This window comes from Pseudomonas grandcourensis (assembly GCF_039909015.1).
GTDB lineage: Bacteria > Pseudomonadota > Gammaproteobacteria > Pseudomonadales > Pseudomonadaceae > Aquipseudomonas > Aquipseudomonas grandcourensis.
Map to the genome: position 1 here is coordinate 5,263,497 of NZ_CP150919.1, position 56,946 is coordinate 5,320,442.

Genomic DNA, 56,946 nt, shown 5'->3' on the forward strand with positions numbered 1-56,946 from the left:
GCCGATGCCCCCCATCTGGAACATCAGCCACTGCAATACCAGTGAACGTCCCTTCGGATCGGATGGCATTAGTTTGCCGGTCTGTTCAGCGAGGTAAATCAGGATGGCGCCGGATTCGAACACGGCGAAATCGCCGTTGGCGCGGTCGACAATCGCCGGAATCCGGCCATTGGGGTTGATCTTGAGGAAGTCCGCGGACTTCTGCTCCTTTTTGTCGAAACTCAAGGCATGCACCGTGTAGGGCAGGCCGAGTTCCTCGAGCACGATAGAGACCTTGTGGCCATTCGGGGTCGCAGCGGTGTAGAGATCTATCATGGTTGTCTCCCTTTTCAACCCGCCAAGCCTCGACAGTTGCCCGGCGCAAGTCAAGGAATGGCGAAGAACCGATTGAAACAGTCTGCGACAAGATCGGCACCGGACTCGTCATTGAGGTGCAAATGGTGGCCGCCTGGCAGCTGTTCCCGGCTAAAGGGTAGACGCTCCAGCAACTCAGGGTGTTTGGCGAGCATGCCGTCGGCAGCGACCACCAGGGTTGCAGGACACTTGATCCGCTGCACGAAGGCCATGGCCTGCTCGGTGGTAAGACGCAGCGGCGATGGCAGCGTGAGGCGGTTGTCGGTGCGCCAGGTGTAACCGCCCGCCACCGGCATCAGGCCACGCTGCGCCAGCAGTTCAGCGGCCTCCCGGCTGACCGCCACCAGGCCCTTCATGCGCGCTTCGATGGCTCGGTCGAGGGTGTCGTAGACCGGCTTGCGCTTTTCCCGCAGATCCAGTTGCGCCTGCAGGGCCATGCCCATGCGCTCGGCAGCGTTTTCACCTTTGTCTGTAGGAGGAATGATCCCGTCGATCAACGCCAGATGGGTGACACGCTCGGGCATCGACCCGGCGATGATCAACGAAGCAATGGCGCCCATCGAATGCCCCATCAGCGCAAATTGGCGCAGGCCAAGCTGTTCGGCGACTTGCAGCACATCGTGGGCATAGTCCCACATGGCGTAACCGGCGCCCGGCGGGCGATGCCCGGAATGACCGTGGCCGGCCATGTCCAGCGCGATAATGCGCAGGCCTTTGAGTTTGGGTGCCAGGCGGGCAAAGCTGTTGGCGTTGTCCAGCCAGCCATGCAAGGCAATCACCGGCAAACCGTCTTCAGGACCGAACAGGTGCGCCGCCAGTTCGATGTGCGGCAGGCTCAGGCGGACCTCTTCGACGACGTGGTTCATGCGCAATCCTGCTGTCGACGGCCGCCCCAGCGATGGAACAGGCCTTTGAGCATGTCAGCGGTATCCAGGGGACGTTCGAGCGGAAACATGTGGCCGCCAGGCATGGTCAACGACTCGCCCAGCGGCAGGCGGTCGACCGAACTGGCGTGATGGCGCATCACCACGCGGCTGTTGTGCCCGCGAACCACCGCCAGCGGCACTTGCAACTGCCGGGTGCTGCCCGGGCTGGTGTGCGGCACGCCGCGGTAGATGCTGATTTCCGTGGCCGGGTCGAAGCGCAGGCGCAGCTTGTCGCCGACCTGGTGCAAGCCGTGTTGCAGGTAGGCGTCAAAGCATTCCGGGTCGAAGCTGCGAAACAGGGTTTTACCGGCGAAATACTTGCGGGCGCTTTCCAGGTCGGCGAATTCTTCACGGCGGCCCAGGGTACGCCCGGCCGGGGTCAAGCGGTCGATGAAACCGAAGCGTTTGGCCGCCCGTATGACCCATTGGTCGGTGCGGGTCAGTACTGGCGAGTCGAGCATCACCACCCCGCGATACAACTCAGGGCAGCGCAAAGCCGCATGCAGGTGCAACACGCCACCGAAGGAGTGACCGACACCCCACACGGGCTCGGCCTGTTGTTGCAGGTGATGGATCAGCTCATCCACCAGGTTGTACCAGTTGTCGTCCGCCGGGTAACGCGGGTCGTGGGCGTGCTGCTCCAGATGCGTCACCTGAAACTCGGGTGCCAGCGCCGCAAACAACTTGCCGTAGGTCCCCGAAGGAAAACCATTGGCGTGGGCGAAAAAGATCTGTTGCGACATACCTGCAAATCCATGAGCGAGAACAGGCGTTGATTGTCCGCAAGACCGCGTCCTACAGCAATGACCGTAACTGACAGGAATGATGACAGTCCGGTCAAAGCTATGGCTTTGGTTCAACGCGTCGGCGGATTCTCACCCAACGGCACCACCGCCATGGTCAGTCGCGACACGCAACTGGCCTTGCCCTCATCGCTGGTCAGGCGAATGTCCCAGACATGGGTCGTGCGGCCGATGTGGATCGGCTTGGCCACCGCCGTCACCCGCCCGCTGCGCAGGCCGCGCAAATGGTTGGCGTTGATTTCCAGGCCCACGCAATAGAATTTGCTGGCATCGATGCACAGGTAGCTGGCCATCGAACCGACCGATTCGGCCAGCACCACCGAGGCACCGCCATGCAGCAAGCCGTACGGCTGATGGGTGCGGTGATCGATGACCATGCTGGCGGTCAGGGACTCGTCGTCAAAGGCTTCGAAACGGATGTCCAGTAATTCGCCAATGGTGTTTTTCTGGATTGCGTTCAACCGCTCGATGTTCGGGGTGGTGCGCCACAGGCTCATCACAGAGTTTCCTCGTTGGTTTTGTTCGTGGGGCAATCCTGCCACAGCACCGCTTCGCTGCGCTCGCTCCATTCCTCAAAGCGCTCACCGTAGGCCGCTTCGATCACGTTGCGCTTGATCTTCAGGGTCGGGGTGAGAAAGCCGTTTTCCACGGCCCAACTGTCCTTGACCACCACCAGACGCCGCAGTTTTTCATGCTTGTCGAGGGCGCCGTTGACCTCTTCCAGCAGTTTTTCCAGGCTCGAATGCAGGCCGGCGCGCGCGGCCCCGCCGGCATCCTGCTGGCCGACCGCCGACAACACGCACAACCCCAGCGGTGCACTCAAGCCATCGCCCACCACGCAGACCTGTTCGATGCGCGAATGCACGGCCAGGCGATTTTCAATCGGTGCCGGGGCCACGTACTTGCCTTTGCTGGTCTTGAAGATCTCCTTCAGGCGTCCGGTCAGGCGCAGATTGCCTTCGGCGTCCTCTTCACCCTTGTCGCCGGTACGCAGGAAGCCGTCCTCGGTAATGGTGTCGGCGGTTTTTTCCGGTTCCTTGTAATACCCGAGCATGGTCGCGCCACTGCGCACCATGACCTCCCCCGTCTCGGCGATCCGCACTTCTACCTCCGGGCACGGCTTGCCGATCCAGCCCGGTTTGTTCTGGCCCGGCATGCCGATGTGGGAGTAGCCGCAACTCTCGGTCATGCCGTAGACCTCCAGCACGTCCAGCCCCAGTTTGCGGTACCACTGCAGCAAGGTCTGCGGCACCGGAGCTGCGCCGGACAAGGCGATGCGCAACGCATCCAGCCCCAACCCGGCGAGGACTTTATGCCCGACCCGTTTGCCGATGATCGGCAGGCCGAGCAGGAAGTCGAGGCGTTTTGCCGGGATCTTGCTGTACACGCCCATCTGGAATTTGGTCCAGATGCGCGGCACGCCAAACAGTGCGGTCGGGCGCGCACGCTTCAGGTCGGCGAGGAAGGTGTCGAGGCTCTCGGCGAAAAACACCGTTTGGCCGGTATAGATCGACGCCAGTTCGACGAACATCCGCTCGGCAACGTGGCACAGCGGCAGGTAGGACAATAGCCGGTCGGATTCGTTGAGGCCGAACAACGCAGTGCCGCGGGTGGTGGCGAACCCCAGATTGCCGAAGCTGTGCATCACGCCCTTGGGCATGCCCGTAGTGCCGGATGTGTAGATGATGGTCGCCAGTTGATCGGCGCCAGGTTTGGGATTGTCCTGGATGGGCGAGTTGCGTTGCAGGTCGTCCCAGCTGAAATCAAAATCGCCGGGAGGATGCAGGGGCAGGCTGATGGTCGGTAGGTCAGCGCTGACGCCACGGGACATGCCTGGCCAGTCGTCAAGCTTGCCGATGAATGCCAGCGCCGCCTCCGAATGTTCGAGTACCTGGGCAACGGTCTCTGCGGTGAGGTTTGGATACAACGGCACCGAGACATGTCCGGCCATCCAGATCGCCAGGTCGGCAATGATCCAGTGCGCACAGTTCTTCGAGATCAGGGCGATATGGCTGCCCTGCGGCAGTTCCCGTGCCCGCAACCAGTGGGCTGCGCAGCGGGCTTGATGACCGACGTCGGCCCAGGTCAAGGTCTCGACACGCCCGCCGCCGGCAGGCTGGACCAGAAAGCGCTGGCGGGGATGACGGGCCTCACGCTCGTAGAAGACGTCCAGTGGCAAACGAAAAGCAGCAGACATGCGACTCGCTCCTGTGATTTTGGTCTGGAGCAAGCGTAGCCAACCAAGCAAGTGCTTGGTTGACTATTTCATTCAAAAATTTCCGGGTGATGACATCCCACAGAAAAGCGGTGTTAAGGATGCTTGATGCTGTCGAGCTTCATCGACCCGATCAGCAACTCATCGCCCTTGAGCTCGGCCAACCCGGCGGTGCTGACTTTTTCCGGCGGATGCCCGGCACCATGTTGCAGGTAACTCAACAAATGCCCTACCAGCGGGTTGTGGCTGACCAAAAGGACGTTGCTCACCGATACGAGTTGCTCGGCCACTTTGTCCGGGTCGGTGTCCGGGGTCAGCCATTCGACGGTGCGGATCTCGGGCTCGAAGCCCAATGCCTCGCGCACCAGTTGCGCCGTCTGCTGTGCACGCAGGTAGGGGCTGGCATAGATCGCCGTCAGCGGCTCACCCATCAACCGTGCAGCACTGCTCAACACTTCCTTGCGGCCGTGGTCGGTCAATGCTCGCTCGGAATCAGGTCGCGTTCCATAAGGCTCGGCTTCACCATGACGCAATACCCAGAGTTTCATAGCTTGGGTTCCTCATCTCGGGCCGGATGCGGTGCCGGTGCCACGACATGCGGCGCCTCACCTTCCGGTGTACGCGGCGTCGGCCAGTCGGCGAACGGCCAGGGCTTCTGGTCGCTGTGAAAGCTGCCGAAACGACCGATCTGCGCCAGAAACTGGCTCAGGCTGTCGCCGAAATTCATCAGGCTGGCGCTTGGAGCGCCATAGAACAAACGATAGATCAACTGCACCAGCACGACGGCGCCGAGGATGAACTGCGCCACTTGCCACACCAGCACGAAGAGGATCATCCACAGCACCCGCAGCAGGATGGATTCGTACTTGGCTTCTACTTTTGGATCGTTCATGCGCAACTCCCTGCTTTTCTGGCAAGCGTGATTAGTTGAAACCACTGGTGGAAATAAAGTCGACGTCGGTTTTCGGCTCGCCACGCATTAACAGACCGATGACCTGCTCCAGCGTGCGGCCCTCGAACAGGATCGCGTGCAGCCCGGCGACCAGCGGCATGTACACGCCAACCTCCTGGGCCTTGGCCTTGAGCACTTTAAGGGTGTTGACCCCTTCGGCAACTTCGCCCAGGCGCGTGACCGCCTCGTCCAGGCTCAAGCCCTGGCCGAGGGCGAAACCGACCTGATAGTTACGGCTCTTGGGCGACGAACAGGTCACGATCAGATCGCCCACGCCCGCCAGCCCCAGGAAGGTCATTGGGTTGGCGCCCTGATTCACCGCAAAGCGGGTCATTTCCGCCAATGCCCGGGTGATCAGCATGCTCTTGGTATTTTCGCCCATGCCCAGCGCCACCGCCATGCCAGCGATGATCGCGTAGACGTTTTTCAACGCCCCGCCCAACTCCACGCCGAAACGGTCGGCGCTGGCGTATACACGAAAGGTGCGCCCGTGTAGCGCGGCCTGAACCTGCTGGCAGAGTTCTTCGTCTTCACTGGCGACCACAGTGGCGGTCAGCGCGTGCTCCGCGATTTCACGGGCCAGGTTGGGTCCGGAAAGGACGCCGATGCGCGCCTGCGGGGCGATCTCTTCGAGGATCTCGCTCATCAACTTGAACGTGTGGGCTTCGATGCCTTTGGTCAGGCTCACCAGCATTTTGCCGGTCAAGCGTTCGGCGTGCGGCACCAGCACCGAACGCAGCGCACTGGAGGGCAATGCGACGAAACACAGGTCGCAGGCATCCAGCGTGGCTTGCAGGTCGGTGACCGCCGTGACGCTGGGCAGAATCTTGATGCCTTTGAGGTAACGCGGGTTTTCGCGATTGACCCGAATGGCCTCGGCCTGTTCGGGGTCACGCATCCACTGAAGGACCTGATGCCCGTTCTCGGCCAGCAGATTAGCCACGGCGGTTCCAAAACTTCCGCCTCCCAGGACCGCAATCGGGCGCTGTTCAGTCATATGCAATCCGTTAATCCATACCAGTGGCGATGTCGGCATTATACGGGGCAGCCCATCGGCGGCCAGCCCCGACATCAAATACCGCCGGCCTTGGGAGAAAGACCAATAAAACCGAGGAAAATGCGGGCATCCTGAATGGAAAAGTCACTCGGCTCGGTTAACATGCGCGCCATCAATCGTTGACAGGGATGTGTTGTGTCTCCGGGTTCTCCTTCACCACGTTCGCCTCGGGTACCGGCGCTGATGCTCAGCTCGCCAGTGCCGGCCGACGACCCGTTTGCGGACAACGATGCTATCGGCGCGGAGCTGGAGCATTAAGATGCCGTATCGTCTGGCCGGGAGAACGCCGACCTTGGGCCGGTGGCTGGCGGTACTTTGCCTCTTGTTCAGCGGCGTATCAGGCAGCTTTGCGGTGAAGGCGGCCGACATTTTGCTCACGGGTGCCGAAGACAATCCCGGCGTGCGGGCTTTCGCTCAGACCCTGAGCGAGTTACGGCCCAGGGACCACGTACGATTCCAGACAGTGGCGAACATGCCACTACCGGACAAGCTGCCGGAAAACATCCGCTTGATACTGCTCGACCTGCCCAGCCTCGACTGGCGCCTGCAAAACGCCCAGGGCCCGGCGACTCTCGTATTGCGCATCAGCCGCCTGCAAGCCCGGCAACGCTTGAACAACACGTTGCCGGCGCGCCTTTGCCTGCTATGGAGCGATCCACCACTGGACCGCCAGTTGCGCTTGACCCGCACCCTGTTGCCCCAGGCCAGACGCATCGGCGTGCTCTATGACACCCACAGTGAATTCCTCTTGAATGAGCTGCGTCAGGCCGCCCTCCCCCTGGATCTTGAGGTGGTCACCCAGCGCTGGGACAACATTCACGACAGTCGTCCATTGCAGGCATTGCTAAATAAAAGCGACGTGTTGCTGGGCCTGGACGATGCCGACCTGTACAACCCGCAAACCGCAAAGAACCTGCTGCTGAGCAGCTACTCGCGGCAAGTGGCGCTGATCGGACCCAACGCCGGATTCGTCAAGGCCGGGAGCCTGGCCAGCACCTATAGCGATCAAAGCGACTGGTTGGCGGTCCTCGACGAATTGCTCGACCGGCCACCGGCCACCTGGCCGCGCACGCACTATCCCCATCGATTCAAGGTCGCGAGCAATCCGCAAGTGGCGCGTTCATTGGGTATCGAACAGATAAACGATGCGTCTGTCGCCACACTGCTGGCTGAAGGAGAACGCCGTCCATGAGCTTGCGCCGTCGCTGGGACATCAACACCCGCACCCAACTGATCAGCCTCGGCCCCGCACTGCTGCTGACCTTGTTGCTGATCAGCTTCTTCACGTTCGTGCGCATCCAGGATCTGCGTCAGGAAATCACCCACACCGGCCAGTTGATCGCCAATCAACTGGCCCCGGCCACCGAGTACGGAGTGATTTCGGGCAACATCGAAGTGCTCGAAACCTTGCTCAAGGCGACGCTGGCCACGCCCAACGTGAGCTTTCTGGAAATCCAGGACAGCGCCAACCGGGTTCTGGTGTACGTCGAACAACCGAACGAACACCACAATCGCGCGCAACAGCTCGAAGTGTTCCAGGCACCGATACGGCTCCAGCGCATAGCGTTGCACAATGATTTTTTCCAGAGCAGCAAAACCGCCACCGCGGCCCCTGTCGAGGACTATCTGGGCCGGGTGATCGTCGGGCTGTCCAACGACGCCTTCAGCCGGCGCCAACAGGAAATCGTGCTCAAGGCCGCCATCCTGGCGCTGTTTGCACTGCTGTTTACCTTCCTCGTGGCCCGACGTCTGGCCGGCAGCCTGTCGCAACCGATCCGTGATATCGGCAATGCGGTCAAGGCGATCCAGGACGGCGACTACAAGACACCGCTGCCCATTGTCGACGACACCGAGCTGGGGGCGCTGTCGCAACACATCAACAACCTCGCCAGCGGTCTCGAGCAGGCCAGCCGCGAACAGCATCAAGCCATGGCGCAGTTGATCCAGACCCGCGAAGAAGCGGAAAAGGCCAACAATGCCAAATCCGATTTCCTCGCCATGATGAGCCATGAACTGCGCACGCCAATGAATGGTGTACTGGGCATGCTGCAGTTGCTGGAAACCACCGACATGACCGAGGAACAGGTGGAGTACGCGGCGCTGGCCTCCGAATCCACCGAGCACTTGCTCAAGGTCATCAACGACATCCTGGATTTCTCGCGGATCGAACGTTCGGAGCTGGAACTGGAGCACATCCCGTTCAACCTCGCCGACCTGATCGGCAGTTGCGCCCAGTCGTTCCAGCACAGCGCCGCGCAACGCGGCCTGGACCTGCAACTGATGATCCCCGACGACATGCGCGGCTTGCAGGCCAAGGGCGACCCGACACGTATCAGACAGATTCTGGTCAACCTGGTCGGCAACGCGCTGAAGTTCACCGAAAAGGGCCGCGTCACCATCGAGGCACAGTGGCAGTCGCTGGACCATGAGTTGCTGTGGTTCACCTGCACCGTGCGCGACAGCGGCATCGGCATCCCGGCGCAAAGCCTGGAATTGATGTTCAACGCTTTCCAGCAGGCCGACAGTTCCATCTCGAGACGCTACGGCGGCACGGGGTTGGGCCTGCCGATTGCCCGTACCCTGGCCGAACGCATGGGCGGTACTTTGCGCGCGCAGAGTGAGGAAGGCCGCGGCTCGGTGTTCACCCTGGAAATTCCCCTGGCTCTGCACCAGCAGACACAACCGCTGTTGCCCCCTCGCACGCAGTCGCGCAACAGCAACGGCGAAGGGCGCAATGTGCTGTTGGTCGAAGACAACCCGGTCAACCAGACAGTCATCGAGGCCATGTTGCGCAGCCTGGGCTTCAAGGTCAGTGTCGTCGCCGACGGCGCGCAGGCGGTACGCAGTGCCGAGAGCCTGATTTTCGAAGCGATCCTGATGGATTGCCGGTTGCCGATCATCGATGGCTATGAAGCCACCCGACAAATCCGCAAGCTACCCGGCTGCACCGACCTGCCGATCATCGCCCTGACCGCCAACGCCTTGCAGGGCGACCGCGAAGCCTGCCTGTCGGCGGGGATGAACGATTACCTGGCCAAGCCGTTCAAACGGACTGATCTGCAGCAAATTCTGCAGCGTTGGGTGCAGTAGTACAGGCCTTTCGACCATCTGCGACTGGCGTGAAAGGCGAAAGTGCGGCAGTCTTAGTCACCCGAACAGGCCCGAAAAGGGGCTTGAATAATAATTTCAGTGCACAAGTGTACATTCATGTCCTTTGTGCTGTGACTTTCACCACAACGCAATAGTCTATGAGTAGGCTGCCGGTTCGAGGCATGAACGCTTCGATCGGCCGGGAAGATTTGCCCCACCTGCCGCATGGGACTATTGAGGAGCTCGCATGACCAAACAAAACGCCTTTACCCGGGAAGACCTGCTGCGCTGCAGTCGCGGTGAGCTGTTCGGCCCAGGTAACGCGCAACTGCCCGCCCCGAACATGCTGATGGTCGATCGCATCACCCTGATCAGCGAAGAAGGTGGCAAGTACGGCAAAGGTGAATTGGTCGCCGAGCTGGATATCAATCCGGACCTGTGGTTCTTCGCCTGCCACTTCGAAGGCGATCCGGTGATGCCGGGCTGCCTGGGCCTCGACGCCATGTGGCAACTGGTCGGCTTCTTCCTTGGCTGGCAAGGCCTGCCGGGCCGTGGCCGTGCGCTGGGTTCGGGCGAAGTGAAATTCTTCGGCCAAGTGCTGCCGACCGCCAAGAAAGTCACCTATAACATTCATATCAAGCGCGTCCTCAAGGGCAAGCTGAACCTGGCCATCGCCGACGGTTCGGTCACTGTCGACGGTCGCGAAATCTACACCGCCGAAGGCCTCCGGGTCGGCGTGTTCACCTCCACTGACAACTTCTAAGGGTTATCCGCATGCGCCGCGTCGTTATCACTGGTCTGGGTATCGTTTCTTGCCTGGGCAATGACAAAGAGACCGTCTCCGCTAACCTGCGTGCAAGCCGCCCTGGCATCCGGTTCAACCCGGAATATGCCGAAATGGGTCTGCGTAGCCAGGTTTCCGGCTCCATTGACCTCAACCTTGAAGAACTGATCGATCGCAAGATCTATCGCTTCGTCGGCCACGCGGCAGCTTATGCCTACCTGGCCATGAAAGACGCCATCACCGACTCCGGCCTGACCGAAGAGCAGGTGTCCAACCCGCGTACCGGCCTGATCGCCGGTTCCGGTGGCGCATCGACCCTGAACCAGATGGAAGCGCTGGACATCCTGCGCGAGAAAGGCGTCAAGCGCGTCGGCCCATACCGCGTAACGCGGACCATGAGCAGTACCGTTTCCGCGTGCCTGGCCACTCCGTTCAAGATCAAGGGCCTGAACTACTCCATCGCTTCTGCCTGCGCCACCAGTGCTCACTGCATCGGTACCGCCATGGAACAGATCCAGATGGGCAAGCAGGACATCGTCTTCGCCGGCGGCGGTGAAGAAGAGCACTGGAGCCAGTCGTTCCTGTTCGACGCCATGGGCGCCCTGTCCAGCAAGCGTAACGACACTCCGGAAAAAGCTTCCCGTGCCTACGATGCTGACCGTGACGGTTTCGTCATCGCCGGCGGTGGCGGCATGGTCGTGGTTGAAGAGCTGGAACACGCTCTGGCCCGCGGTGCCAAGATCTACGCGGAAATCGTCGGCTACGGCGCAACGTCCGACGGCTACGACATGGTTGCCCCAAGTGGCGAAGGCGCGATCCGCTGCATGCAGCAGGCGCTGTCCACCGTCGACACCCCGATCGACTACCTGAACACCCACGGCACTTCGACCCCGGTCGGCGATGTCGCGGAAATGAAAGGTGTGCGTGAAGTGTTCGGCGACAAGGCTCCGGCCATCAGCTCCACCAAGAGCCTGTCGGGTCACTCCCTGGGCGCCGCCGGCGTTCACGAAGCGATCTACTGCATGCTGATGATGGAAGGCAACTTCATTGCCGGCTCCGCCAACATCGACGAGCTGGACCCTGAAGTGGCCGACCTGCCGGTGCTGACCAAGACCCGCGAAAACGCAACCATCAACACCGTGATGAGCAACAGCTTCGGTTTCGGTGGCACCAACGCCACCCTGGTACTGAAGCGCTGGCAGGGTAAGTAATACCCCGCCATAACGCCGCACAAGAAAACGCCCCGACTGGTTCGGGGCGTTTTTTTTGCCTTGAGAAAAACCTCAAGACATACACAAATCCTCTGTAGGAGTGAGCCTGCTCGCGATAGAGGTATTCCAGTCGACATCACTGGTAACTGGCCCACCGCTATCGCGAGCAGGCTCACTCCTACAAGGGTCTGCGGTGCGTTCTGAAGATGAAGCTTTTGTCATGAAACTTAATGCCCTGCAACCGAAAGCCGCGTGTTTAGCGGGCTGCAGGACTGTTTCCATTTTTGCAAAAATACCTTACCAAACTCAGTCGTTTACTAAGCAAGCTACCAAACTTATAACAGAGTCCTGCACACGCCTTGCTGCAGATAACAGAGATTGGAGCTAGCAGATGACTGTAAAAGTAACTGAACGCGACGATTCACATAAATCCCACGAGGGTATAGCCGCCGGTATCCGGATCTGGGACGTGCATCAACAAAACCTGCTGGTCGGGATGTTCCACTCCGAGACCGAAGCACAACACTACAGAGCCGAACTGGAAATGCTCGAGCGCGACCGCGAGCTCGCAAGCCGTTGAAGAAAGACTCCACCACCGTGCAGCCTGCCCCTGGCAGGCTGCGTCCAAAGCACGCGGTTCAGACAATCTGAATGGCAGCCAAATGAACGGAGTCGTCTACCACCACCGAAGGAACAACACCGACGATCCAGCCCGCCTCAAGCTTCACCACCTCGCACTCACCATCACCCATGCCGTCATTGCGGACGGCAAACTGAAGTGAAGATAGATGACGCTTGCTGCTATCGAAGTCCATGCCGCAGGCAATGAGAAAATCTATTTTTGCCCCCGCCTGTTCAACTTCCTTGTCTCGCTCACCGTCTTCCAACACCGCATAATCCAGGCACAAATTGATACCAAATGGACAACCCGCTACAAGACTATTAATGAATATCCCTTCGTAACCACCAAAGTAACTGTGCTCGGCCCGTACATCACTGACTCTCTTCACCCTTACCACGACCTCATCGAACAACTTGAAAAACCAGTACCCGTCTTCCGCGCCTACATGTCTTCCAAAATCGATTCCTGACACATAACGTTTCGGCCACATCGACATCAGCGGAATGTCAGCCTCATACTCCTTATTGGAAATGGTCAGCACATAATTAATGACATCGTAATAGCTCGACTCCCCCTCTCCCACCTTGATCAGCGTCGCACAACTTCCCGCCAGTAAAACGATCTTGCCGTAGCGCTCCACCGGCAAATCGCTTATCAACAGCGTCACACACTCGGTCACCTTCGTCAGATAGGCAGAGCTCAGTTCGTGAAGTTCCTGTTCATTACGGACTTCGTGCCAGGGAATGTTCCAGAAAAACTCAGGCAGGGTTACGAAAACGCAGGCGGGACTGCCGTGATCGTCGCGAGCAGCTTTCGCAGCGACCTTGATCTTTCGCCGTACAAGCTCCGCTCGCGCGACAAGCTCGTCGTCCAGATAATCGTGAATGGTTTGATCGAGTTGTCGCGGCTGTGAAAGCTGCGACTTAAAAGTGGGTTGGCGTAACGAAGCGATACTTATCAGCATTGAGAATATCCTTATTCATTGAACTTCATTCCATTAGTTCTCTCCCCTGAGAATACTTCGGGCAAAAGAAAACCCGAGAGATCGTATCGACGCGATCTTTCGGGTTCAATTGATTAATCCAGCAATGTACGAACAAACATGTAGGCCGGAAGAGCGATTACCACATCAGATCATCAGGGATCTTGTAGGCCGCGTACGGATCGTCCTCGACGCTGACTTCTTCGGTCTGCACATTCAACTGCACGATGCGTTGCGGGTCGCGCTCCTGAATCTTCAGCGCCGCCTCACGCGGAATCACTTCGTAGCCGCCAGCGTGATGCACAATGGCCAGCGAACCGCTGCTGAGCTTGTTGCGCATCAGGGTGTTGACGCAGATGCGCTTGACCTTCTTGTCGTCGACGAAGTTGTAGTAATCCTCGGTCGTCAATTTCGGCAGGCGCGAGACTTCGATCAATTGCTTGACCTGCGCGGCACGGGCCTTGGCCTCAGCCTTCTCCTGCTGCTGGCGGTTGAGCTCCTGGTCGCGCTTGACCTTCTCGGCCATGGCTTCCTGCGCCGCGCGCTGCTGGGAGTCATCCAGCTCGATCTGGCCTTTGTGGACCAGGCGTTGTTGTTTCTGCTTGTCTTTGCTGACCTGCTTGGCCTGCTTCTGGTTGACCAGCCCTGCTTTGAGCAACTGGTCGCGAAGGGAAATGCTCATGGTGCTTATTACTCACTTAGGCCACTGCTCAACCGCAGCTGGGCAAATTCTTTTCCTGACGTTTGGCTTCGCCCCACAAGGCGTCCAACTCTTCGAGGGTGCAATCTTCCATGGGACGGCGGGTCTCGCGCAATGCCTGTTCGATAAAACGAAAGCGTCTTTCAAACTTGCCGTTGGCGCCACGCAGTGCGGTTTCCGGATCGACCTTGAGATGCCGCGCCAGATTGACCACGGAAAACAGCAGATCGCCGATCTCGTCGGCCACGGCCTCGGGATCGTTTTCCGACATGGCTTCGAGGACTTCATCGAGCTCTTCACGCACTTTATCGAGCACCGGCAGAGCGTCCGGCCAGTCGAAACCGACCTGCCCCGCACGCTTTTGCAATTTCGCCGAACGTGACAACGCCGGAAGCGCGGCGGGAACATCGTCGAGCAAAGACAGCTGTTCGGGCGCCGAGGACTTCTCTGCGCGCTCCTCGGCCTTGATCTCTTCCCAGCGCTGCTTGACCTGCGCTTCGCTCAGGCGCGGGACATCCACTGGCGCATACAGATCCCCGGTGGGGAACACGTGAGGATGACGGCGGATCAGCTTGCGGGTGATGCTGTCGACCACGCCCGCGAACTCGAAGCGTCCTTCTTCCCGGGCCAACTGGCTGTAATACACCACCTGGAATAACAAATCGCCGAGTTCACCCTGTAAGTGATCGAAGTCACCGCGTTCAATGGCGTCGGCGACTTCATAGGCTTCTTCCAGAGTGTGGGGGACGATGGTGGCGTAAGTTTGCTTGATGTCCCACGGGCAACCGTACTGCGGGTCGCGCAGGCGGTTCATCAAGTGCAATAAATCTTCAAGTGAATACATTTATCAAACTCTACTGGACCCTGTGGGAGCGGCGCTAAACATGCCATCACGGCGTACGGTTACGCCGGGTTTCGATGATGTTCGGCAACTGAGAAATCCGCCCCAGCAACCGCCCCAATGCATCCAGCCCCGGAATCTCGATGGTCAGGGACATCAGCGCGGTGTTGTCCTCCTTGTTCGAGCGGGTGTTGACCGCCAGCACGTTGATCCGCTCGTTGAGCAGCACCTGCGACACGTCACGCAGCAAACCGGAACGGTCGTAGGCGCGGATGACGATGTCCACCGGGTAGGTGAGCACCGGCACCGGGCCCCAACTGACCTGGATGATCCGCTCGGGCTCCCGCCCGCCCAGTTGCAGCACCGAGGCACAGTCCTGGCGGTGAATGCTCACGCCACGGCCCTGGGTGATGTAACCGACGATGGCATCCCCAGGCAGCGGCTGGCAGCAGCCGGCCATCTGGGTCATCAGGTTGCCGACGCCCTGGATCTGGATGTCGCCGCGCTTGCCCGGTTTGTAACCGGTGGCCTTGCGTGGAATCAGCTCAAGTTGCTCGTTGCCACGCTCCGGCTCGACCAGTTGCTGCGCCAGGTTGACCAGTTGCGCCAGGCGCAAATCGCCGGCACCGAGGGCGGCGAACAAGTCCTCGGCGGTTTTCATGTTGGCCTTGTCGGCCAGCTTGTCGAAATCCACCGCCGGCAGGCCGAGGCGATTGAGTTCGCGCTCGAGCAGGGTTTTACCGGCCGCAACGTTCTGGTCACGGGCCTGCAGCTTGAACCAGTGAACGATCTTCGCCCGTGCCCGCGACGTGGTGACGTAACCCAGGTTCGGGTTCAGCCAGTCACGGCTTGGGGTGCCGTGCTTGCTGGTGATGATCTCGACCTGTTCACCGGTTTGCAGGCTGTAGTTGAGCGGTACGATGCGTCCGTTGATCTTGGCGCCACGGCAGTTGTGGCCGATTTCGGTGTGCACGCGGTAGGCGAAGTCCAGTGGCGTCGCGCCCTTCGGCAAGTCGATGGCGTGACCGTCCGGGGTGAAGATGTAGACCCGGTCCGGCTCGATATCGACCCGCAGCTGTTCCGCCAGGCCACCGATGTCGCCCAGTTCTTCATGCCACTCGAGCACCTGACGCAGCCAGGAGATTTTCTCTTCGTAGTGATTGGAACCGGATTTGACGTCGGTGCCTTTGTACTTCCAGTGTGCGCAAACCCCAAGCTCGGCCTCTTCGTGCATGGCGTGGGTGCGGATCTGCACTTCCAGCACCTTGCCCTCAGGCCCGATTACCGCGGTGTGCAGCGAGCGGTAGCCGTTTTCTTTCGGGTTGGCGATGTAGTCGTCGAACTCTTTCGGGATGTGCCGCCACAGGGTGTGGACGATGCCGAGCGCGGTGTAGCAATCGCGCATTTCCGGCACCAGCACGCGAACGGCACGCACGTCGTAGATCTGGCTGAACTCCAGACCCTTGCGCTGCATTTTGCGCCAGATCGAATAAATGTGTTTGGCCCGGCCGCTGATGTCGGCATCGACACCGGTGGCCTGCAATTCGTTTTTCAGCTGGCTCATCACGTCGCTGATGAAACGTTCGCGATCCAGTCGCCGCTCATGCAGCAACTTGGCGATCTGCTTGTACTGGTCGGGCTCCAGGTAACGGAAGGACAAGTCTTCCAGTTCCCACTTGATATGACCGATACCCAGGCGATGGGCCAGCGGCGCGTAGATGTCGAAGACTTCCCGGGCCACACGGTTGCGCTTTTCGTCGTCGGCGGTCTTCACCGCACGGATCGCGCAGGTGCGTTCGGCCAGTTTGATCAGGGCGACGCGCACATCGTCGACCATGGCCACCAGCATCTTGCGCAGGTTTTCCACCTGGCCCTGAGTGCCCATCACCATGGATTTGCGCGGGCTCAGGCTGTCACTGATCGCCGCCATGCGCTGCACGCCGTCGATGAGCTTGGCGACCACGGGACCAAAGCGCTGGCTGACGGCCGGCAACTTGATCTGGCCTTCGCGCACGCCTCGATACAGGATCGCGGCGACCAGTGAATCCTGGTCGAGTTTGAGGTCGGCGAGGATCTCGGCGATCTCAAGCCCGGTACGGAAAGTCGAGTTACCTTCCGACCACAGATTCTGTGCCGCATTGGCTTGTTGTTCGGCCTCGCGAGCGTACTCGCAGGCTTCTTTCAAGGCTTCGCGATCCAGTGCCAGATCGACACTGACCGCATGATCGAGCCAAGCCTCGAGATTGATACTGCCGTCGGTGTTGATCGGCTGGTGTGCTCTCACCTGTACCATCTTGCTTACCTTCCCTACGACGCAGATTCAATGCGTCAAATCGCTGACCTTCGTTGCCCGTGCGCCCACATCGGGCTGGGTGCGCGGCTGCACGGGCGGGCCAGTCGGACTAGACGAGCATCCTAGCTCGCTTCAAATAACGCCATGGCCTCGACATGTGCCGTTTGAGGAAACATATCGAGAATCCCGGCACGTTTTAACCGGTAGCCCTGCTTGATCAATTCGACCGTGTCGCGCGCCAGAGTTGCAGGGTTGCACGACACATACACCAATCGTTCGGCGCCCAGGCTCCTGAGCTTGCGCACGACCTCGAAAGCACCGTCACGCGGTGGGTCCAAGAGTACCGCACAAAAGCCTTCGGTGGCCCATTCGGCGCCTGTCAAAGGCTGGGATAAATCGGCCTGAAAAAACTTCGCGTTATGCAGATTGTTGCTAGCTGCATTCGCCGCGGCCCGATCGACCATCACCTGCACGCCTTCGACCGCCACCACTTCACGAGCGGCCTTGGCCAGCGGCAAGGCAAAGTTGCCCAGGCCGCAGAACAGGTCGAGTACGCGCTCATCCGCTGTCGGCTTCAGCCAGTCCAGTGCCTGGGCGACCATCGCTTCGTTGACGGCGGCGTTGACCTGGATGAAATCCCCGGGACGATACGCCAGCTCCAGATCCCACTGTTCAAGACGATAGCCCAACGACTGATCGGCCTCGACCGGTTGCGGTTCGCCGTCGCCATGCAGCCATAACTGGGCTCCGTGGAACGCACAGAATTCCTTGAGGATGGTCAGGTCGGCATCGGACAACGGCGCCATGTGCCGCAGCAACACGGCCAGCGTCGAGCCGCTGAACAACTCCACATGCCCAAGTGCCTGGGGTTTGCTCAAGCGCCGCAGCATTTCCGGCAAGCGGGCCATGATCGGTTGCAAGGGCTGTACCAGCACCGGGCAATCATCGATGCCGACGATGTCCTGGCTGCCGGCGGCACGGAAACCGATTTCGAGTTTTTTCGCCTTCATGTCCCAGCGCACCGCCACGCGGGCGCGACGCCGGTAAGCGAACTCCGCACCGCTCAATGGCGCCGCCCACTCTTCGGGTTCGACGCCCGCGACCCTCGACAACTGCTCGGCAAGCATCCGCTGTTTCAGGGCAAGCTGTTCGTTGTGGGGCAGATGCTGCACGCTGCAACCGCCGCAGCGGCCGGCATGGGCGCACGGTGCCGGGCGGCGCAATTCGCTGGCCTTGAACACACGTTCGGTGCGCGCCTCGACCACTTTGCCGTGGGCACCGAGCACGCGCGCCTCGATCTCTTCACCGGCCAATGCGCCGATGACGAACCAGGTCCGGCCTTCGAAAAACGCGATACCGCGACCGTCATTGGCCAGGCGCTCGATGGTCAGGCGCTGCTTTTTGCCAGTCGGGACTTGCGGGGCCTTACTGCCGCCGGTGGGCTGGAAGCGCAGGCCTCTTTCATGTTTGGCCATCAGTTGGGCGCGTCGAAAATGCCGGTCGACAGGTAACGGTCGCCACGGTCGCAGATGATCGCGACGATCACCGCGTTTTCAACTTCTTTGGACAGACGCAGCATTGCCGCCACGGCACCGCCCGAGGACACGCCACAGAAAATGCCCTCTTCGCGGGCCAGACGACGGGTCACGTCTTCGGCTTCGCTTTGGGCCATGTCGACGATCCGGTCCACGCGGTCGGCCTGGTAGATCTTCGGCAGGTATTCCTGAGGCCAGCGGCGGATCCCCGGGATCGCCGAGCCTTCCATCGGTTGCAGGCCGATGATCTGCACGTTGTCGTTCTGCTCCTTGAGGTAGCGCGACACGCCCATGATGGTGCCGGTGGTGCCCATGGAGCTGACGAAATGGGTGATGGTGCCCTGGGTCTGGCGCCAGATTTCCGGGCCGGTGGTGGTGTAGTGCGCCTCGGGGTTGTCACCGTTGGCGAACTGATCCAGTACCTTGCCGCAACCTTCGGCTTCCATCTTCTGCGCGAGGTCACGGGCGCCTTCCATGCCCTGTTCCTGGCTGACCAGAATCAGTTCGGCGCCATAGGCCGTCATGGCCGCCTTGCGCTCGGCGCTGGAGTTGTCCGGCATGATCAGGATCATCTTGTAACCCTTGATCGCAGCGGCCATGGCCAGGGCGATCCCGGTGTTGCCCGACGTCGCCTCGATCAGCGTATCGCCGGCGTGGATCTGCCCGCGCAGTTCGGCGCGGGTGATCATCGACAGCGCCGGACGGTCCTTGACCGAACCCGCCGGGTTGTTCCCTTCGAGCTTGAGCAATAGGGTATTGCTGGTGGCGCCGGGCAGGCGCTGCAAACGGACCAGCGGAGTGTTGCCGACGCAATCGGCGATGGTTGGGTACTGCAAGGTCATGGCGTATTCGCAATCCAGACTGCGGGGGTGACTATCATACCGGCAAACGTTCCCAGGCCATATCACGCAAAGTGTGGTGCTTATGGCTAATGGGAATAAGCAGATATTTTGCGGTGAAGATCATGGCCTCTTCGCGAGCAGGCTCGCCCCCACAGGGGGCTGAGGTGATCACACGTTTCGCGGTTCAAACACGGTCAGTGTGGGAGCGGGCTTGCCCGCGAAGGCGTCGGCACTGGTGCTATTAACATCCGCCAATAACCGCATGTTCAGGCGCAACCCGGTCCCGGTGTTCTGCGCCCATAGCTGTCCGCCCTGACGCTGCACAGCGTTCCGGGCAATACTCAAGCCCAGCCCGAATCCACCATCCCCCGGTCGCGAACCGTCGAGTCGGGTGAACGGCAGGAAGATCCGCTCCAGATCAGCTTCCGCTACGCCACCGCCGTGATCTTCCAGCCACAGGTGCCAGAAATCGCCATCACGCCGTCCGCCCAATTGGACAATGCCTCCGGCCGGCGAATGACGAATGGCATTACGCAGAATGTTTTCCAATGCCTGGGCCAGGGTGTTGAGATGACCGCGAACCCAGCAGGATGAATCTACGGTGCATTGCAACTGCGTATCGGGCCAACCACTTTCATAGCAGGCGTTCTCCGTGAGCATTTCCCACAGGGCCTGGATCTGGATCGCTTCGTCGGGCAATCGGGTGCGCTCGGTATCGAGCCAAGCCAGTTGCAGCGTGTCTTCCACCAGACGCTGCATGCCATCGACCTCACGGCCGATACGTTCGCGCAATGGCTCCAGCCCCTGCTCGCTTTCACTGGCCACCCGCAAGCGACTCAGCGGAGTACGCAATTCGTGGGACAGATCACGCAGCAGTTGCTGCTGCAAGGCCACAGTGCTTTGCAGGCGCTCGGACATGTGATCGAACGCCCGACCCAACTCACCCAGTTCATCCGATCGATTGGTGGTCCGGGTCGACAGCCGTACGTTCAGTTGATCGGCACGCCAGGCATTGGCCTGCGCGCGCAAGTGATTGAGCGGCACCACCAACAGGCGATACAGCCCGACGCACAGCAGCAAGGTGAACAATCCCGGAATCACGCCATTGGTGATCACCCGCCAGAACACCCGGTAACGCCCGGGTACGAAGCGCTTGGGCAACTCGATCACCAGGCTGCCGGCGGACGGATCACCGGGAAACGGTATGCGCATCCACGGTTGGCCTTTCTTGTGGATTGGCCAATCGAGGCCGCGCAAAAAAGTCAGGCGTTCGACTTCCTTGTCCGTCAGCGATTGGTTGCTCAAGGACTGCAAATCACCGCCGATGACACCGACCCAGCCTTTTTCCCGCTGATGCATGCCTTGCAGCCAGTCATCGATACCGGCGCTCTGGCGCTGCCGCCACGCCTGCTCGGCTTCGGCGGCATAACCGGACAGGGTGCCGCGAGCCTCATCGGAGAGGAACTGGTTACGTTCCTCCATGTAACGGCCCCAGGACCAACTCAACCAGATCATCAGCAGGCAGAAAGCGACCAATAGACAAGCCAGCTTCCAGAACAGCGAATGTCTGCCCGGCAAGTTACATTTCATCGGTGGCGCTCAGGATGTAACCCTTGCCCCATACCGTACGCACTTCGCGCTCGGTGTAGCCAATGGCCTTGAGCTTGCGGCGAATCTGGCTGATGTGCATGTCCAGGCTGCGGTCATGGGCCGCGTAACCGCGCTGCAGCACCTGTTGATAAAGGAAGGCTTTGCTCAGTACTTCGTCGGCGCTGCGGTGCAGCGTCTCCAGTAACCGATACTCACTACGGGTCAGGCCAGCGGCCTGATGGCCATAAAAGACCTCGAAGCTTTCATCGTCGAAACGCAGGCTGTCCATCGACGGGGCCGGCACCGCGGGCGCGGGTCGGCGGTCGAGTGCCACGCGCCGCAGAATGGCTTCGATGCGCACCCCCAACTCCACCATGCTGAAGGGCTTTGGCAGGTAATCATCGGCCCCCAGGCGAAAGCCGCTGATGCGATCGGCCTCGGCACCGAGGGCCGACATCAGCAACACCGGAGTGGAATGGCTCTGACGCAATTGAGTCAGTACCGCCAGCCCATCCATGCCCGGCAGCAGAATATCCATCAGCACCACGTCGAAAGCTTCCCTGCGGGCAATGTCCAGGCCTTCCTGGCCGTTCTGGCACCAGGTCACCTGGAAGCCGCTGCGGTCCAGATGCTCATGCACGTAGGCGCCGAGCACAAGGTCGTCTTCGATGGACAGGATTCGGGGGAGGCCAGCAGTGATGGGAGTCATGACTATCTGCAAATAATTCTCAGTTAGGTGATTATTCAAGATTGCCTCGCCAGGGGCAACCCACGGTTTGTCCGTATCGCCAAAGAGTCGCCCGTGCCGACGAATGACGGCACCATTTTTACCAGGATTGCCCGCGAGCAAATCGCTACACTGCGCAAGTGGTGCATGGCGGATGCATGTACAGGTCTATAAATAGCGGGATGCAGGAGAGATGCGTGCTTAAGAAACTCGGAATCAAAGGCCGCGTGCTGTTGCTGACCCTGTTGCCGACCAGCCTGATGGCGTTGGTGCTAGGGGGTTATTTTACCTGGATGCAACAGGCTGACCTGCACATCCAGCTCATGCAGCGCGGCGAAATGATCGCCGAGCAGTTGGCGCCACTGGCGGCGCCCGCCATGGGCCATCAGGACAACGAACTGCTCGAACGCATCGCCACCCAGGCCCTGGAGCAAACCGACGTACGGGCCGTGACCTTCCTGGCCCCTGACCGCACGCTGCTGGCCCACGCCGGCCCGACCATGCTCAACCAGACACCCTCCGGCAGTGGTACACAGATGCTGCGCCGCAGTGGCAACGATGCGACCCGCTACCTGCTGCCGGTGTTCGGCAAACACCGCAACCTGGCCGGGGACGTGATTCCCGAAGAAGCCGACCGCCTGCTGGGCTGGGTCGAACTGGAACTGTCCCATAACAGCATGCTGTTGCGTGGTTACCGCAGCCTGTTCGCCAGCCTGATGCTGATCGCTGGGGGACTGACGGGTGCGGCACTGCTGGCCCTGCGCATGGGTCGCACGATCAATCGGCCGTTGAGCCAGATCAAGCAGGCCGTGGCCCAACTCAAGGACGGTCATCTGGAAACCCGCCTGCCGCCCCTCGGCAGTCAGGAGCTGGACGAGCTGGCTTCCGGCATCAACCGCATGGCCGGCACCCTGCAAAATGCGCAGGAAGAATTGCAGCACAGCATCGACCAGGCCACCGAAGACGTGCGCCAGAACCTGGAAACCATCGAGATCCAGAACATCGAACTGGACCTGGCGCGCAAGGAAGCCCTGGAAGCGAGCCGGATCAAGTCCGAGTTCCTGGCCAACATGAGCCATGAAATCCGCACGCCGCTCAACGGCATTCTCGGCTTCACCCACCTGTTGCAAAAAAGCGAGCTCACCCCACGCCAGCTCGACTACCTGGGTACCATCGAAAAGTCCGCCGACAGCCTGCTGGGGATCATCAACGAGATTCTCGACTTTTCGAAAATCGAGGCCGGCAAGCTGGTGCTCGACCATATTCCATTCAACCTGCGCGACCTGCTTCAGGACACCCTGACCATCCTCGCCCCGGCCGCCCACGCCAAGCAGCTGGAGCTGGTGAGCCTGGTGTATCGGGACACGCCGCTGTCACTGGTGGGCGACCCGCTGCGGCTCAAGCAGATCCTGACGAACCTGGTGAGCAACGCGATCAAGTTCACCCGCGAAGGCACCATCGTCGCCCGCGCCATGCTTGAAGAAGAACACGAAGACACCGTGCAGTTGCGCATCAGCATTCAGGACACCGGCATCGGTCTGTCGAACCAGGACGTGCGCGCCCTGTTCCAGGCCTTCAGCCAGGCCGACAACTCGCTGTCGCGGCAACCCGGCGGCACCGGCCTGGGCCTGGTGATTTCCAAGCGCCTGATCGAACAGATGGGCGGTGAGATCGGCGTCGACAGCACGCCGGGGGAAGGCTCGGAGTTCTGGATCAGCCTGAGCCTGCCGAAAGCCCGCGACGATGCCGAAGACCTGCCCTGCGCACCCTTGCTCGGGCGACGGGTGGCGGTACTGGAAAACCACGAGCTGGCGCGGCAGGCCTTGCAGCATCAACTGGAAGACTGCGGCCTCAGCACCACACCGTTCAATACCCTGGAAAGCCTGACCAATGGCGTCACCGCCGCCCATCAGACCGACCAGGCGATCGAGCTTGCCGTACTCGGCATCACCAGTAACGACATGCCGCCGGAACGCCTCAATCAGCACATCTGGGACCTCGAGCATCTTGGCTGCAAAGTGTTGGTGCTGTGCCCGACCACTGAACAGACGTTGTTCCATCTTTCCGTGCCCAACCCCCACAGCCAGCTCCAGGCGAAACCGGCCTGCACCCGCAAGCTGCGACGCTCCCTGTCTGACCTGGTCAATCCGCGCCCGATGCGCAGCGAACCGAGTGAACCGGTGTCCAGCCGCGCACCGAAGGTGCTGTGCGTCGACGACAATCCGGCCAACCTGATGCTGGTGCAGACCCTGCTCGAAGACATGGGCGCCAGGGTGCTCGCGGTGGAAAGCGGCTATGCCGCCGTCAAGGCGGTACAGAACGAGACATTCGATCTGGTGTTGATGGACGTGCAGATGCCCGGCATGGACGGTCGCCAGAGCACCGAGGCGATCCGCCAGTGGGAAAGCGAACGCCATTGCACACCGCTGCCGATCGTGGCCCTCACCGCCCACGCCATGGCCAACGAAAAACGTGCATTGCTGCAAAGCGGCATGGACGACTACCTGACCAAGCCGATCAGCGAACGGCAACTGGCGCAGGTGGTGCTCAAGTGGAGCGGCCTGGCGCTGCGCAATCACAGTCCTGAGCGTTCCGGCGATGGGCATGCTGGTGCCCATGACCTGTTGGTGCTCGACCACGAGGAGGGCTTGCGCCTGGCCGCCGGCAAGGCTGATCTGGCTGCAGACATGCTGGCAATGCTGCTGGCGTCACTGGAGGCTGACCGCGAAGCCATCCGACTGGCTCAGCAAAGCAATGACCACAACGCCCTGATCGAACGGGTCCATCGCCTGCATGGCGCGACGCGTTACTGCGGCGTACCGCAATTGCGCGCGGCCTGCCAACGCAGCGAAACCCTGCTCAAGCAACAGGACCCGAAAGCCAGCGTGGCACTGGATGAGCTCGACCGGGCAATCAATCGCCTGGCGGCCCAGGCGCGCATGAATGCTTGATGCAGCGCAATCGCGAAGGGCTGCCGGCGAGCTAACCTGACGACTGTCGAATGCCGGCTTGCTCAACGGCGCAGGCCACCTTCAAGGAGCACCGCATGCGTACGATTCTTTTCAGCAGCCAGAACTACGACCGCGACAGCTTTCTCGCGGCCAAGCAACCGGCCGGCATCGAGTTGCAATTCCAGCCAGCGCGCCTGAGCCTCGACACGGTGGCGCTCGCCCAAGGGTATGAAGCGGTTTGCGCGTTCATCAATGATGACCTCGGCGCGGCGGTACTCGAGCGCCTGGCCGCTGGAGGCACACGCCTGATCGCCCTGCGCTCGGCCGGTTACAACCATGTCGACTTGCCGGTGGCAAAGCGTCTGGGGCTGGCCATCGTGCGCGTCCCGGCCTATTCGCCCCACGCCGTGGCCGAACATGCGGTAGCGCTGATCCTCGCACTCAACCGCCGCTTGCCCCGCGCCTACAACCGCACTCGCGAAGGGGATTTCAGACTGCAGGGGCTGACCGGTTTCGACCTGGTGGGCAAGACCGTCGGCGTGGTCGGCACCGGTCAGATTGGCGCCACCTTCGCCAAAATCATGAGCGGGTTTGGCTGCAAGCTACTGGCCTATGACCCCTTCCCCAACCCTCAGGTCGAAGCCCTCGGCGCGCGCTACCTGAGCCTGCCGCAACTGCTGGCCGAATCGCAGATCATCAGCCTGCACTGCCCGCTCAACGAGCAGAGCAAGCACTTGATCAACCGCGAGTCCCTGGCGCACATGCAACCGGGCGCAATGCTGATCAATACCGGACGTGGCGGCCTGGTGGACACCCCGGCACTGATCGATGCCTTGAAAGACGGTCGCCTGGGTTACCTGGGGCTGGATGTGTATGAGGAAGAAGCGCAGTTGTTCTTCGAGGACCGCTCCGACCTGCCGCTGCAAGACGATGTGCTGGCACGGCTGCTGACCTTTCCTAACGTGATCGTCACCGCGCACCAGGCTTTCCTGACCCGCGAAGCGCTGGACGCGATTGCCACCATCACATTGAGCAACATTACAGCCTGGGCGGCGGGCACCCCGGAAAACCTGGTGACGGGAGACTGAAACAGATCGAAGGTCATCTGCCTGCGCGATGCGGCGTGCAAGCCCGTGCTAGCATATCGCGCATATTTGGAGGACCCATGGTCGAACACGATTTCCGCTACAGCCTGATGAACCCGCAACACACCCTCACTGAATGCCGCGCCCTGGTGCCGGGGCGTTATCAAGTCACCGGCAACGGTGGTTCGATTCGCAACAATGACGTGTTGGTCGTGACCCTCAAGGGTGCCAAGGACTTGTCCATGCGCCTGACCGTCGAAACGGTTCGCCACCTGATCAACCCGCCCGGCCAATGGGTCGCGGTGGCCAGTGGCCCGGTATTCGGCGAACTGGCCATTCACACCTGGCAAGTGAACTGTGACAGCTGCGCCAAAGAGCTGAGCTTTGAGTTCGCCGTCGATGCCAAGCTGGGCAACAAGGCCGAAAAACCTGCCGCCACCGCGCGAATTGCCGAGCTGGGCTGGACCACCGTTGGCGAGAAACACCTGTGCCCGAAATGCCAGGAGCCTGCGTGATGAAACGCCTCGCTCTGACCGCTATGGTCGGCGCCAGCCTGCTGGGCTGCGCCGCCGAGCCGGTGCAGCTTGAACACAATCGCAGCTACATTCTGGAGTGGATCGGCGAGCGGCCGTTGATGGACTACAGCCACCTGACCGTCACCCTCGGCGAAGACGGCCGGGCCTACGGCAATGGCGGCTGCAACCACTGGTTCGCGCCGTACACCCTCGATGGCGACAAACTGACTTTCGGCAAAATCGGCAGCACCCGCAAATTGTGCGCGCCGGCGCTGATGGAACAGGAAAAACGCTTCCTTCAAGCCCTGGAAAACGTCCAGCGCTGGGACGTCTCCCCGATCGAGCAGCTACGCTTCTGGCCAGCCGAAGGCAAGCCGCTGCGTTGGTGGCTTGAGGAGGGTTGATCCTCTTCCGGTGATCGCTCCCACGTTCTGCGTGGGAACGATCAGTGACTTCACTCAGTTTTTAGCCTGCAACGCCTCAAGCTTCGCCATCACTCCCGCCGCCGTCTGCTCACCCATCAATTGCTCACGCACCTTGCCCTTGTTATCGATGATGTAGGTCACCGGCAACGCCTCGCTGCGCGGCAGCTCGAACAGTTCGGAAGGGTCCTGGGCCAGCACGGTGAACCTGATCCCCAGTTTCTCGCTCGCGCCCTTCAGCTCTTGCCCCTGAACATTGTCGAAGTTAACCCCGAACACACCGATTTTCTTGTCCTTGAGTTGCTCGGCCAAGGCGTTCAACTCCGGTATCTCGGTACGGCAAGGCCCGCACCATTCTGCCCAGTAGTTGAGGACCAGCCATTTGCCGTCCAGTCGGTTGGCGGCGATCTTGTGGCCGTCCTGGTCGATACCATAGTCATTACCGCAGCCCCCCAGCATCAACGCTCCGATGATCGCCAATGCCGCTGCCAGTCGCCTTGTCATGTCGTGTTCCTTGTCAAAAATTGAATGCACCTGCGACCCATCGCCTCTCACGGTTCTGGATTGCGCGCTGCACAGTTAGAATAGCCGCCACCTTACGCAAGATGCGACCCGCTCATGACCGATCTGACGCTTTATCACAATCCGCGCTGCTCGAAATCCCGCGGTGCGCTCGAACTGCTTGAAGCCCGTGGCCTGACCCCGACCGTGGTCCGCTACCTGGAAACCCCGCTGGACGCCGCGCAGATCCAGAGCCTGCTGGGCAAACTCGGGATCAGCGCCCGGCAATTGCTGCGCACCGGCGAGGACGAGTACAAGACCCTCGGCCTGGCCGACAGCAGCCTGAGCGAAGTGCAATTGATCGCCGCCATCGCCGCCCACCCGAAACTGATGGAGCGACCGATTCTCGAAGTCGGCGACAAGGCCATCATCGGCCGCCCACCGGAGCAGATCCTGGAACTGTTGCCATGAGCGCACCGTACATTCTGGTCCTGTACTACAGCCGCAGCGGCTCGACCAACGAAATGGCCCGGCAGATCGCCCGTGGCGTCGAACAGGCCGGGCTTGAGGCCCGACTGCGCACGGTGCCGGCGATTTCCACAGAGTGCGAAGCCGTCTCGCCGGAGATTCCCGACGAAGGCGCGCTCTATGCCAGCCTCGACGACCTGAAGAACTGCGCCGGCCTGGCGCTCGGCAGCCCGACCCGCTTCGGCAACATGGCCGCGCCGCTCAAGTACTTTCTCGACGGTACCAGCAACCTGTGGCTGACCGGCGCCCTGGTGGGCAAACCGGCGGGTGTGTTCACCTCCACCGCGAGCCTGCACGGCGGCCAGGAAACCACGCTGCTGTCGATGATGCTGCCGTTGCTGCACCACGGCATGCTGATCACCGGCCTGCCGTACAGTGAATCGGCACTGCTGGAAACCCAGGGCGGCGGTACGCCATACGGCGCCAGCCACCACGCCGGTGCCGACGGCAAAAGCGGTCTGGATGCCCATGAAGTGGCGCTGTGCCGCGCGCTGGGCATGCGCCTGGCCAAGACTGCACAGAAACTGGAGAGCTGAGGTGGCCAAGAAGCCGAAGATCCTGCCCGCCCTCGAATGGCTCGAACCACGGGTCAAGGCAATGCGCGCCATCAGCCTGCTGTGTTTTTTCGGCCTGGTGGGACTGCTGTGTGTTTACTACCTGGCGATTGCCGACCTGCATGGGGCACGCCCCTGGGTGATCCTGTTGATCGAACTGGTGCCACTGCTGATTCTGGCACCGGGGATGATCATCGGCAGCCCTCGCGGGCATTCGTGGATGTGCTTTGTGGTGAACCTGTACTTCATCAAGGGCGCATTGGCTGCCTATGACCCGAACCGGCAAATCTTCGGTTTGCTGGAGATGGGCGCGAGCCTGGCGGTGTTTTGCTCGGCGTTGTTGTATGTGCGGTGGCGGTATCAGTTGAACCGTAAATTGGCTGGTGAGGGTGAGATTTCCGTCGCCTGATCTGACGCCTTCGCGAGCAAGCCCGCTCCCACATTTGATCGCATTTCAAATGTGGGAGCGGGCTTGCTCGCGAAGGGGGCGACTCGGTCTTAATGATTGACGGTATAAGCCAGCATCATCGAAATCTGGCTCATCGGCCGCCCGCCACTTTCCTCATGCCACTGGTTGAACACATCCTGCACCAGCGCCAGGTCGCGCAGACTGCTCGGCACCTTGTCGATGATGTCCTGCGCATTCAGCGCCGCCACAACGTCGTAGCTCGGTACAAAGGTGTCCTTGCCGATCATCCGCAGGAAGCGCGGGGCTGACAGCCCGCCCAACTGATGTCCGCGTTTTTTCAGGAAGGTCCAGAGACCGACGATATCGGTCACCGGCCACTCGGCGATCAACGCACCGAAGCTGCCCTTTTCATGGGCCACGTCCAGTATGAACTGCGCATTGCGCGGCACGCTCTTGAGCTTGCCCAGGTGACGGATGATCCGCGTGTCCTGCATCAGGCGCTCAAGGTGCTCGGCGCTCATCAGCACGACTTTTTCCGGGTCGAACTTGAAGAACACTTCTTCGAAGGCCGGCCACTTGGCATCCACCAGACTGTGCTTGAGCCCGGCGCGAAATACCCGTAGCGCCATCATCGAGAGGTAGCGATCGTCGCTGATCTTGCGCAGTTGCGCCGGAGTCTTGGGAACGGGCAGATGGGCTTCCAGTTCAGCCGCCGAACCGAAGCGGTTCAGACAGTACTCGTTAAGCCACTTGTAATCGCGCATGCCCTCTCCTGAGGTATGAAACAAAAACCAAATGTGGTTAGAGGTTGACCACATTGACGAAACGCGATGCGGCGCTTTCGTCGATCTTCAGACTGGTGAAGTCAAACAGATTGCGGTCCGCCAGTTGCGACGGGATCACGTTCTGCAGGCTGCGGAAAATGCTCTCGGTACGGCCCGGGGTCTTGCGCTCCCAGTCCAGCAGCATTTCCTTGACCACCTGACGCTGCAGGTTCTCCTGGGAACCGCAGAGATTGCACGGGATGATCGGGAATTGCTTGAAGTCCGAGTAGGCCTGGATGTCTTTTTCGTTGCAGTAGGCCAGCGGGCGGATCACCACGTTACGGCCATCGTCGGCGCGCAGCTTCGGTGGCATGGCCTTGAGCGAACCGTTGAAGAACATGTTCAGGAAGAACGTTTCGACGATGTCGTCGCGGTGGTGACCGAGGGCCATCTTGGTCGCGCCGATTTCATCGGCGAAGGTGTAGAGCGTGCCGCGACGCAGGCGCGAGCACAGCGAGCAGGTGGTCTTGCCTTCCGGAATCAGCTCCTTGACCACCGAATAAGTGTCTTTCTCGACGATGTGGTACTCGATCCCCAGTTCCTTGAGGTAGGCCGGCAGCACATGCTCCGGGAAGCCCGGCTGCTTCTGGTCCATGTTCACGGCCACGATCTCGAACTTGATCGGCGCGACCTTCTGCAAGTGCATCAGCACATCGAGCATGGTGTAGCTGTCCTTGCCACCGGACAGGCAGACCATGACCTTGTCGCCGTCTTCAATCATGTTGAAGTCGGCAACCGCCTCACCAGCCAGTCGGCGAAGGCGCTTTTGCAGTTTGTTCTGGTTGACCGTGAGAGTGCCCATGACGCGAAATCCGTGAGGTGTGACGAAAGGCCGGCATTTTACGCAAAAACGCCTCAGGGGCGAAGTGCCTCGCCAAAAGGGCTGTTCGCCACAGACCCGGCGGCGATTAACAACTGCGTTTACAGCGCGATTTGCTCTAAACCCCCTACTCCCTCTGGGGAAACTCCTCCCTATACTGCGACATAAGGTCACATACAAATTCAGACCTATGACTTACTTGGCCGTATTGGCCCGTAGGCGCTCCGCTGGGGGGCGACGGTAAAAACAAGAGGAGTGACTGGCATGATCCATCACGTAGTGGGGCTCTTCACCCACCCTGACCAAGAATGGAAAGAAATCCGTGGCGACCAGGAGGAAAGCATCAGCCACATGTACCTCACCCATACGCTGATCCTGGCGGCGATCCCCGCCGTGTCTGCCTTTATTGGTACCACAAAGGTCGGCTGGGTCATCGGCAATCGACCTCCCGTGATGCTGACCGTAGAAAGCGCGATATGGATGACGATCATGTCGTACCTGGCGATGCTCGGCGGTGTTGCGGTAATGGGCGCATTCATCCACTGGATGGCCCGCACCTATGACGCCAACCCAAGCCTAGCCCGCTGCATTGCGTTTGCCACCTACACCGCCACACCGCTGTTCATCGGCGGACTCGCCGCCTTGTACCCGCACTTGTGGCTAGGGATGATCATCGGCACCGCCGCCATCTGCTACACGGTGTACTTGCTGTACGTGGGCTTGCCGACTTTCATGAACATTCCATCTGACGAGGGCTTCCTGTTTTCAAGCTCGGTGCTCGCCGTAGGCCTGGTGGTGCTGGTCGCCATCATGGCGTTCACAGTCATTGTCTGGGGACTCGGCGTCGGCCCGGTCTACACCAGTTAGCCGCTCATCACTGAACATCGGAACTGCCGACAAAGGCCGCCGCAAGGCGGCCTTTTCATTCTTCAGCAACGAGACGGCACACGACCATTCGTCAACCTGGCGATTCGCAAGGTCCGAGGGTTGCGGCATACTCGACCGCTCTGGAGATCCATCAAGCATGCCCGAGCAACTCAATACCCGCGTCGAAGACTGTTTCCAACTAGCCGAATCCTTTTTCAAACGACCTTTCAAGCGCCCTGTGGTGAGCCTCAAGCTGCGCGGGCAAAAAGCCGGTGTCGCGCATTTGCACGAGAACCTGCTGCGCTTCAACCCGCAGCTGTACCGGGAAAACACCGAAGATTTCCTCAAGCAGACCGTGGCCCATGAAGTCGCGCACCTGATCGCCCACCAGCTGTTCGGCGACCGCATACAACCCCATGGCGAAGAGTGGCAACTGATCATGCGCGGTGTGTACGAACTGCCGCCCAACCGCTGCCACACCTATGACGTCAAACGCCGCAGCGTGACCCGCTACATCTACAAGTGTCCGTGCGCCGACAGCGACTTCCCGTTCTCGGCCCAGCGCCACGGCCTGGTGCGGCAGGGACGACGGTACTTGTGCCGACGGTGTCGCAATACCTTGGTGTTCAGTGGGGAGATGCGGGTCGAGTAGTTGGATTTCCGGTGTTTGTGCTCGCGATGGCGGCCTGACAGGCACTAAAGAATCACCCTGGCTCGCCGCAACTGTTCGATCCGCTCCGCACTGAACCCCAACTCCCCCAACACCTGATCCGTATGCTGCCCCAGCGCCGCGCCAATATGCCGGGGCTCAGGCAACCCTTGTGAAAACTTCAGCGGACAAGCCATCTGCGCCTGGGACGAGCCATCGCCACGGGGAACGTCGGCCACCAACTCCCGAGCCTGCAACTGCGGATGATGCAGCGCTTCTCCCAGGCTCAACACCGGCTCGACACAGGCATCCAGTCCGGCGAACAGCGTGCGCAACTCGGCAAAGTCATGCTTTTCGAATTCGACCTTCAGTGCGTCTTTAAGCTGTTTCCGATGCGCCGGTTGCGGTGACATGCCGAGGCCGGTCAGCTCCTCCAGCCCCAATGCCGCGCACAACTGCTTCATGAAGGCCGGCTCCAGGCTGCCCACCGACAGCCAGCGCCCATCCCGGGAGCGGTAATAATCGTAGAAACTGCCGCCGTTGAGCACCTGATTTTCCGGGCCCGGCTCGACGCCACAGGCCAGATACCCTGCACCCGCCATTGCATTGAGGCTGAACACGCAGTCGGTCATGCTGACATCCAGGTGCTGACCCTGCCCGGTTTGCTGCCGGGCAATGACCGCCGCCAGCAAGCCAATCACCCCGTGCAGCGAACCACCGGCGACATCCGCCACCTGCATGCCCAACGGCAGCGGCCCAGTGTCGGCACGGCCGGTGTAACTCGCCAGCCCGGACAGGGCCAGGTAATTGATGTCATGGCCGGCACGGTCCTTGTAGGGGCCGGTCTGGCCGTAGCCGGTGATCGACACATAAATCAATTTCGGATTGATCGCCTTCAGGGCTTCGTACCCCAACCCCAGACGCTCCATGACACCCGGACGGAATTGCTCGAGCACGATGTCGTAGTCCTGCAGCAACGACCTGATCACCTCCAGCGCCTCAGGCTGCTTGAGGTCCAGGGCGAGGCTGCGCTTGTTGCGGTTGAGGTAGGCATGACTGGCTGACACGCCTTGATCGTGGGGCGGCAAAACCCGCAACAGGTCCATGCGGGTCGGTGATTCGATGCGCAGCACTTCGGCGCCCATGTCCGCCAGCAGCAACGAGGCGAACGGCCCCGGCAGCAGTGTCGAGAAATCCAGAACCTTGAGTGATGCCAGTGGACCGAGCATGAGCGTTCTCCCTTAACGATGCCCACAGCCTAGGCAGCCGATCGCTTTGCAGCAATCACCTTATACGCCACGAGCAGTGACCGTTGCGCTCAAACGCCGGGCATGAAAAAACCCGCCGAAGCGGGTTTTTCATTACGACAAGGCTTACTTGGCGCTAGTCGGGGTTGCCCCTTCAACGTGGCCCAAAACATCGTCTTTAGGCTCGTCGGCAATGCCGCGACCGCCCGAAGCCAGCTCCGCTTGCAGCACGTCGGTGTCCAGTTCCTTGACCCACTTGGCCACAACGATGGTGGCCACGGCGTTGCCGACCAGGTTGGTCAGGGCACGGGCTTCGGACATGAAGCGGTCGATGCCGAGGATCAGCGCCAGGCCGGCAACCGGCAGGTGGCCCACGGCGGACAGGGTGGCAGCCAGTACGATGAAACCGCTACCGGTCACGCCCGCAGCGCCCTTGGACGACAGCAGCAACACCACCAGCAGGGTGATCTGGTGCGTGATGTCCATGTGCGTATCGGTTGCCTGGGCAATGAACACCGCGGCCATGGTCAGGTAGATCGCAGTACCGTCGAGGTTGAACGAGTAGCCGGTCGGGATCACCAGGCCTACTACGGATTTCTGCGCGCCCAGACGCTCCATCTTGATCAGCATGCGTGGCAGTACCGATTCCGAAGAAGAAGTACCCAGCACGATCAGCAGTTCCTCACGGATGTAGCGGATCATTTTCAGCACGCTGAAGCCGTGCAGGCGGGCGATGGAGCCCAGCACGATCAGGATGAACAGCAGGCAGGTGATGTAGAAGCACGCCATCAACTGACCCAGTTGCACCAGCGAGCCGACACCGTAAGCACCGATGGTGAAGGCCATGGCACCGAAGGCACCGATTGGCGCGAGCTTCATGATCATGTTGATGATGTTGAACATCACGTGGGCGAAGCGATCAATGAAGTCCAGCAGCGGCTTGCCGTAGGCACCCAGGCGATGCAGGGCGAAACCGAAGATCACCGAGAACATCAGCACTTGCAGGATGTCACCAGTGGCGAAGGCGCCGACGATGGTGGCCGGGATCACGTTCAGCAGAAAGCCGACGACGCTTTGGTCCGCACCGGCTGCAACATAAGTGGCAATCTTGGAGGCATCGAGGGTGGTGACGTCGATGTGCATGCCATTGCCCGGCTGCACGATGTTGACCACGACCAGACCGACCAGCAATGCGATGGTCGAAACGATCTCGAAGTACAGCAGCGCGTAGCCGCCGGTCTTGCCGACCGCTTTCATGTCCTGCATGCCGGCGATACCGCTGACGACGGTGCAGAAGATGATCGGGGCGATGATCATTTTGATCAGTTTGATGAACCCGTCACCCAGCGGCTTTACCGCCACACCGAGCTGCGGATAGAAGTGACCGAGCGCGATACCGATGACAATTGCAACGATCACCTGGAAATACAGGGATTTGTACAGTGGCTGACGAGTCGTCATTGCAAAGTTCCTCAAGGGTGCCCGGTGACAACATCCATCTGTTGCCCGCAACACCGCAATTGCGAACCCTCCTGCACTGGAGGGATTTGTTTTTTCGAGCTGCGCAACGGCAGGCATCTACACGTTGTATCGCAAGGCCCGTGCCACCTTCCGTAAAATCCCTGCAAGCCTTTTGATCTCCGGGGTTACAGCGAATTCCCTGTCATCGGATGGATACAAGCAGGTGGCGGATTTCCGCCCTTCCGTTAAAAGTCGTCCTGCTATTTGGCGGATATCCGCCCTGTTCATGCCCGCAGTGCGCAGCTACCATCCGTCGTTCAACGGTCGGATCTGCCCGCTATGCGTGAACGCACCATCGCCAGTCATTTCGCCCGCGCCGCCCTGGGTGGTGCGCGTCGGCACGGCTACGACTATTCGGGCCTGCTACAGCAACTGGGAATCAGCCCCGAGTTGCTGGACGAGCCCCGGGCACGCATCGCTCCGGAGCAGTTCACCCAACTGATCCAGGCGTTATGGCTGGCGCTGGACGACGAGTACCTGGGGTTCGGGCAAGCCCCAAGCAGGCCGGGCAGCTTCGCGATGATGTGTCATGCCGTGATTCACTGCCGCAACCTGGATAAGGCACTCCATCGCGGCTTATTGTTTTATAGCCTATTCCCCGGGGCTCCGCGTTTAACCCTGAGCCGCGAAGATGAATGGGTGCGCCTGAGCCTGGACGACTCGCAACTCTGGGACCCGGATCATTTCCTCAGCGAAAGCCTGCTGGTGATCTGGCACCGTTTCGGCAGCTGGCTGATCGGCCAACGTATTCGCCTCGAACAGGCCACGTTCAGCTACCCCCGACCCGAACACGGCGCCGAGTACGACCTGCTGTTTTCCTGCCCGCTTGAGTTTTCCAAATCCCAGAGCAGCCTGTTGTTTCACAGCCGCTACCTGACCATGCCGCTGCTGCAGGATGAACGCACCCTCAAGCATTTCCTCGAGCGCTCCCCCGCCGACCTGCTCTCGCGCCCGGATGACGGCGACAGTTTGAGCAGCCGCTTGCGGCGCTTGCTCAGTCGTGACAGTTCACGCTGGCCCGACCTGGAAGCCGTAGCCGCCCACCTGCACATCAGCCCGCAGACCTTGCGCCGGCATTTGCGGGAAGAGGGTTCGAGCTTTCAGGAGTTGAAGGACCAGTTGCGCCGGGACATCGCGATTTATCACCTGAGCCGCGCGGACCTGTCGTTGCAACAGATCGCCGAGCAGCTGGGGTTTTCCGAGCCGTCGGCGTTTCACCGGGCGTTCAAGAAGTGGACGGGGCTGACGCCGGGGGCTTATCGGGCGCAGGAGAGCTGAGCTTCAGCACCCGCGTTGCACAGCGATCACTGGCGTCCTCCCGAACGCACCCGGTAATACCCCGTCCAGGTTTTGCGAATGCTTATTCCAGAGGCGGGATGATCAGTGACAAGCCAGGGTAAATTTTATCTGGATGATCCAGCGCCGACCTGTTTGCATTGAAGATCAGTGAGTACTTGGCAGCATCACCATAAAACTCTCTGGCAATTTTGGACAATGTGTCGCCCCTTACGACCACATACATATTCAACTGACTGACCGGCGCAATCGCCAGTGTGGACGGTGATTCAAAATCCACATCGCCCAGCAGCTTTATCTGCCCGATGAACCGGCCAAGATTATTGGCCGTGGTCGCGTGTATGTCATGCATCAGCACAATGGAGTTCTTTCTTTTCCTTATTTGCTCAACACCATGGGATACCCAGCCCCCCGGTTGGTAGTTGTTGCTCCAGTCCAGGGTATCCACGCTCCAGAGAACCTGCCGGTACCCCAATTCGGCGACCGTGCGATCGACCATCGCATCATGAGCGCCATAAGGCGGCCTCATGATCAGGTCCGGCTGCTGGTAGGGAGTCAGTGCCTGCTCCGTCATCTTGATTTGATCGATGATGGTGTCTTTGTCCTGGCCGACCAGCCTTAGATGATCGTAAGTGTGATTGCCGATCCGGTGCCCTTCGCCCAGGATGCGCTTGATACGCTCGCCATGCCTGGCAACCAGATTGCCAACAATAAAAAACGTCGCCTTGATATCAAACAGCTCCAGTGTTTCGAGCACGGTTTCGGTTTGGACTTGCCGAGGACCGTCATCAAACGTCAGCCAAACTTTCTTCCTTTCCATTTTTATCTCCTTTGGTGGCTTGTAACGCTTCAACCTCTATCCACTCATGCAACCAACACAGGCTCTGCGTGTGCATGTCGTCAACAAGGCGAGGCTTATTACTTGCCACCAAACGGCTGAACGCCAACAAAACATTGTTGCCGGTCGTTTACGCTTGACGCCTGTAGCCCGAAAAGACGGCTATCAAATACCCGTTCACACCGCCGGAAAATGAATCCGGAACGCTGCTCCGCCCATTGGTGAATCGTCCAGGGTCAGCTTGGCGCTGTAGCTCTCGATGATGTCCTTGACCACCGCCAGGCCGATGCCCTGCCCCGGGTGCTGGCGGTCCAGGCGTTCTCCGCGCTCGAGAATCCGTGCGCGCTGATCCTGTGGTACGCCAGGGCCGTCGTCCTCGACACACAACTCCGTGCCACTGAGGGTTTCACGCACACTGATGCGTATTTCGCCCAGGCACAGGCGATAGGCGTTTTCCAGCAGGTTGCCCATCATCTCCAGCAGAGCGCCCTGCTCGATCGGTACGTAGCACGGGTCAGGCAGGTCGAACGCGACGTGCACGCGCTTGTCGCGATAGACCTTGTCCAGCGTGTCGCACAGGCTTTTCAGTACCGGTCGCAATTGCACCTGATGACGTACCAGGCCGCTTTTGCGCAGGCTGGCGCGCTGCAACTGGTAGCTGATCTGCTGGCTCATGCGTTCGATCTGGGTTTGCAGTACCCAGGCCTGATCGCGATCCTCGGGACGCTGGGCCATGTCTTCGCTGACGCCTTGCAACACCGCCAGCGGCGTTTTCAGGCTATGGGCCAGGTCGTCGAGGGAATCACGATAGCGACTGCGCTGCTCACGCTCACTGTGCAGCAAACGGTTGAGGGAGCCGGTCAGGCGCAGCAATTCCCGGGGATGTTCCTCACTGAGACTTTCGCGGGTCCCCCCCTCGATCTGGTCCAGCTCCTGGCTCAAGCGCCGCAAAGCCTGCAAGCCCCAGGTCAGGCCGATCCACAGCAACGCCAGCAGCACCAGCAGTGCCGCGCCAAAACCCAGATAGAGATTTTCCCGCAGGCCTTCGAGGGTCAGCTCGTACTCGCGAACCGGCTGCAACGCCACGATGCTGAAGGCTGCACTTTTGCCGCCGAGCAACTTGACCTCGACGTCGTAGACAAAGAACTCCTGGCCATTGGCTTCGCGGATCCGCGCAAACTCGCTGCCACGTCCGTCGTAGCGCGGCTTGTAGTTGATGCGTTCTTCCTGGGTCGCCTTCGAACGCCAGACCAGATGCCCTTCACGGTCATAGATATAGCCGAGCAATCGGCTGTCGGTGAGATTGAAGCGCTCGTCGGGCAATTGCGCCGGCATCTGCAGGCTATTGTTCTCCACCCGGGCGGCCGAGATCAGCGTGGTCACATCGGATGCCAGGCGCTGCTCGATGGAGTCCTGCAGTGCCAGGCTGAAGGCGCCCTGCATGGCAGGCAGCAACGCCAGCATGAACAACACCGCCAACAGCGTGGCGGCGAGCATCAAGCGTATGCGTAGCGAACGGATCAAGTGCAACGCTCGTTGAACAGGTAGCCCAGGCCGCGCACGGTGTCGATCGGCTTGAACCCGCCCGGCCCCTCCAGTTTGCGGCGCAGACGGCCGACCAGCACCTCGATCACATTCGGATCACGCTCGTCGTCATCCGGGTAGAGCTGTTCCATCAAGCGGTCCTTGGGTACCACTTGCTGATGGTGACGCATCAGGTATTCGAGAATGCGGTACTCATACGCGGTCAGCGCCAGCGGCTGTTCGTCGAGGGACGCCTGCTTGCGATTCAGATCCAGCAGTAACGGGCCAGCGACGATGGTCGATTGGGTGAAACCGCTGGAGCGTCGCAGCAAGGCATTCAGGCGGGCCTCCAGTTCTTCGAACTGAAACGGCTTGACCAGGTAATCATCGGCACCGGCGGCCAGGCCTTCGACCTTGTCCTGCCAGTTGCCGCGCGCGGTGAGGATCAGGATCGGGAAGGTTTTGCCACTTGAGCGCAACTGGCGGATCAGGTCGAGCCCGCTCATGCCCGGCAGACCGAGGTCGATCACCGCCAGGTCAAAGTTGAACTGTGCGGTCTGGTACAGCGCCTCCTCGGCGTTGGCCACGGACTCGACCACGTGGCCGCTCTCCGTCAGGCGGGTTTGCAGGTGATGACGCAGCAGCGCTTCATCTTCGACGACCAGCAATTTCATATTGCTCTCCCGGGCAAATCAACATCTCCAGAGGCGCAACGTCACACCTCAATAGCTAACATGGCAACGCCGGATCAGTCACTAGGACTGATCCGGCACAGGCCGCTCACGAAACGCTTGTCAGAAAGCGTAGTTGGCGGACAGGTAAGTCTGGGCGCTGCTGGTCAGGTCCAGCGAACCCTGCTTGCCGCCGCCGCGCTCACTCATCTCGGTACTGGCGTTGCTGCGCAGGTAACGGTAACCCAGTTCAACCGAGGTGTTTTGCGAAACCTGTTGCAGCACACCCACCTGGCCACCGATGGCGTAGCCGATATCGCTGTCGCGGCTGAAGCCTGGCGACTCCTGAGTCATTTTGGTCAGGCCGGCCGTGGCGCCACCGAACAACCTGGTGCTGCCGCCCACCGGGTAGAACAGATCGTAGCTGCCCAGGAGGTTTTCCTGACGCAGTTTAATGCCGTTGTGGGAGCCCGACACATTGTCGTAAGTGGCGTAGTAGCGGCCCTTGGTGTTTTGCTGGCCCAGACGAACACCCCAGGTGGTGTCCTTGCCGATTACACCATCGGCGTTCGGGTGATTGAGGTTGTCGTTCAGGGCGTGGGACTTTTTGACCTTGTTACTGGTCTGTCCAAGAGTAAGGCTGGCGAAGTTGTCGTCGGACGCGAAAGCTGCGGTGCTTGCGCCCAGAACCGTGAATGCCAGAAGCAGTTTTTTGAATCCAGTCATTGGGGAGTTTCCTCATGTGCCGTTTGTTTTTTGGGTACGGGGCAAGGTTACGCACCGCGCCCTGAACTCCCCCTGAACGCACTCTGAACCTGGGCTGAACCGCCCCCTTGCGAATGTTTCGACACGTTTCAACAGGAGATCCGACCATGCGCCTGTTCCTCGCCGTCCTCCTGCTGGCCCTGAGCGGGCTCAGCCAGGCCGCTATCCAGACCCGGGAAATCCCCTACCAAAGTGCCGATGGCACGAAAATGATCGGCTATTACGCTTATGACGATGCCATCAAAGGCCCGCGCCCCGGGGTCGTGGTGGTGCATGAGTTCTGGGGCCTTAACGACTACGCCAAGCGTCGCGCCCGGGATCTCGCCGGCCTGGGCTACAGCGCCCTGGCCATCGACATGTACGGCGACGGCAAAAATACCGAGCATCCCAAGGACGCCATGGCTTTCATGCAGGCCGTGGCGAAAGATAGTGCCGTGTCGAGCGCGAGGTTTCAGGCCGGGCTCGACCTGCTAAAAAAGCAGCCGCAAACCGACCCGCATAAAATCGCAGCCATCGGTTACTGCTTCGGTGGTGGTGTGGTGCTCAATGCCGCAAGACAGGGCGTGCCATTGGCGGGTGTGGTGAGCTTCCATGGCGCGCTGGCGACCAATACCCCGGCAACGCCGGGCAGTGTCAAAGCGAAGATCCTGGTGGAACACGGGGCGCTGGACAGCATCGTCACCCCGGAAAACATCACGGCTTTCAAGAGTGAGATGGACAAGGCCGGCGCCGACTACCAATTCGTCAGCCTCGACGGCGCCAGGCACGGCTTCAGCAACCCGGATGCCGATCGACTGGGCCATGGCGATCATGGCGGGCCGGACATCGGCTACAACAAGGCCGCGGATGAAAAATCCTGGGCGGACATGCAGGCTTTCTTCAAGAAGATCTTTGGTTGAGATACAGCGACTGAAGCTGAGCAAGGCTCACTGTGGCGAGGGAGCTTGCTCCCGCTCGGCTGCGAAGCAGTCGTAATTCCTGCAACCGCGCCCTGGCTGAAAAAATGCAATTGCAGGTTTTGAGGCGGCTTCGCCACCCAGCGGGAGCAAGCTCCCTCGCCACAAAAGCCACGTCGCTACTACCCAGTCGTGGTGCTTAACGGCAAAATGCCCGACATGAATCATGCCCCCGCCCTGCCCGTCTGCTGCACGCCCCTCGATGACCATTGGCCACTGCCGTTTGTGCTGCCCGATACGGTCCTGCTGAGTACTCACTTCGATAGCACCCGACTGGCCAGCGATGACTTTCAGCGCAGCGCTGTCGAAGTGCCGGCGAGCATCCAGCGATCTGTCGCCAAACGGCAGGCGGAGTTTCTCGCCGGGCGAGTGTGTGCCCGGGCCGCGCTGCAGCGACTGGAAGGCTTGAGTTTGATTCCAGCCATCGGTGAAGACCGGGCACCGGTCTGGCCTGCTCATATCACTGGCTCGATCACCCATAGCACTGGCCGGGCCGCGGCGATCGTGGCGAACAAAAGCCAATGGCGCGGCCTGGGCATGGACCTGGAAAACCTGCTCAATGCCGAGCGGGCCGAACGCCTGGCTGGGGAAATCCTCAATCCGCCGGAGCTCCAGCGCATGACGGCCGGTGATCATGATCAACGGGCGTTGCTGGTCACCCTGACTTTTTCGGTCAAGGAAAGCCTGTTCAAGGCCCTCTATCCGATCGTTCGGAAACGCTTTTATTTCGAACACGCCGAAGTGCTGGAGTGGCGTGAGTCGGGTGAGGTGCGGTTGCGGTTGCTTACTGATTTGTCCAACGAATGGCGCTCTGGCACCGAGCTGGATGCGCAGTTTGGGGTCAAGGATGGGCAGTTGCTGAGTCTGGTCAGCATCAGGACCTGAGGTTTATTGGCGCCTGTTCGGGCCCCATCGCGAGCAAGCTCGCTCCCACAGGGATTTGTGGCGTGACATAGATCCAGTGTGGGAGCGAGCTTGCTCGCGATGGGGCCGCAACAGACAACTCAAGGCTCAACGCTTCTCCTGATTGCGCGGCCAGCTCAGACTGAAGCACGCCCCGCCCAGGCTCTTGCTCTTGCCGATCAACGCGCGCCCGTCATGCCAATGGATGATGCGCCGCACAATGGACAGGCCTAACCCATGACCTCCAGACGCGCGGGTACGGCTGTCGTCAAGACGCAGGAACGGCGTAAAGATCTTTTCCCACGCCGACTCCGGCACACCCGGCCCGTCATCCTCGATATCCACCCGGCATCGCTGCTGCCCGACCTGATAGCTGATGGTCACCCGTGATTGCGCGTGGCGCATGGCATTGGTCACCAGGTTCTGGATCGCACGGTGGAGGTAGCGCGGCTCGGCCTCGACCCAGGCGTCGTCGTTATCGGCGGCCGACAGGCACAACCCGCGTTGCACCGTGACGTCGGCACGCAACGGCGCCAGTTCTTCGATCACCTGATTGACCAAGGCATCCAGATCGATCCGCTGAAAGTTCAGCGCCGGCGAACCCTGCTCCAACCGCGCGTAGGTCAGCATCTCGTCCACCAGCCGGTCGAGGTCCTCGATGTCGTGGTCCATGCCCTGGCAGTATTTTTCCAGGGCTTGCGGCGTAGTGGCCGAGCCGATCATCTCCAGGCCAAAGCGCAGGCGTGCCACCGGCGTGCGCAATTCGTGGGACACCGCACGCACCAGTTCGCGCTGGATCGCCAGCAACTGCTGCAAGTGTTCTGCCATGCCGTTGAACGCCGAGGCCAGCCGCCCCACCGAGTCCGCGCCGCGAGCGGGTACGCGGGTTTCCAGGCTGCCCTTGGCGATGCGCGTGGCGGCGGCTTCCAGGCCACGCAAGCGTCGCTCGAGCTGGCGCACCAGCAGATAGACGATCAGACCGATCAGTGTCAGGCCCAGCGCGGCGATCAGCACCAGCCACTCCGGCGGATAAGGATTCATCTGATACAACGGGCCGATTTCCAGGACCCACGGCGTGCCCACCATGCCGGCAAACACCCGGATCGAATCGCCCCCCTTGCCCAGCGCCATCACCGTGTCGCCCTCGGATACCCGGCGGCTCTGGTCTTCGTCCATGTCTGCCTCGTCGACCGTGACCAGGCGCAGGTCGAAGCCGAAGCCCTTGCTTTCCTTCAAATGCGCCAGGCGCAAGGGCTGGTCGGCGACCGGGGTGCGCACCAGTTCATCGGTCAACAGGTAGATGGTCGCCCGGGCCAGCTGCTCGCTGATCTGCTGCACCTCCCCGGTGAGCATCAACTGTTCCTTGTCGCTGACCAGCTTGTAGACCTTCGCCGCGTGCGGCCCGGTCTGCTCCACCAATGCCTGGCCGCGCAACACACGGGTGCGCTGGGTCAGGTCGAGGTCGGTCTCGGCAAAGGTCTTCAGCGCCAGCGGAATCCCCAGCAGCCGCTCCCACACCAGCAAGGCGCGGTGGCGCTCGGTCTGGTTCATCGGTTGCAGGTTGTCGGCCATCAGCGAGAACGTGCCGTGGGCCAGGCGTTCGCGGTATTGCTCGCTGCGCACCTGATTGAGCAGGTGCAACGCCAGCACACCGAGCACCGCCACCAGAATCAGCGCGGCGCACATGCCGCCATAGATACGCAGGAAGATCGAGTTCACAGGGACGGATCTACGCAAGCCTCGGGAACGAACAGGTAGCCTTTGCTGCGCACGGTCTTGATCAGCCGTGGATGCTCCGGGTCATCGCCGATCTTCGGGCGAATGCGCGAGATGCGCACATCGATGGAGCGGTCCTGACCGTCATAGCCGATACCCCGCAGCGCGGTGAAGATCTCTTCCCGGGAGAGGATACGCCCGGCATTGGCCACCAATAGCCAGAGCAGGTCGAATTCGGCGCTGGTCAGCTCGATGCCGCTGCCCTGCAACCAGGCTTCGCGCAAGGCGTTGTCGACGATCAGCGGGCCGAACTGCAGGCGCCGCTGTTTTTCCGGAGCGACCTCGGGCGCTTCACTGCGTCGCAACAAGGCCTGGATGCGCGCCAGCAACAGGCGCGGGCGTACCGGTTTGCAGACGTAGTCGTCAGCCCCAAGGTCCAGGCCGAGAATCTGGTCGGTGTCATCGGTGCGGGCGGTGAGCATCAGGATCGGGCCGTCATAGCGGGCGCGGACCTTGCGGCAAATGCTCAGGCCATCTTCACCGGGGAGCATCAGGTCGAGGATCACCAGGTCCGGCTGTTCCTTGATGATGCGATTTGCAGCAAGGGCGCCATTGCCTTCGATCGATACACGCAGGCCATTGGCTTCCAGGTAATCGCGGGTCAGTTCGGCCAGTCGCTGGTCGTCCTCCACAATCAATACCTGCCAGGCTTCTTGCTCCACGGGTGACCTCTGCTTGCCAAAAACACTAATAAGGAAGGATCCGCCCGTCTTTTTGTAATGATTCGGGAGGATAAATATGTATACACGCTGGGCCGATTGTATAAACGCCGCCCGTCGAGAACACAAGCGGGTAAATGCGTTCGGACAACAGGGTTTTTTGTGATAGGGTTCGCGCCCTTAAAAATCTGCCCGGGCGTTTTCGATGGTTGAAAATCGCTGAAAAAAGGTCCGGTCCAGCAGCGTCGCGGCCTACACGCCGGTTACCTCTTTCACACACAATTTACGCACAGGTTTATCCACAGGTAGTACGTTGCAATCCCCCCCTAAAACGCATTATCTTGTACCCCGGCGCTAAAAAACCCCTAGATGTAGGGTTTTGCGCAAAAAACCAAACACAAACCAGACACCAATTTCAAGCGCTTTTATTGCCTCTGTCCGGTTGAACCATACGTATTTTTGAAAGACCAAACCGCGCGTGCGGATGGCTACTGTATTTCGGCCCCACGTGGTGAAAACGGTACGGGTGTTGCAGTCCTGAACTGTCACCTCAAAGGACCCCCGGTCTTGCGCCCACGGCACGAGACCAAAGACTTCGGCATGGAAGCGGCGCCCTATAGCCCCCTTCCTGATCTGTCCCGAAGTTGTTATGCCCGGCCCTCGCCGGTTGTAGTGCTTCAGGACGGAACGGTGGGCACCGTGATGGTGCCCAAACAAACATAGAGAATGTGGAGACACCCCCCCATGCAAACCGACACAACTCGCGAGAACCCGCAGGGCACCTTGCCGCAGGCCACCGATTCGAATTCGGATCTGTCCGCCACCGCGCCAGGTCAGCTGCGTGTGATCAAGCGTAACGGCACTGTCGTTCCCTACACCGATGACAAGATCACCGTCGCCATCACCAAAGCGTTCCTCGCAGTTGAAGGCGGCACCGCTGCTGCCTCGTCGCGAATCCACGACACCGTTGCCCGCCTGACCGAACAGGTCACCGCGACCTTCAAGCGTCGCATGCCATCGGGCGGCACCATCCACATCGAAGAAATCCAGGACCAGGTCGAACTGGCCCTGATGCGTGCCGGCGAGCAGAAAGTGGCTCGCGACTACGTGATCTACCGTGACGGCCGCTCGAAAGAACGCGCTGCCCACGCACCGGCCGAAGAAGCGGTCAATGCTCACCCGTCGATCCGCATCACCCGTGCCGACGGCAGCCTGGCGCCGCTGGACATGGGCCGCCTGAACACCATCGTCACTGAAGCGTGTGAAGGCCTGGAAGAGGTCGACGGCGACCTGATCCAGCGCGAAACCCTGAAGAACCTGTACGACGGCGTGGCCCTGACCGACGTCAACACCGCCCTGGTGATGACTGCCCGTACCTTGGTTGAGCGCGAGCCGAACTACTCGTTCGTGACCGCCCGCCTGCTGATGGACACCTTGCGTGCCGAAGGCCTGGGCTTCCTCGGCGTGGCCGAAAGCGCTACCCACCACGAAATGGTCGACCTGTACGCCAAGGCCCTGCCAGCCTACATCTCCAAAGGTATCGAGTTCGAACTGCTGAACCCTGTGCTGGCCTCCTTCGACCTGGAAAAACTGGGCAAGGCGATCAACCACGAGCGCGACCAGCAGTTCACTTACCTGGGCCTGCAAACCCTGTACGACCGTTACTTCATCCACAAGGATGGCGTGCGATTCGAACTGCCGCAGATCTTCTTCATGCGCGTGGCCATGGGCCTGGCGATCGAAGAGAAGCACAAAGAAGACCGTGCGATCGAGTTCTACAACCTGCTGTCGTCCTTCGACTACATGTCGTCGACTCCGACCCTGTTCAACGCCGGTACCCTGCGTCCACAGCTGTCGAGCTGCTACCTGACCACCGTGCCGGATGACCTGTCGGGCATCTACCACGCGATCCACGACAACGCCATGCTGTCCAAATTTGCTGGCGGCCTGGGCAACGACTGGACGCCGGTTCGTGCGCTGGGTTCGTACATCAAGGGCACCAACGGCAAATCCCAGGGCGTTGTTCCGTTCCTGAAAGTCGTGAACGACACCGCCGTTGCCGTTAACCAGGGTGGCAAGCGCAAAGGCGCTGTGTGTGCCTACCTGGAAACCTGGCACATGGACATCGAGGAGTTCATCGAACTCCGTAAGAACACCGGTGATGATCGTCGTCGTACCCACGACATGAACACCGCCAACTGGATCCCTGACCTGTTCATGAAGCGTGTCTTCGATGACGGCAAGTGGACCCTGTTCTCTCCATCCGAAGTACCGGACCTGCACGACCTGACCGGCAAGGCCTTCGAAGAGCGCTACGAGTACTACGAAGCCCTGACCGAGTACCCGGGCAAGGTCAAGCTGTTCAAGACCATCCAGGCCAAAGACCTGTGGCGCAAAATGCTGTCCATGCTGTTCGAAACCGGCCACCCATGGCTGACCTTCAAAGACCCGTGCAACCTGCGCAGCCCGCAGCAGCACGTTGGCGTGGTCCACAGCTCGAACCTGTGCACCGAGATCACCTTGAACACCAACAAGGACGAGATCGCCGTTTGCAACCTGGGCTCGATCAACCTGCCGAACCACATCGTCAACGGCAAGCTGGACACCGCCAAGCTGGAACGCACCGTGAACACCGCCGTTCGCATGCTCGATAACGTTATCGACATCAACTACTACTCGGTGCCGCAAGCGAAGAACTCCAACTTCAAGCACCGTCCGGTCGGTCTGGGCATCATGGGCTTCCAGGACGCTTTGTACCTGCAGCACATCCCTTACGGTTCCGACGCTGCCGTCGAGTTCGCCGACAAGTCGATGGAAGCGGTCAGCTACTACGCGATCCAGGCTTCCTGCGACCTGGCCGATGAGCGTGGCGCCTACGAGACGTTCCAGGGTTCGCTGTGGTCCAAAGGCATCCTGCCGCTGGATTCGCAACAGATCCTGATCGAGGCCCGTGGCCAGAAGTACATCGATGTCGACCTGAACGAATCCCTGGACTGGGCACCGGTTCGCGCCCGTGTACAGAAAGGCATTCGTAACTCGAACATCATGGCCATCGCACCGACCGCGACCATCGCCAACATCACTGGCGTATCGCAGTCGATCGAACCGACCTACCAGAACCTGTATGTGAAATCGAACCTGTCGGGCGAATTCACCGTGATCAACCCGTACCTGGTTCGCGACCTGAAAGCTCGCGGCCTGTGGGACTCGGTCATGATCAACGACCTGAAGTACTACGACGGTTCGGTGCAGCAGATCGAGCGCATCCCGCAAGAACTCAAAGAGCTCTACGCGACTGCCTTCGAAGTGGACACCAAGTGGATCGTCGACGCCGCCAGCCGTCGTCAGAAGTGGATCGACCAGGCTCAGTCGCTGAACCTGTACATCGCCGGCGCTTCGGGCAAGAAGCTGGACGTGACCTACCGCATGGCCTGGTACCGTGGCCTGAAAACCACTTACTACCTCCGTGCCCTGGCTGCGACCAGCACCGAGAAGTCGACCATCAACACCGGCAAGCTGAACGCTGTTTCCAGCGGCGGCAACCACGGTGACGACTCGGTCCTGGCAGCTCCTGCCGGCCCAGCTCCAGTGCCAAAGGCTTGCGCCATCGACGAGCCGGATTGCGAAGCTTGCCAATAAGCTGAGCCCGTGAGCGCCGCAAGGCGCTTACTCGAAACCCCCGATCAGCCTCTGGCGGATCGGGGGTTTTCTTTTGTCCATTTCAAATCAAGAGATCGCAGCCTCGTTTCACTCGACAGCTCCTACCAGGAATCGCATTCCAATGTAGGAGCTGTCGAGTGAAACGAGGCTGCGATCTTTTACATAGACAAAAAAAGCCCCTCTTTCGAGGGGCTCCTTGCACTGCACTTTCCAGCATCAAGTCATCTGAATGATGGTCTGCATGATGGTGCTCTGGGTGGAGATGGTCTTGGCGTTCGCCTGGTAGTTGCTCTGCGCCTTGATCAGGTCGACCAGTTCGTTGGTCAGGTTGACGTTGGACTCTTCCAGGGAGTTGGAAACGATCGAACCCAGGGTGCCCGTCTCCGGCGCATCGTAGCCCGGAATACCCGAGCTGTAGGTTTCCTTCCAGCTGGTGCCACCCACCGGCTGCAGACCTTGTTCGTTGGTGAAACTGGCCAACGAAATCTGGCCGATTGGCTTGGTCTGGTTGTTGCTGAAGTTGGCCAGCAGTACGCCGCTGCCGTCGATGGTCAGGTTGGTGATCTGGCCAGTGGCATAACCGTTCTGCGATGGAATCGAACGCGCGGTGTCGGCGTTGAACTGGGTGGTGCTGCCCATGGCGATGGTCAGGCCCGCCGGATCGGCCGCCGCGCCGTTGGCTGTCCAGACACCGTTGGTGACGGTGCCCGGCGTCCAGTTGCTGATTTTCAGGTCATTGCTGGTGGTCGATGTTGCCGGGGTCGTCGGCGGCGTTACTGGCGTACTGACCGAAAGCAGTTTGCCGGATGTATCAAATGTCATGGTCGAAGCGATTGGATCAACTGCACCCGTGCCGGTAGGCGAGGAACCGTCCGGGTTACGGCCATCGATCAGGGTGTAGGTATCCCAAGTGTTCGGCCCGGTCTTGACCATGTATTGATCCATGGTGTGCTGGTTACCCTGAGTGTCGAAAATCGGGGTACTGAACTGCTTGGTGAAAGTTGCCTGTTTGGTCGGATCGAATTTGTTGGTGGCGACTGACTGATCAATCACCACGGCCGTAGAGTTCAGGTTGATCGTCGACGAAACGGTGCTGGTGGATTTCGGCGCCAGATTGGAGGTGTCGATCCGCAGGTCGGTCAACACGCCGTTGAGGATCTTGCCATTGGAGTCCACGCCATAACCCTGCAGACGGGCCGTACCGTCGCTGTTCGTCACGTAGCCATCCTTGTCGGTCTTGAACGTACCGGCACGGGTGTAGGTCAGCGAACCGTTGTTGCTCAGGACGAAGAAGCCATTGCCCTGGATACCCATGTCGAGCACGTTGCCGGTGTTGCTCACGTCACCCTGGCCGAATTGCTGGGAAATGTTGGACAGGCGCACGCCGTTGCCGACGGTCTTGCTGCCGGTGCCAAGGCGAGTTGCCGAGTACACATCTTCGAATTCTGCACGGGACGACTTGAAACCGGTGGTCGCGACGTTGGCGATGTTGTTGCCGGTCACGTCCAGTTGTTTGTTGGATGCAAAGAGACCGCTAAGGCCGATATTAAAAGACATAATCCACTCCTTTGTGCCGGGTTAGTCGGCCTTACATGCCAATGGTTTGTACTTTGGACAGAGCGACAGTGCCCAGCCCGGCCAGATTGAGCATCAACTCACCGCCAGTCTGGCTGATCGTCACGCTGTTGACGGTCGCTGGCAGGTTGGTGATCAGCGCCACGGACTTCCCGTCGATCGTGCTGGTAGCGCCGAAGGTGTAAGTGCCTGCAGCTACCGTTTCGCCCGCGTCATTCTTGCCGTCCCAGATGAAACTGGCGTTGCCTGCTTTCTGAGCGCCCAGGTCGATGGTGCGTACGGTCTTGCCGCTCGCATCAGTGATCTTCAGGGTGGTGGCGGCCACCGACGATGGCACCACCACCGTACCGCTGAGGCTCTTCGACGTGTCGACCACAGCCTTGTCACCGGGTGCAATGACCGAACGCCCCACAAGCGACGAAGCCTGTAATGCCTGGGACGAGTTGTAGTTGCTGGCCAGCCCGCTCACGGTGTCGTTGAGCGAGGTGATGCCTTCCAGGCTGCTGAACTGCGCCAACTGGGCCACGAAAGCACCGTTGTCTTGCGGCTCCAGCGGGTTCTGGTTTTTCAGCTGGGTCACCAGCAACTGCAGGAATGCATCCTTGCCCAAGGCTTTGTTGCCCGTGGCGCTGCCGGTTGCCGACGCGAGGCCGTCAGTCGTGGAGGTGGTCTTGACCGAAGAATTGGCCAGGATATCCTTGAGGCTCAAACCACTGGTGGAATCGGTAACACTCATCTGAGTCGCCCCTTATCACTGACCGAGGGTCAGGACCTTCTGCATCATGGTTTTGGCGGTGTTCATCATTTCGGCGTTGGTCTGGAACGAACGGCTCGCGGAAATCATGTCGGCCATTTCCTCCACCACGTTGACGTTCGGGTAGTAGACGTAACCCTTGGCATCGGCCGCCGGATGGTTCGGCTCGTAGCGCGCTTCAAGATTGCTCTGGTCTTCGACCACACCCAGCACCTGAACACCCTGACCGGCGGCGTCCTGGCTCTGGAACAGCGAATCGCTGCCGCCGCTCTGCCCGCCCTGGAACATGGTGGCGAATACCGGGTGGCGCGCACGGTAGGTCTGGTCGATGCTCGACGAGACTGTCTCGGCGTTGGCGATGTTCGAAGCGACGGTGTTCAAACGCGTGGTCTGCGCACTCATGCCGCTACCGGCAATGTTGAAAACACTGGATAGAGACATGGCTTACTCTCCGCGCAGGGCTGACACCAGCCCTTTGAATTTGCTGTTGAGCAGGGTGAAGCTGGCCTGGAAGCCGATCGCGTTTTCCGCGTAGTTCGACTGCTCCAGCTGAGCATCCACCGTGTTCTGGTCGATCGACGGTTGCATCGGCGTGCGATACAGCAACGATTCGTCGCCATTGCCCAGGCCTTCAGCCTCGATATGACGGCTGTTGGTCATGTTCAAGGCGAAGGTGCCGCTTTTGGTTTTCTCGTTCTGCTCGGCGAGCACTTTCGAGAAGTCCAGGTCCCGAGCCTTGTAGTTCGGGGTATCGGCGTTGGCGATGTTGTTGGCCAGGACTTCGGCACGCTGGGCGCGGAAGCCCAGGGCTTGTTCGTGGATACCGAGCGCTTTATCGAAGCTGATGCTCATGTCGGGAAACCTTCGGGTGACCTGATTTTTCGTAGGATCAACTTAGCAAGCCCCATGCCAATTCAAAAAGCCCCGAAAACCGGGGCTTTGCCGGCCATGGCAACGCGGCAATGCCAGAAAAGCGGCAACGGTTTTCCGCCGGATGCCGCTTTTCTGCCGCTTGGGTCCCATCTCACCAACACCACCGAACAACTGTTGTAGGAGTGAGCCTGCTCGCGATGACGGTGTATCAGTCACCGGATATGTCGAATGTGAAACCGCTATCGCGAGCAGGCTCACTCCTACAGGGGATTTGTGGTGTGCAGGAGGGATAATTCAGGCATAAAAAAACGGGAGCCCCTGAGGACTCCCGTTTTTTGACAACACCAGAAAAATCACTTCGCCTGGTAAATGATCCCCGGGCTGCACTGAACCATCTGATAATGATCCGGCAAACCGTTCAGCGCTTCGGAAGCACCGAGGAACAGGTAACCACCCGGCTTCAACGTGCTGTGGATGCGCAACAGGATGTCCTTCTTCACCTCGGCGGAGAAGTAGATCAATACGTTGCGGCAAAACACGATATCGAACTTGCCGAGGCTCGCGTAGCTGTCCAGCAGGTTGAACGAACGGAATTCCACACGGCTCTTGATCGGCGCCTTGATCGCCCAGCGCCCCGGCCCTTTCGGATCGAAATAACGCTGCAGGCGCTCGGGCGACAGACCGCGGCCGATGGCCAGGCTGTCGTACTCGCCGGTCTTGCAGTTGTTCAGCATGGTGCCGGACAGGTCGGTGGCAACAATCTGCACCCCCATCCGTAACTGGCCCAGGTTCACCCGCTCGAACTCGTCGATGGACATCGACAGCGAATACGGTTCCTGGCCCGACGAGCACGCTGCCGACCAGATGCGCAGGCGCTGGCCGGGACTGGCCTTGATCGCTTCGGGCAGTACCTTGTTCTTCAAGACTTCAAACGGGTAGGTGTCACGAAACCACAAGGTTTCGTTGGTGGTCATGGCATCGACCACCTGCTCGCGCAACCCGCTGCGCGGCTGGGTCTGCATGCGCTGAACCAGTTCCCCCAAAGACTTGATGCCTTGCTGTTCCATCAGTTTGTTGAGACGGCTGGAGACCAGGTACTGCTTGTTTTCACCGAGCAAAATGCCACAGGCTTTTTCCAGGAATACCCGGAACTGTTCGAAATCCAAATTACCCGTAGACAATGATGCCGCCTCTTAAATCGTGTTGACTGCCAGGGGCACGGGCCCCTAGCTGATATCTGCTGCTTTGATCCGGTCGACTACCCGGGATGCCAGGTCATCAGGACGGAACTTGGCAAGGAAGTCATCGGCACCGACCTTCTTGACCATCGCCTGATTGAATACCCCCGACAACGAAGTATGCAGGATGATATGAAGCTTTTGCATGCGCGGGTCGTTGCGGATTTCCGCCGTCAGGGTGTACCCGTCCATCTCCGGCATCTCGATGTCGGAGATCATCATCAGGAACTCTTCTTCCGGCTTCTTGCCCTCGTCGACCAGCTTGCGCAAGTAGTCCAGCGCTTGCCGGCCGTCGTTCAACGCCACCACTTCGACGCCGACCGTTTGCAGGCAACGCGTGACCTGCTTGCGCGCCACCGATGAGTCGTCGACCGTCAGCACGCGCAACGAAAGCGCCTTGTGCTGGGTTTCGACATCCACCACACCGACGGAAATCGCTTCCGGCGTCGGCGCCACTTCCGCCAACACCTTCTCGACGTCGATGATTTCGACCAACTGATTGTCGACCCGCGTCACCGCCGTCAGGTAGTGATCGCGTCCGGTGCCCTTGGGCGGTGGATGGATCTCCTCCCAGTTCATGTTGACGATGCGCTCCACCGAGCGCACCAGGAAACCCTGGGTCTTGGTGTTGTACTCCGTGATGATCACGAAGGGGTTGTTCTTGTCCTTCAACGCGCCGGAGCCGGTCGCCATCGCCAGATCAAGGATCGGAATGGTCGCCCCCCGGATGTTCGCCACGCCGCACACGACAGGACTGGATTTGGGCATCAGCGTCAGTTTGGGGCATTGCAGCACCTCCCGAACCTTGAATACGTTGATCCCGTACAGCTGCTGGCCGTCGAGACGGAACAACAACAGCTCAAGGCGATTCTGCCCCACCAGTTGCGTGCGCTGGTTTACCGAATCCATTACACCAGCCATGCCCAGACTCCTACGCCAACGCCAAGTGTTGTTGCGACGCGCCTTCATCACTAAACGGCACGGCGCTTGCTTTTTTAATCGTTATGAACACAGAACCGACATTTTTTCGACGCCTGACCACCCCCTACCGCAAGTTGCTCGGCGTGCTGGCGGCTGTTTGCCTGCTCAACACTGGCAGCCCTGCCCTTGCTGACGCGGTTACCTTGCCTGACATGCTTATCGGCGTCACTCAGGGCTTTCTTGAATTCACCGTAGAAGACTATCTGGCTACCAGTCAAACGGAAGGTCGCTACGAGATCCAGGTCAACCCGCTCGATCCGCGCATGCACATGCCCATGTGCGACAAGGAATTGACAGCAACGCTCGAGAGTCCCAAGCCGCTGGGACGGGTCACGGTCAAGGTTCGCTGCGAGGGCGCGTCCCCCTGGACGGTGTTCGTACCCGCTCAAGTCCGCCTGTTTCGCGATGTCGTGACCAGCGCCCGGCCACTGCGCCGCGCCGCCATTGTCGAGCCTGAGGATGTGGTCCTGCGCGAGCGCGATATCAGCCTCATCAGCCAGGGTTACCTGACCTCCCTGGATCAGGCGATCGGGCAGCGACTGACCCGACCAATGGTCGCCGACCAGGTGATTACCCTGGTGCATATCGAACAGGCCGAGGTCATCCGCAAGGGCGATCAGGTGGTGATCACCGCCCGTAGCGGTACCCTCAGCGTGCGCATGCCGGGCGAAGCACTGTCAAACGGCAGCCTGAGCGAACAGATCCGGGTGAAAAACCTCAATTCCCAACGAGTCATCAAGGCGCAGGTCATGGCGCCGGGGCAGGTGGAAGTGTCCATGTAAGGCGCTCTGTTCATCTGAATGTGGCGCTTGCCGCGGCGGTTCCCTAGACTGTGTTCCATGCACGGCAAGCGCTGGCGCGCGCAAGGTTCATTGATAAATGAGCCTAAAGTTTTCCAGGGAATGGCCGAAACCATGGCAAGCGTCCAAATTCCCAGAGGTTTTTTTATCATGGTCATCGATTTCAGCCGTTTGAACAGCTCCTCGTCCCTTACGGGCAGTACACGTACCAGCGCCAGCAAGGAAAGTGCCGAGGCCGGCAAATCCGCGCCGCTGGAGTCCGCGGCCGAACAGGCCGGTACCGTCAAAAGCGGGGAATCGGTACATCTCAGCAATGAGGCTCAACAGTTGCAGAAGGTCACTGACAAGCTGCGCGATCAGCCTGCCGTCGACAACGCCCGCGTGGCCGAGTTGAAAGCAGCGATTGCCGATGGCAGCTATAAAGTCGACAGCAACCGCGTAGCCAGCAAACTGCTCAACTTCGAAGCCCAGCGCTAGGCCACCGCCGGCGCCAGGCTTTTGGACGCTTAAAACCCAAGGCCAGCCATGCACGACACTAATTTACTGCAACTGATCACCGACGACTTTGCTCCAGCGCAACACCTGCTGGAATTACTGCAGACCGAATCCCTCGCATTGCATGGCCGCGACATGCCATTGCTCGAGAACATCCTGGCGCAGAAACAGGCATTGATCGTTTTGCTCGAACAGCATGGCCGCAAGCGCAGTGAAATCCTCGCCAGCCTGAACCTGCCAACCAACCGTGGCGGTCTGGAACAATTGGCCGACCAGTCGAGCATTGGCGAGCAGTTGCTGGCACAAAGTGACGTGCTGACCGATCTCCTGGCCCAGTGCCAGGCCATCAATGCCAACAATGGCCAGTCGATCCTCATTCAGCAGGCAGCGACGGCCACCCAGCTGAAAATCCTCACCGGCGGTGAAACCCCGGCGCTTTACGATGCCAGCGGAACATTCTCCAAGCTTGCCAAGCCGCGCCAGCTCAGTCAGGCATAAGCCGGTCAATGCCCCCGCTCTATCAAGACGCGCAACATACTGGCAAACTGATAGCCTGCCGTAGTCAAATTTTGTCTGGAGATTGATTAACCGTGTCCAATGCCTTATCCGTGGATGATGCTCCGCAGCCACCCAAGGTGCTCTCCACGCCCTTGGAAATCTCCAGCAACCTGCGCCAGCTGCTCGAAAGCCATGACCCGCTGATCATCACGTTCCACGAGCGCAGCCAGCGCTTCCAGAGCTACCTGGTGGACCTGGACCGTGACAGCAACATGATTGCCCTGGACGAAATGATTCCCCGTGACGGCGAGCGTTACCTGCTGGCGGGCGAACCGTTCAGGGTCGAAGGCTTCCACGAAGGCGTGCGCATCGCCTGGGAAAGCAACGGCCAGTTGAACATCGACGAATCCGCTGGCAGTCGCTGCTATCGCGGCTCCCTGCCCGATGAAGTGGTGTACCACCAGCGCCGCAATGCGTTCCGCGCCGCGCTGAAACTGGCACAACTGGTCAACGTCAATCTCGACGGCGAAAAGCTCAAGGCGCCGATCAGCGGCAAGCTGCTGGATATTTCCGCTACCGGCTGCAAACTGCGCTTCGACGGCGACATCACCGGCAGCCTGCAACTGGGTCAGGTCTACGACCGTTTCAACGCCGACCTGCCCTTTGGCAAGATGACCGCGCCGGTCGAGTTGCGTTATCTGCACTTCGAAGAAAGGATTTCCACCACCTTCGCCGGCATTCGCTTCCACAACATGAGCGGGCTGGTGCAGCGTCAGGTCGAACGCTTCGTCTACCAGTTGCAACGCGAAGCACGCCGCTTCGACAAAGACGACATGTAATAGAGCGGCAACAAAAAACGGGCAGTCCCTTGCGGAGACTGCCCGTTTTTTTGTGCCCCGGTTTTATGGCCTGGCCTCGGTAAAGCTCTGCTCGCGGCCCGAGTCAGGATCTTCTGGTGGCTCATCGGAATCAGGCCCAGATTCCGGTTCGGCTGGCGGCTCCGGATTCACCGGATTGCACATCTGATCCTGCACCACCTGTTCATCGACACGCGGGTCCAGGCAGGCCACCAGTGGCGAACTTGTCATATTGTCCGGCATGGCCACGTGATGCAGCGGTGCGTCGTCTACCTGATGCAGGTTGGTCACCGCTTTCGGGCGAATCCGCCATACCAGCACCAACGCAAAGAAACTGAAGAAGGCATAGAGCATCTGGCTGCCGAACAGCTTCATCAGCACGCCTGCCACCAGTGGCCCGATACTCGCGCCAACGCCGTAGGTCACCAGCAACATTGCCGTCAGGGACACCCGGCGATCGCCTTCGACATGGTCATTGGAGAACGCCACCGCCAACGGATACAGGCAGAACTGCACCAGCGAACAGAGGAACCCGGCGATGAACAATACCTCCAGCGGCACCTGCGGCATGATCGCCAGCGGCAGGGCAGCCAGTGCCAGGCTGAACGCGAAACTGCGGATCAACACGGCCCGATCGTAGCGGTCGGACAACCAGCCCAACGGCCACTGCACCAGCAGCCCGGCAAAAATGCAGCTACCCATGAACAGACCGACCTGCTCGGTGGACAACCCTTGCTGCGAGGCATACAGCGGCGCCAGACCGTAGAACGAACCGACGATCAGGCCTGCCCCGAGCACCGTGCTCAGTGACTGCGGCACGCGCTTGATAAAGAACCGTGGTTCCATCGGTGCCGGATGCAACGGTGCCGGGTGAATCCGTCGGGTCAGGGCCACGGGTACCAGACACAACGCGAAACACAGGGCGACCAACATCAGCAATTCAAGCCCCAGCCCTGGGTGCATGACCAGAATCAACTGCCCCAGCACCAACCCCAGGTACGAAGCGATCATGTAGCCGCTGAAGACCATGCCGCGCTGATTGGCATCGGCCTGCTCATTGAGCCAGCTCTCGATCACCATGTACTGGCACATCATGCCGAGGCCGACGATCACCCGCAAAAACAGCCAGGCCGGCAACCAGTCCACCAGGCCATGGCCGAGCACCGCCGCGCCAACGATCCCGGCACACGCCGAATAGGCCCGGATATGCCCGACCCGGGCAATCAACCGGTGACCGATCTTGCCCCCCAGCACCAGGCCGAAATAGTTGGCGGCCATCAGCGCACCGACCCACAGACTGTCGACATGGTCGGCAGCCAGGCGCAACGCCAGGTAAGTACTCAACAGACCCGAGCCGATCAACATCATCAGCGAGGCGAAATACAGCGCTCGAAAGGATTTCCAGATTTG

56 protein-coding genes (2 of these 56 running past the window's edge) are annotated in these 56,946 nt (G+C 60.2%); 22 read left to right on the forward strand and 34 right to left on the reverse strand.

The window, feature by feature from the left end; translation table 11 throughout:
- The 8 genes from AABM52_RS23515 to AABM52_RS23550 form a co-directional block, all read right to left on the reverse strand.
- Nucleotides 1-315, reverse strand: partial view of a glutathione S-transferase N-terminal domain-containing protein gene (locus tag AABM52_RS23515; RefSeq protein WP_347908331.1) — the beginning only. 345 nt of this gene lie to the left of the window's left edge; the window shows 315 of its 660 coding nt (coding positions 1-315); its start codon is at nt 313-315; its stop codon lies off the left edge, out of view.
- Between the two features lie 50 nt (nt 316-365).
- Nucleotides 366-1,220 (reverse strand): alpha/beta hydrolase, encoded by an 855-nt coding sequence (locus tag AABM52_RS23520; protein ID WP_347908333.1) that lies wholly within the window; start codon nt 1,218-1,220, stop codon nt 366-368.
- Nucleotides 1,217-2,023 carry an alpha/beta hydrolase gene (locus AABM52_RS23525; RefSeq protein ID WP_347908335.1) on the reverse strand — a complete coding sequence of 269 codons (807 nt, stop codon included), beginning with the start codon at nt 2,021-2,023 and terminating at the stop codon, nt 1,217-1,219. Before AABM52_RS23525 ends, AABM52_RS23520 begins: the two co-directional genes overlap by 4 nt.
- Before the next feature lie 113 nt (nt 2,024-2,136).
- The gene (locus AABM52_RS23530) at nt 2,137-2,580 is read right to left on the reverse strand and encodes a hotdog fold thioesterase (protein WP_347908337.1); all 444 of its coding nucleotides are present in this window, start codon (nt 2,578-2,580) and stop codon (nt 2,137-2,139) included.
- Nucleotides 2,580-4,280: an AMP-binding protein gene (locus AABM52_RS23535; RefSeq protein WP_347908339.1), complete on the reverse strand. Its 1,701-nt coding sequence runs from the start codon at nt 4,278-4,280 to the stop codon at nt 2,580-2,582. Before AABM52_RS23535 ends, AABM52_RS23530 begins: the two co-directional genes overlap by 1 nt.
- A 113-nt stretch (nt 4,281-4,393) precedes the next feature.
- On the reverse strand, nt 4,394-4,846 hold the full coding sequence (gene sixA, locus AABM52_RS23540) for a phosphohistidine phosphatase SixA (protein ID WP_347908341.1): 453 nt from the start codon (nt 4,844-4,846) through the stop codon (nt 4,394-4,396).
- A complete protein-coding gene (locus AABM52_RS23545) occupies nt 4,843-5,190 on the reverse strand; it encodes a DUF4389 domain-containing protein (RefSeq protein ID WP_056727994.1) in 348 nt (115 codons plus the stop codon). Before AABM52_RS23545 ends, sixA begins: the two co-directional genes overlap by 4 nt.
- Before the next feature lie 31 nt (nt 5,191-5,221).
- On the reverse strand, nt 5,222-6,247 hold the full coding sequence (locus tag AABM52_RS23550; protein ID WP_347908343.1) for an NAD(P)H-dependent glycerol-3-phosphate dehydrogenase: 1,026 nt from the start codon (nt 6,245-6,247) through the stop codon (nt 5,222-5,224).
- 319 nt (nt 6,248-6,566) lie between these two features.
- On the opposite strand from AABM52_RS23550, the gene AABM52_RS23555 reads away from it, so the two are divergent.
- From AABM52_RS23555 to AABM52_RS23575, 5 genes are all read left to right on the forward strand, one after another.
- Entirely contained in the window at nt 6,567-7,499 is a 933-nt protein-coding gene (locus AABM52_RS23555) for an ABC transporter substrate-binding protein (protein ID WP_347908345.1), read from the forward strand.
- Nucleotides 7,496-9,397 carry an ATP-binding protein gene (locus AABM52_RS23560; RefSeq protein WP_347908346.1) on the forward strand — a complete coding sequence of 634 codons (1,902 nt, stop codon included), beginning with the start codon at nt 7,496-7,498 and terminating at the stop codon, nt 9,395-9,397. The genes AABM52_RS23555 and AABM52_RS23560 overlap by 4 nt, the downstream gene beginning before the upstream one ends.
- Before the next feature lie 247 nt (nt 9,398-9,644).
- Nucleotides 9,645-10,160, forward strand: a complete 516-nt coding sequence (fabA, locus tag AABM52_RS23565; protein ID WP_003227150.1) for a 3-hydroxyacyl-[acyl-carrier-protein] dehydratase FabA — start codon at nt 9,645-9,647, stop codon at nt 10,158-10,160.
- Between the two features lie 11 nt (nt 10,161-10,171).
- Nucleotides 10,172-11,392, forward strand: coding sequence for a beta-ketoacyl-ACP synthase I (fabB, locus tag AABM52_RS23570; protein WP_046042997.1), 1,221 nt, complete (start codon nt 10,172-10,174; stop codon nt 11,390-11,392).
- 391 nt (nt 11,393-11,783) lie between these two features.
- A complete protein-coding gene (locus AABM52_RS23575) occupies nt 11,784-11,972 on the forward strand; it encodes a hypothetical protein (protein ID WP_347908348.1) in 189 nt (62 codons plus the stop codon).
- 58 nt (nt 11,973-12,030) lie between these two features.
- Here the strand turns inward: AABM52_RS23575 and AABM52_RS23580 are convergent, their stop codons facing one another.
- The 8 genes from AABM52_RS23580 to AABM52_RS23615 form a co-directional block, all read right to left on the reverse strand.
- Entirely contained in the window at nt 12,031-12,978 is a 948-nt protein-coding gene (locus AABM52_RS23580; RefSeq protein ID WP_347908349.1) for a hypothetical protein, read from the reverse strand.
- Between the two features lie 157 nt (nt 12,979-13,135).
- Nucleotides 13,136-13,678, reverse strand: a complete 543-nt coding sequence (locus AABM52_RS23585) for a DUF2058 domain-containing protein (protein WP_347908351.1) — start codon at nt 13,676-13,678, stop codon at nt 13,136-13,138.
- Between the two features lie 28 nt (nt 13,679-13,706).
- Nucleotides 13,707-14,540, reverse strand: a complete 834-nt coding sequence (mazG, locus tag AABM52_RS23590; RefSeq protein ID WP_347908353.1) for a nucleoside triphosphate pyrophosphohydrolase — start codon at nt 14,538-14,540, stop codon at nt 13,707-13,709.
- 46 nt (nt 14,541-14,586) lie between these two features.
- On the reverse strand, nt 14,587-16,830 hold the full coding sequence (gene relA, locus AABM52_RS23595) for a GTP diphosphokinase (protein ID WP_347908355.1): 2,244 nt from the start codon (nt 16,828-16,830) through the stop codon (nt 14,587-14,589).
- Between the two features lie 122 nt (nt 16,831-16,952).
- Nucleotides 16,953-18,305: a 23S rRNA (uracil(1939)-C(5))-methyltransferase RlmD gene (gene rlmD / locus AABM52_RS23600; protein ID WP_347908357.1), complete on the reverse strand. Its 1,353-nt coding sequence runs from the start codon at nt 18,303-18,305 to the stop codon at nt 16,953-16,955.
- Complete coding sequence (gene cysM / locus AABM52_RS23605; protein WP_007997169.1) at nt 18,305-19,207, reverse strand: cysteine synthase CysM; 903 nt, start codon at nt 19,205-19,207, stop codon at nt 18,305-18,307. The genes rlmD and cysM overlap by 1 nt, the downstream gene beginning before the upstream one ends.
- Before the next feature lie 168 nt (nt 19,208-19,375).
- On the reverse strand, nt 19,376-20,797 hold the full coding sequence (locus AABM52_RS23610) for a sensor histidine kinase (protein WP_347908359.1): 1,422 nt from the start codon (nt 20,795-20,797) through the stop codon (nt 19,376-19,378).
- Entirely contained in the window at nt 20,787-21,506 is a 720-nt protein-coding gene (locus tag AABM52_RS23615) for a response regulator transcription factor (protein WP_347908361.1), read from the reverse strand. Before AABM52_RS23615 ends, AABM52_RS23610 begins: the two co-directional genes overlap by 11 nt.
- 215 nt (nt 21,507-21,721) lie before the next feature.
- On the opposite strand from AABM52_RS23615, the gene AABM52_RS23620 reads away from it, so the two are divergent.
- The 4 genes from AABM52_RS23620 (at nt 21,722) to AABM52_RS23635 (ending at nt 26,479) form a co-directional block, all read left to right on the forward strand.
- A complete protein-coding gene (locus AABM52_RS23620) occupies nt 21,722-24,475 on the forward strand; it encodes a response regulator (protein WP_347908363.1) in 2,754 nt (917 codons plus the stop codon).
- A 95-nt stretch (nt 24,476-24,570) separates the two neighbouring features.
- On the forward strand, nt 24,571-25,563 hold the full coding sequence (locus AABM52_RS23625) for a 2-hydroxyacid dehydrogenase (protein WP_347908365.1): 993 nt from the start codon (nt 24,571-24,573) through the stop codon (nt 25,561-25,563).
- A gap of 77 nt (nt 25,564-25,640) precedes the next feature.
- Nucleotides 25,641-26,075, forward strand: a complete 435-nt coding sequence (locus AABM52_RS23630; RefSeq protein ID WP_007988765.1) for a hypothetical protein — start codon at nt 25,641-25,643, stop codon at nt 26,073-26,075.
- Nucleotides 26,075-26,479 carry an META domain-containing protein gene (locus AABM52_RS23635; protein WP_347908367.1) on the forward strand — a complete coding sequence of 135 codons (405 nt, stop codon included), beginning with the start codon at nt 26,075-26,077 and terminating at the stop codon, nt 26,477-26,479. The genes AABM52_RS23630 and AABM52_RS23635 overlap by 1 nt, the downstream gene beginning before the upstream one ends.
- A 54-nt stretch (nt 26,480-26,533) precedes the next feature.
- On the opposite strand, the gene AABM52_RS23640 is transcribed toward AABM52_RS23635, so the two are convergent.
- On the reverse strand, nt 26,534-27,001 hold the full coding sequence (locus AABM52_RS23640) for a TlpA disulfide reductase family protein (protein WP_347908369.1): 468 nt from the start codon (nt 26,999-27,001) through the stop codon (nt 26,534-26,536).
- Nucleotides 27,002-27,115: 114 nt separating this feature from the next.
- Between AABM52_RS23640 and arsC the strand changes: the two genes are divergently transcribed.
- Genes arsC through AABM52_RS23655 form a run of 3 tightly spaced genes read left to right on the forward strand, consistent with a single transcriptional unit; the run spans nt 27,116 to nt 28,489 of the window.
- Complete coding sequence (gene arsC, locus AABM52_RS23645; RefSeq protein ID WP_347908371.1) at nt 27,116-27,469, forward strand: arsenate reductase (glutaredoxin); 354 nt, start codon at nt 27,116-27,118, stop codon at nt 27,467-27,469.
- Nucleotides 27,466-28,062: an NAD(P)H:quinone oxidoreductase gene (wrbA, locus tag AABM52_RS23650; RefSeq protein WP_046043016.1), complete on the forward strand. Its 597-nt coding sequence runs from the start codon at nt 27,466-27,468 to the stop codon at nt 28,060-28,062. The genes arsC and wrbA overlap by 4 nt, the downstream gene beginning before the upstream one ends.
- A gap of 1 nt (nt 28,063) precedes the next feature.
- Nucleotides 28,064-28,489, forward strand: a complete 426-nt coding sequence (locus AABM52_RS23655; protein WP_150754060.1) for a DUF2069 domain-containing protein — start codon at nt 28,064-28,066, stop codon at nt 28,487-28,489.
- Nucleotides 28,490-28,578: 89 nt separating this feature from the next.
- Here AABM52_RS23655 and AABM52_RS23660 read toward each other — a convergent pair whose 3' ends face one another.
- Nucleotides 28,579-29,253, reverse strand: coding sequence for a DNA-3-methyladenine glycosylase I (locus tag AABM52_RS23660; RefSeq protein WP_347908373.1), 675 nt, complete (start codon nt 29,251-29,253; stop codon nt 28,579-28,581).
- 37 nt (nt 29,254-29,290) lie between these two features.
- A complete protein-coding gene (gene ttcA / locus AABM52_RS23665; RefSeq protein ID WP_008051493.1) occupies nt 29,291-30,115 on the reverse strand; it encodes a tRNA 2-thiocytidine(32) synthetase TtcA in 825 nt (274 codons plus the stop codon).
- Nucleotides 30,116-30,397: 282 nt separating this feature from the next.
- Between ttcA and AABM52_RS23670 the strand changes: the two genes are divergently transcribed.
- On the forward strand, nt 30,398-31,000 hold the full coding sequence (locus AABM52_RS23670) for a Yip1 family protein (RefSeq protein ID WP_347908375.1): 603 nt from the start codon (nt 30,398-30,400) through the stop codon (nt 30,998-31,000).
- 157 nt (nt 31,001-31,157) lie between these two features.
- A complete protein-coding gene (locus tag AABM52_RS23675; protein WP_150726116.1) occupies nt 31,158-31,652 on the forward strand; it encodes a SprT family zinc-dependent metalloprotease in 495 nt (164 codons plus the stop codon).
- A 44-nt stretch (nt 31,653-31,696) separates the two neighbouring features.
- On the opposite strand, the gene AABM52_RS23680 is transcribed toward AABM52_RS23675, so the two are convergent.
- Both AABM52_RS23680 and AABM52_RS23685 read right to left on the reverse strand, forming a co-directional pair.
- On the reverse strand, nt 31,697-32,878 hold the full coding sequence (locus AABM52_RS23680; protein ID WP_347908376.1) for a CaiB/BaiF CoA-transferase family protein: 1,182 nt from the start codon (nt 32,876-32,878) through the stop codon (nt 31,697-31,699).
- A gap of 144 nt (nt 32,879-33,022) precedes the next feature.
- Complete coding sequence (locus AABM52_RS23685; RefSeq protein ID WP_347908377.1) at nt 33,023-34,357, reverse strand: dicarboxylate/amino acid:cation symporter; 1,335 nt, start codon at nt 34,355-34,357, stop codon at nt 33,023-33,025.
- A gap of 339 nt (nt 34,358-34,696) precedes the next feature.
- Here AABM52_RS23685 and AABM52_RS23690 point away from each other — a divergent pair, with 339 nt between their 5' ends.
- Nucleotides 34,697-35,695 (forward strand): AraC family transcriptional regulator, encoded by a 999-nt coding sequence (locus AABM52_RS23690; protein WP_347908378.1) that lies wholly within the window; start codon nt 34,697-34,699, stop codon nt 35,693-35,695.
- 82 nt (nt 35,696-35,777) lie between these two features.
- Here the strand turns inward: AABM52_RS23690 and AABM52_RS23695 are convergent, their stop codons facing one another.
- From AABM52_RS23695 to AABM52_RS23710, 4 genes are all read right to left on the reverse strand, one after another.
- Nucleotides 35,778-36,533, reverse strand: a complete 756-nt coding sequence (locus AABM52_RS23695) for a polysaccharide deacetylase family protein (RefSeq protein WP_347908379.1) — start codon at nt 36,531-36,533, stop codon at nt 35,778-35,780.
- Nucleotides 36,534-36,728: 195 nt separating this feature from the next.
- Nucleotides 36,729-38,075 (reverse strand): ATP-binding protein, encoded by a 1,347-nt coding sequence (locus AABM52_RS23700; RefSeq protein ID WP_347908380.1) that lies wholly within the window; start codon nt 38,073-38,075, stop codon nt 36,729-36,731.
- Entirely contained in the window at nt 38,072-38,749 is a 678-nt protein-coding gene (locus tag AABM52_RS23705) for a response regulator transcription factor (protein WP_223456095.1), read from the reverse strand. Before AABM52_RS23705 ends, AABM52_RS23700 begins: the two co-directional genes overlap by 4 nt.
- Before the next feature lie 120 nt (nt 38,750-38,869).
- Nucleotides 38,870-39,472 (reverse strand): hypothetical protein, encoded by a 603-nt coding sequence (locus AABM52_RS23710; RefSeq protein WP_347908381.1) that lies wholly within the window; start codon nt 39,470-39,472, stop codon nt 38,870-38,872.
- Between the two features lie 146 nt (nt 39,473-39,618).
- On the opposite strand from AABM52_RS23710, the gene AABM52_RS23715 reads away from it, so the two are divergent.
- Both AABM52_RS23715 and AABM52_RS23720 read left to right on the forward strand, forming a co-directional pair.
- On the forward strand, nt 39,619-40,410 hold the full coding sequence (locus AABM52_RS23715) for a dienelactone hydrolase family protein (RefSeq protein ID WP_347908382.1): 792 nt from the start codon (nt 39,619-39,621) through the stop codon (nt 40,408-40,410).
- Nucleotides 40,411-40,626: 216 nt separating this feature from the next.
- Complete coding sequence (locus tag AABM52_RS23720) at nt 40,627-41,352, forward strand: 4'-phosphopantetheinyl transferase superfamily protein (protein WP_347908383.1); 726 nt, start codon at nt 40,627-40,629, stop codon at nt 41,350-41,352.
- Between the two features lie 126 nt (nt 41,353-41,478).
- On the opposite strand, the gene AABM52_RS23725 is transcribed toward AABM52_RS23720, so the two are convergent.
- Both AABM52_RS23725 and AABM52_RS23730 read right to left on the reverse strand, forming a co-directional pair.
- Complete coding sequence (locus AABM52_RS23725; protein WP_347908384.1) at nt 41,479-43,089, reverse strand: ATP-binding protein; 1,611 nt, start codon at nt 43,087-43,089, stop codon at nt 41,479-41,481.
- Nucleotides 43,086-43,808, reverse strand: coding sequence for a response regulator (locus tag AABM52_RS23730; protein WP_347908385.1), 723 nt, complete (start codon nt 43,806-43,808; stop codon nt 43,086-43,088). Before AABM52_RS23730 ends, AABM52_RS23725 begins: the two co-directional genes overlap by 4 nt.
- A gap of 741 nt (nt 43,809-44,549) precedes the next feature.
- Between AABM52_RS23730 and AABM52_RS23735 the strand changes: the two genes are divergently transcribed.
- On the forward strand, nt 44,550-47,444 hold the full coding sequence (locus AABM52_RS23735; RefSeq protein WP_347908386.1) for a ribonucleoside-diphosphate reductase subunit alpha: 2,895 nt from the start codon (nt 44,550-44,552) through the stop codon (nt 47,442-47,444).
- A gap of 237 nt (nt 47,445-47,681) precedes the next feature.
- On the opposite strand, the gene flgE is transcribed toward AABM52_RS23735, so the two are convergent.
- The 6 genes from flgE to AABM52_RS23765 form a co-directional block, all read right to left on the reverse strand.
- The gene (gene flgE, locus AABM52_RS23740; RefSeq protein WP_347908387.1) at nt 47,682-49,022 is read right to left on the reverse strand and encodes a flagellar hook protein FlgE; all 1,341 of its coding nucleotides are present in this window, start codon (nt 49,020-49,022) and stop codon (nt 47,682-47,684) included.
- A gap of 31 nt (nt 49,023-49,053) precedes the next feature.
- Nucleotides 49,054-49,776, reverse strand: a complete 723-nt coding sequence (gene flgD / locus AABM52_RS23745; protein WP_347908388.1) for a flagellar hook assembly protein FlgD — start codon at nt 49,774-49,776, stop codon at nt 49,054-49,056.
- Nucleotides 49,777-49,791: 15 nt separating this feature from the next.
- Nucleotides 49,792-50,235 carry a flagellar basal body rod protein FlgC gene (flgC, locus tag AABM52_RS23750; RefSeq protein WP_007980123.1) on the reverse strand — a complete coding sequence of 148 codons (444 nt, stop codon included), beginning with the start codon at nt 50,233-50,235 and terminating at the stop codon, nt 49,792-49,794.
- Between the two features lie 3 nt (nt 50,236-50,238).
- Entirely contained in the window at nt 50,239-50,646 is a 408-nt protein-coding gene (flgB, locus tag AABM52_RS23755) for a flagellar basal body rod protein FlgB (protein ID WP_008051530.1), read from the reverse strand.
- Nucleotides 50,647-51,020: 374 nt separating this feature from the next.
- The gene (gene cheR / locus AABM52_RS23760) at nt 51,021-51,848 is read right to left on the reverse strand and encodes a protein-glutamate O-methyltransferase CheR (RefSeq protein ID WP_007994597.1); all 828 of its coding nucleotides are present in this window, start codon (nt 51,846-51,848) and stop codon (nt 51,021-51,023) included.
- 45 nt (nt 51,849-51,893) lie between these two features.
- A complete protein-coding gene (locus tag AABM52_RS23765) occupies nt 51,894-52,826 on the reverse strand; it encodes a chemotaxis protein CheV (RefSeq protein WP_007980130.1) in 933 nt (310 codons plus the stop codon).
- Between the two features lie 83 nt (nt 52,827-52,909).
- Here AABM52_RS23765 and flgA point away from each other — a divergent pair, with 83 nt between their 5' ends.
- The 4 genes from flgA (at nt 52,910) to AABM52_RS23785 (ending at nt 55,518) form a co-directional block, all read left to right on the forward strand.
- Nucleotides 52,910-53,668 carry a flagellar basal body P-ring formation chaperone FlgA gene (gene flgA / locus AABM52_RS23770; protein WP_347908391.1) on the forward strand — a complete coding sequence of 253 codons (759 nt, stop codon included), beginning with the start codon at nt 52,910-52,912 and terminating at the stop codon, nt 53,666-53,668.
- A gap of 168 nt (nt 53,669-53,836) precedes the next feature.
- A complete protein-coding gene (flgM, locus tag AABM52_RS23775) occupies nt 53,837-54,163 on the forward strand; it encodes a flagellar biosynthesis anti-sigma factor FlgM (RefSeq protein ID WP_056728065.1) in 327 nt (108 codons plus the stop codon).
- A 48-nt stretch (nt 54,164-54,211) separates the two neighbouring features.
- Nucleotides 54,212-54,679 carry a flagellar protein FlgN gene (locus tag AABM52_RS23780; RefSeq protein WP_347908392.1) on the forward strand — a complete coding sequence of 156 codons (468 nt, stop codon included), beginning with the start codon at nt 54,212-54,214 and terminating at the stop codon, nt 54,677-54,679.
- Between the two features lie 92 nt (nt 54,680-54,771).
- Nucleotides 54,772-55,518 carry a flagellar regulator YcgR PilZN domain-containing protein gene (locus AABM52_RS23785; protein ID WP_347908394.1) on the forward strand — a complete coding sequence of 249 codons (747 nt, stop codon included), beginning with the start codon at nt 54,772-54,774 and terminating at the stop codon, nt 55,516-55,518.
- Between the two features lie 63 nt (nt 55,519-55,581).
- On the opposite strand, the gene AABM52_RS23790 is transcribed toward AABM52_RS23785, so the two are convergent.
- Nucleotides 55,582-56,946, reverse strand: the 3' portion of a protein-coding gene (locus AABM52_RS23790) for an MFS transporter (RefSeq protein WP_347908396.1). The gene runs 6 nt beyond the window's last position; only the last 1,365 of its 1,371 coding nucleotides appear in the window; its start codon lies off the right edge, out of view — the gene reads right to left on this strand; the stop codon is at nt 55,582-55,584.

Coding starts and splice junctions, on each gene's coding strand:
- AABM52_RS23625 (WP_347908365.1), top strand. CDS start 24,571: ATGCGTACGATTCTTTTCAGCAGCCAGAACTACGACCGCGACAGCTTT.
- AABM52_RS23530 (WP_347908337.1), bottom strand. CDS start 2,580: ATGAGCCTGTGGCGCACCACCCCGAACATCGAGCGGTTGAACGCAATC.
- AABM52_RS23585 (WP_347908351.1), bottom strand. CDS start 13,678: ATGAGCATTTCCCTTCGCGACCAGTTGCTCAAAGCAGGGCTGGTCAAC.
- flgB (WP_008051530.1), bottom strand. CDS start 50,646: ATGAGCATCAGCTTCGATAAAGCGCTCGGTATCCACGAACAAGCCCTG.
- AABM52_RS23780 (WP_347908392.1), top strand. CDS start 54,212: ATGCACGACACTAATTTACTGCAACTGATCACCGACGACTTTGCTCCA.
- wrbA (WP_046043016.1), top strand. CDS start 27,466: ATGAGCGCACCGTACATTCTGGTCCTGTACTACAGCCGCAGCGGCTCG.
- AABM52_RS23660 (WP_347908373.1), bottom strand. CDS start 29,253: ATGCGCGATTACAAGTGGCTTAACGAGTACTGTCTGAACCGCTTCGGT.
- flgE (WP_347908387.1), bottom strand. CDS start 49,022: ATGTCTTTTAATATCGGCCTTAGCGGTCTCTTTGCATCCAACAAACAA.
- flgD (WP_347908388.1), bottom strand. CDS start 49,776: ATGAGTGTTACCGATTCCACCAGTGGTTTGAGCCTCAAGGATATCCTG.
- AABM52_RS23630 (WP_007988765.1), top strand. CDS start 25,641: ATGGTCGAACACGATTTCCGCTACAGCCTGATGAACCCGCAACACACC.
- sixA (WP_347908341.1), bottom strand. CDS start 4,846: ATGAAACTCTGGGTATTGCGTCATGGTGAAGCCGAGCCTTATGGAACG.
- AABM52_RS23765 (WP_007980130.1), bottom strand. CDS start 52,826: ATGGCTGGTGTAATGGATTCGGTAAACCAGCGCACGCAACTGGTGGGG.
- AABM52_RS23575 (WP_347908348.1), top strand. CDS start 11,784: ATGACTGTAAAAGTAACTGAACGCGACGATTCACATAAATCCCACGAG.
- arsC (WP_347908371.1), top strand. CDS start 27,116: ATGACCGATCTGACGCTTTATCACAATCCGCGCTGCTCGAAATCCCGC.
- AABM52_RS23720 (WP_347908383.1), top strand. CDS start 40,627: ATGAATCATGCCCCCGCCCTGCCCGTCTGCTGCACGCCCCTCGATGAC.
- mazG (WP_347908353.1), bottom strand. CDS start 14,540: ATGTATTCACTTGAAGATTTATTGCACTTGATGAACCGCCTGCGCGAC.
- relA (WP_347908355.1), bottom strand. CDS start 16,830: ATGGTACAGGTGAGAGCACACCAGCCGATCAACACCGACGGCAGTATC.
- cysM (WP_007997169.1), bottom strand. CDS start 19,207: ATGACCTTGCAGTACCCAACCATCGCCGATTGCGTCGGCAACACTCCG.
- AABM52_RS23640 (WP_347908369.1), bottom strand. CDS start 27,001: ATGACAAGGCGACTGGCAGCGGCATTGGCGATCATCGGAGCGTTGATG.
- flgC (WP_007980123.1), bottom strand. CDS start 50,235: ATGTCTCTATCCAGTGTTTTCAACATTGCCGGTAGCGGCATGAGTGCG.
- AABM52_RS23705 (WP_223456095.1), bottom strand. CDS start 38,749: ATGAAATTGCTGGTCGTCGAAGATGAAGCGCTGCTGCGTCATCACCTG.
- fabA (WP_003227150.1), top strand. CDS start 9,645: ATGACCAAACAAAACGCCTTTACCCGGGAAGACCTGCTGCGCTGCAGT.
- AABM52_RS23550 (WP_347908343.1), bottom strand. CDS start 6,247: ATGACTGAACAGCGCCCGATTGCGGTCCTGGGAGGCGGAAGTTTTGGA.
- AABM52_RS23690 (WP_347908378.1), top strand. CDS start 34,697: ATGCGTGAACGCACCATCGCCAGTCATTTCGCCCGCGCCGCCCTGGGT.
- AABM52_RS23535 (WP_347908339.1), bottom strand. CDS start 4,280: ATGTCTGCTGCTTTTCGTTTGCCACTGGACGTCTTCTACGAGCGTGAG.
- AABM52_RS23710 (WP_347908381.1), bottom strand. CDS start 39,472: ATGACTGGATTCAAAAAACTGCTTCTGGCATTCACGGTTCTGGGCGCA.
- ttcA (WP_008051493.1), bottom strand. CDS start 30,115: ATGGGCACTCTCACGGTCAACCAGAACAAACTGCAAAAGCGCCTTCGC.
- fabB (WP_046042997.1), top strand. CDS start 10,172: ATGCGCCGCGTCGTTATCACTGGTCTGGGTATCGTTTCTTGCCTGGGC.
- AABM52_RS23695 (WP_347908379.1), bottom strand. CDS start 36,533: ATGGAAAGGAAGAAAGTTTGGCTGACGTTTGATGACGGTCCTCGGCAA.
- AABM52_RS23525 (WP_347908335.1), bottom strand. CDS start 2,023: ATGTCGCAACAGATCTTTTTCGCCCACGCCAATGGTTTTCCTTCGGGG.
- AABM52_RS23555 (WP_347908345.1), top strand. CDS start 6,567: ATGCCGTATCGTCTGGCCGGGAGAACGCCGACCTTGGGCCGGTGGCTG.
- AABM52_RS23545 (WP_056727994.1), bottom strand. CDS start 5,190: ATGAACGATCCAAAAGTAGAAGCCAAGTACGAATCCATCCTGCTGCGG.
- AABM52_RS23615 (WP_347908361.1), bottom strand. CDS start 21,506: ATGACTCCCATCACTGCTGGCCTCCCCCGAATCCTGTCCATCGAAGAC.
- AABM52_RS23610 (WP_347908359.1), bottom strand. CDS start 20,797: ATGAAATGTAACTTGCCGGGCAGACATTCGCTGTTCTGGAAGCTGGCT.
- AABM52_RS23715 (WP_347908382.1), top strand. CDS start 39,619: ATGCGCCTGTTCCTCGCCGTCCTCCTGCTGGCCCTGAGCGGGCTCAGC.
- AABM52_RS23580 (WP_347908349.1), bottom strand. CDS start 12,978: ATGCTGATAAGTATCGCTTCGTTACGCCAACCCACTTTTAAGTCGCAG.
- AABM52_RS23520 (WP_347908333.1), bottom strand. CDS start 1,220: ATGAACCACGTCGTCGAAGAGGTCCGCCTGAGCCTGCCGCACATCGAA.
- AABM52_RS23560 (WP_347908346.1), top strand. CDS start 7,496: ATGAGCTTGCGCCGTCGCTGGGACATCAACACCCGCACCCAACTGATC.
- flgM (WP_056728065.1), top strand. CDS start 53,837: ATGGTCATCGATTTCAGCCGTTTGAACAGCTCCTCGTCCCTTACGGGC.
- AABM52_RS23680 (WP_347908376.1), bottom strand. CDS start 32,878: ATGCTCGGTCCACTGGCATCACTCAAGGTTCTGGATTTCTCGACACTG.
- AABM52_RS23670 (WP_347908375.1), top strand. CDS start 30,398: ATGATCCATCACGTAGTGGGGCTCTTCACCCACCCTGACCAAGAATGG.
- AABM52_RS23675 (WP_150726116.1), top strand. CDS start 31,158: ATGCCCGAGCAACTCAATACCCGCGTCGAAGACTGTTTCCAACTAGCC.
- AABM52_RS23635 (WP_347908367.1), top strand. CDS start 26,075: ATGAAACGCCTCGCTCTGACCGCTATGGTCGGCGCCAGCCTGCTGGGC.
- AABM52_RS23685 (WP_347908377.1), bottom strand. CDS start 34,357: ATGACGACTCGTCAGCCACTGTACAAATCCCTGTATTTCCAGGTGATC.
- flgA (WP_347908391.1), top strand. CDS start 52,910: ATGAACACAGAACCGACATTTTTTCGACGCCTGACCACCCCCTACCGC.
- AABM52_RS23735 (WP_347908386.1), top strand. CDS start 44,550: ATGCAAACCGACACAACTCGCGAGAACCCGCAGGGCACCTTGCCGCAG.
- rlmD (WP_347908357.1), bottom strand. CDS start 18,305: ATGGCCAAACATGAAAGAGGCCTGCGCTTCCAGCCCACCGGCGGCAGT.